This window comes from Microbacterium testaceum (assembly GCF_001476285.1).
Classification (GTDB): Bacteria; Actinomycetota; Actinomycetes; order Actinomycetales; family Microbacteriaceae; genus Microbacterium; species Microbacterium testaceum_B.
Map to the genome: position 1 here is coordinate 1 of NZ_LDRU01000030.1, position 56,510 is coordinate 56,510.

The following is a 56,510-nucleotide window of genomic DNA, read 5'->3' on the forward strand; positions in this document are numbered from 1 at the left end:
GGTCGTCGCGCGACGCGGCGCTCTGCACCACGGCGAAGATGAGGTTGGTGAACGCCCCGGTGCCGATGCCGACCGCGGCCATGACCGCCATCGGCACCCACAGCGGCATTCCCACGGGAAGCAGGGCCATCACGGTCAGGCCGAGAGCCGCGAGCGCGGTACCCACGACCGGGTAGAGCCGGTAGCGGCCCGAGCGGCTGACGAGCCACCCGGTCAGCAGGCTGCTGACGAGCATGCCGAGCACGGTCGCGATGGGCACGAGACCCGACACCGTCGCGGTGGTGCGGTACGCCATCTGCACGTACGTCGGCATGTAGGCGACGACCGAGAACAGGCCCGCCCCCACGACGAGCGAGAGTCCGAGACAGACGAGGATCGTCCGGTTGCGCAGGATCCTCGGCGGAAGGATGGGCGCCGCGGCCCGCCGCTCGATCGCGACCAGGGCCAGGATGCCGATACCCGCCCCCACCGCACACGCGATCGCCGCGGGGCGAAGGGTGTCGTCGCCGATCCAGGTCACGGCGAGGATCAGCGCCAGGAGCGACCCCGTGAACACGAGGGAGCCCGGCACGTCGAAACGCGGGTGCGCGCCGCCCGGCAGTCGAGGGACGGCGACGAGCGCGAGCACGAGCGCGACGAGACCGACGGGGATGTTGATCCAGAACACCCACGGCCAGCTCCAGTAGTCGGTGATGAGCCCACCGACCACCGGTCCCACCACGATCGCGACGGGGAAGGCCGCACCGATCACCGCCATGTAGCGGGGCCGCTGGCGCGGGCTCGTCACGCGCGCGACGATCGTCTGCGACATCAGCTGCAGGCCCGCCGATCCGAGTCCCTGCACCACCCGCGCGGCGACGAGCCAGCCGAGGTCGGGCGCGAAGCCGCACGCGAGCGACGCGGCGAGGAACAGCGCGAGCGAGACGACGAAGACCAGGCGCGGCCCGACGACGTCGCCGAGCTTGCCGAGGACCGGGAGCATCACGGTGGCCGCGAGGGTGTAGCCGACCATGATCCAGCTCATGTGCTCGAGCGCGCCGAGGTCGCCGGCGATCGTGGCGAGAGAGGTCGAGACGACGGTGTGGTCGAGGGCGCCGAGGAACGACACCGTGAGAAGGGCCGCGACGAGGATGCGGACGCGAGCGGGAGAGAGAGTCATGCGTGGGGCGCCCGTACGACCGGGCGATCGACGCGACCGTATGTGCCGCTCCGGCTCCCTCACCGGGCGAACGGGCTCGCGGAGCCCCGACGTCCCGTCCATCATACCCGACTTATGTCGATTTTTGACATTAGCCGCGTCGGACATCAGCGGAGAGCGTTCGACAACACCGTCGCCGCGCCCGAGAGCGCCTGTCCCCCGTCGACGCCGATCTCGGCCCCCGTGATGAAGGCCGCGGCATCCGACAAGAGAAAGGCGACGATCCCGGCGACCTCGGAGGACTCGCCCACCCGGTGCAGCGGAATGATCGCCGTGTTCGCGTCGGCGAAAGCGGGCGCCGCCGAGGCCGTCATCGGCGTGCGGATGAAGCCCGGGTGCACGAGATTGACCCGGATGCCACGGGGCCCGAGCTCTGTGACGCACGCGTGCGTGAGCCCCCGGAGCGCCCACTTGCTCGCCGTGTACGCGGCTGTGTAGTGCCCCGTGAGTCCCGCGACCGAGCCGATGTTGACGATCGAGGACCCGGCATCCATCAGGGGCAGCAGAGCCTGGATGCCGAGCATCGCGCCGGTGACGTTCACGGCGAAGACGCGGTCCCAGTCGCCGCGGTCCAGCTCGCCGATGCGCGCGCGGTGGGTGATGCCGGCGTTGTTCACGAGCCCGCGGACCCGGCGCCCCTCAAGAGCGGCGGCGAGCTCAGCCCAGTCCTCCTCACTCGAGACGTCGAGGCGGCGGTAGGTGATGCCCGGTGCGTCGCGCAGGTCCGGGGCGTCATCCGCCACGTCGACCGCGACCACCTCGGCACCCGCGCGGGCGAGGGCGAGCGCTTCCTCGGCACCCTGCCCTCCCGCGGCACCGGTCACGACGAAGAGGTTCCCGGTGAGCCCGGGGGTGGTCATCGCGACCGCGCCCTCGAGCGGACGCGCGCCCGCGGCACGGGCGGGGCGGCGATCCGCTCCCCCACGACGTTGACGATCTCGCCGACCCCCTCGATCGCCAGGCGCACCTCGTCACCGGGTTCGAGCGCTCGCGGGTCGAGACCGCCGCGGCGCCCCCACAGCTCGCCGAGGCACCCGCCGTTGCCGACGGTGCCCGAGCCGAGCACGTCACCCGGAACGACGATCGAGTTGCGCGCGGCGTAGGCGACGAGCTCGGGGAACGGCCAGCCCATGTTCGACACGAGGTCGTGACCGATCAGCTCGCCGTTGATGAAGAGCTCGGCGCGCACCGCGAGGAAGCCGTCGGCGTCGAGGAACGGCTCGAGCTCATCGGCCGTGACGATCCACGGTCCGAGCGTCATCGCGAAGTCCTTGCCCTTCGCGGGCCCGAGGCGCACCTTCATCTCGCGCGACTGCAGGTCGCGGGCCGACCAGTCGTTCATGACGGTGTAGCCGAAGATGTGCCGCGCCGCGGTCTCGGCGTCGACGTTCTCGCCGTCGGAATCGGGGGCTGCCCCGATCACGGCGGCGAGCTCGAGCTCGACGTCGAGACGCTGGGTCTCGGGGATGGCGACGACGTCACCCGTCGCCCGCACGGTGTGCGGGTTGGTGAAGTAGAACGTCGGCGCTTCGTACCACTCGGGCACGACCTCGCTCTTGCCGTCGACCGACGCGCTCACGCCCTCGACGTGCTCTTCGAAGGCGACGAAGTCGCGGATCGACGCCGGCACGAGCGGGGCGAGCAGGCGCACCTCGGTCAGCGGCCGGGCCGCGGCACGGTCCCGGCGTTCGTAGAGCGCCGAGGCCGCGGACAGCCCCTGCGCCAGCACCTCGGCGACCCGGAGCCCGTCCGGGAACGGCACCACGAAGTCGTTGACGACGAAGCCCTCGCCCACATCGGCCCCGTCGGCCCACCGTGCGATCCTCACGCGTGCACCCGGGTGCGCAGCAGCTCCGCGGCGTTTCCGCCCAGGATGCCGGAGGTCTCGGCATCCGAGAGTCCGGCGCCGCGCACGAAGCCGACGGGATCGTCGAGTCCCATGTCGAACGGGAAGTCGCTGCCCAGCAGCACGCGGTCGGGACCCGCCGCCTCGACCAGCCAGCGCAGCGCCCGCTCGTCGTGCACGACCGTGTCGAACCAGAGCTTCGAAAGGTAGGTCGACGGGGCGTGCGCGCAGCCGCGCGCTTCGGGGCGGACGGTCCACGCGCGGTCCGAGCGGCCGATCGCGGTGGGCAGGTATCCCCCGCCGTGCGCCGCGATGAGGCGGAGTCCCGGATGCCGATCCAGCACGCCCGCGAAGATGAGGTGCGACAGCGCGACGGCGTTCTCGGTGGGCTGGCCGACCGTGTTGGAGAGGTAGAAGCGGTCGAGCCGCTCGTCGAGCGAGCAGCCGAAGGGGTGCAGGAACACCACGGCGCGCAGCTCGGCCGCGCGGGCCCAGAAGGGCTCGAGGCGTTCGTCGCTGAGCTCGACGTCCCCGGCGAACGACGAGATCTCGACGCCCGCGAGGCCGCGCCCGAGAACGGCGTCGTCGAGCGCGTCGACGACGAGGTGCGGATGCTGCAGCGGCGCGGTCCCGAGACCGACGAGACGGTCGGGTGCCTGCGCGACGTGGTCGGCGATGAGGCGGTTCGCCTCGGCGGTCGTCCAGGTCGCCAGGCCCTCGTTCGCCCACGGGTAGAAGTGGTTCGGCGAGGGGCTGACCCACTGGCGGTCGACGCCCTGGGCGTCCATCGCCTCCAGGCGCGCGCGCACGTCGGTCAGGCGCGGGAAGCGCTCGCCGATCATGCGTCCCGAGGCCTGCAGGCTCGCGAGGCCGTTGCGCTTCAGCTCGAGGTCGGCCGCGGCCTGCACCTCGTCAGGCACGCGGCGCTCGACCTCGGCGTGGAGCCCGGGCATGAGCAGGTGGGCGTGGACGTCGGTGACCTCGTTGCGGTCGACGCCGTCGGTCGCGAGGCTCATGCGCGGGCCGCCGTCAGCTGCGCGACGCCGAACATCAGGCCGCCCATGTCGGCGTCGCGGACGCCGTCGAGCTGCCACTGACCGAGCTGCACCGAGGCGTCGACGATCGCTTTCGCGCGCGCGACGCGGCGCTCGTGGAACGCGTCCCACAGCGCCTGGTCGACGGCATCCCGCTCCACGAGGAGCTCGCTCAGGACCGCGGCGTCCTCGAGGCCCTGGGCCGCGCCCTGCGCGATCGTGGGAGGGCAGCTGTGCGCGGCGTCGCCGATCACGACGACGCGACCGCGGTTCCACGGCGCCTCGACGAGGTGCTTCGTGAACCACGTGTAGTTCGCGTCGGCACCGGCTTCGATGTCGGCGCGGATGTGGTTCCACGGTCCGTCGTACGCGCGCGACTGCTCGACCATGATGCGCCGCGCCTCCTCGGGCGTCGCCTGGGAGCGGTCCTGCGCCGCCTCGACGAGGAACGCGTACATCGTGTCGTCGCCGGTGGGCGTGTAGCCGGCGATGTACATCGGGCCGCCGTAGTACAGCTCGCTGCGGTCGACGTCGGGCGGCAGCGACACGAAGGTGCGCCAGATGCCCATGCCCGTCTGCTCGGGCGAAACGTGGATGCCGATCATCTCGCGCACGGCCGAGTGCAGGCCGTCGGCGCCGACGAGCAGGTCGAAGGTGCCCGCGGGCTCGCCGTCCACCTCCACCGCGACGCCGTCGTCGGTCTGCGAGACGCCGGTCACCCGCGTGCCGAAGTACACGCGCGCTCCGTGGCGCTCGGCCGCGGCGAGCAGGATCCCCGCCAGATCGGGACGCGACATCCCCATCGTGGAGGGGTAGTCGGGGCCGCCGGTCTTCAGGTCGGGCAGGGCCGCGACGACCGGAGCACCGGGGCCGGGGGCGCGCAAGTTGAGACCCTCGAAGGCCTTTCCGGCGGCGGCGACCTCGTCCCAGACGCCGAGCTCGTCGAAGACGCGCAGCGCGTTGCCCTGCAGGGTGATGCCCGAGCCGCGCGTGGACAGCGCGGGTTGGGCGTCATACAGGTCGACCTCGACGCCGGCCTTGGCGAGGAAGATCGCGGTGGCCAGGCCCGCGACGCCGGCTCCGGCGATCGCGACTTTCTGAACGGCGGTCATGTCAGAACCTCTCTGTTCTGGGACGGGGGTGATCGAAACGGGGACGGGTGAAGCGATTACAGCAGAGCGACGGGGTTCACCGGCGAGCCGACCGCCCCCGTGATCGGCAGCGGCGGAGCCGAGAGGAGGAACTCCCAGCGTCCCGCGGCGGCGCAGGCCGCGGCGAGCGCGTCGAGGTTCCACATCTCGCCGATCGTCAGCCCCAAGTTGGGGATGACGACCTGGTGCAGCGGCTGGAACGCCGGCACGTCGAACTCGTTCGGCCGCACCTCGAAACCCCACGTGTCGGTCGCGATCGCGGCGATCTCGGTGCGGTGCAGCCACCCGGCGGTGGTGAGCGAGAGCCCGGGAGCGGGTCCGCCGGCGTAGTCGCCCCAGCCGTCGCGATGCGCGCGGGTGTAATGGCCGGTGCGGACGAGCACGATGTCACCGCGCCCGATCTCGACGCCCTCGGCCGCGGCACAGGCCTCGAGGTCGGCGACGGTGATCGCGTAGCCGTCGGCGAGCTCTCCCGCCTCGGGGGCGAGGTGCCGTCCGAGATCGAGCAGCACGCCGCGCGACACGATGACGTCGGCCGCGTGCTCGATGCCGGTGACCAGGTCGCCGTCGCTCGTAACGACGTCTCCGGCCCGTCGGCCGTTCCACGCGTAGCCGTGGTCGAAGATGTGACCGAGCCCGTCCCACTGGGTCGAGCACTGCAGGGGCATCGCGATCACGTCGTCGGCGCCGCCGATCCCGTGGGGGAAGCCCTGGTTGCCGCGCTCGGCGTCCGTCCCCGTGTCGGTCATCGTGTGCACCGGGTTGGTCCGCCGACGCCAGCCCTTCTGCGGGCCGTCGGTGTCGAAGCGCTGCGAGAGCGAGATCGAGACGCCGTCGCGCACGAGGGCCGCGGCCGCCCGGCGCTTGTCGGCGTCGATGAAGTTGAGGGTGCCGAGCACGTCGTCCTCGCCCCAGCGTCCCCAGTTGCGGAACGCCTCGGCGCGCGAGGCGATCTCGGCCTCGGGGTTCTGCCGGTCGAGGTCGGCCGGGTTCTCGGAGGGGAGGGTCACGACGCCTCCCCCACGCATCGCACGACCTGCGTCCCGAGCGCCCCGATCGTCCCGGTCATGACGTCCCCGTCGCGCAGGAACCTCTTCCAGTGCTGACCGTTGCCGGCGGGGCTGCCGGTGAGCAGCAGGTCGCCGGGAAGCAGCGGGTGGGTCTGCGATGCCGCCGAGATGAGCGCGGGCACGTCGAACAGGAGGTCGGAGGTGTTGGCATCCTGCATCACCTGTCCGTTCAGCTCGAGGCGCACGTCGGTGTCGGCGGGGTCGACGAACCGCGCGGGCACGAGGAGGGGCCCGGTCGGCAGGAAGCCGGGCGCGTTCTTCGCCCGGTACCAGTCGGTGCCGATCTCTTTCATGTCCTTGCGGAACACGAGGTCGCGCGTCGTGATGTCGTTGACGATCGTGTACCCGGCAACGTGGTCGAGGGCGTCCTCCCGCGAGACGCGGAAGGCCTCCTTGCCGATGACGACGGCGAGCTCGAGCTCCCAGTCGTGCACCTCGCTGTACGAGGGAAGGACGAGCGGCACGTCATCGCCGACGACGCACGCGGTGAGGCCGATGAAGAAGTACGGCTCGCCGCTGCGGGCGCGCTCGTCCATCATGTCGGCGGCGAAAGCGTGCGCCTCCTCGGGCGTGCGGTCGGTGTTCTGCGTCAGGCCCGCGGCCACGAGCTGGATGACGTGCTCGCGGTAGTTGGCACCGGTCTGCAGCACCTGCCGCGGCTCGACGGGCGCCGTGAGGGTGACATCCGAGAGGGGATGCCACTCCCCCGGCGCCTCTTCCCGCCCGGAGGCGAGGGCTTCGAGGCGATCCCAGTCGGGGTCGGCGAGGAAGGTGTTCAGACCTCCACCCAGTTCGTCGGCGGTGAGCGCGCGGATGCGGTCTCCGGCGACGAGGCCGATGCGCACGGCATCCGCCTCACGAAAACGCGCGAGCGCGAAGGGTGCAGTCGTCATGGTGGTGCTCACTTTCCCCGACCGGGATCTCGGCTCAGCCCCGGCCCTGAACGGCGTAGGGGTTGAGCAGCGCGTCCTTGATCTCGTCGGGCACGCCCTCTTCGGTGGCGCTGGGGCCGTCGGCGGGCGGGAACGACTCGGTCATCGACATCGGCATGGCGCCGTTGCGGTACATGTTGTTCGAGCCGAGCGAGGGCTTCCAGGTGTTCGCCTCCCAGTCGGGCACGTAGTTGCGGTAGCCGCCGGTGTTGAGCTCGATGCGCAGCGTCGAGGGCTCGCGGTAGTAGAGGAAGGTCTGCTCGCCGATGCCGTGGATGTTGGGGCCGTACTCGATCGGCACGCCGTTCTCCATGAGGGTGTCGGCGGCGATGAGCAGCTCTTCGCGGGTGTCGACCCAGAAGGCGTAGTGGTTGATGCGGCCGGCGCGGCTCGAGCCGTCGAGGACGACGCCGAGGTCGTGCGACTTCTCGTTCGTCGTCAGGACCGAGAACACGGAGATGGGCGCCTCGTCGAGAACGGTGCGCGCCATGAAGCGGAAGCCGAGCGTGTCGACGTACCACTGCACGAACGAATCGACGTCCTTCGTGGCGACGGTCACGTGGTCGAGCTGGCGGGGAGCGCCGGCGACGGAGCTGCGCTTCTCGGGGCGGTCGGGGAAGATCGAGGCGGTGTGCGGCTCGGCGCGGTGGCGCTCGACGTCCCAGTGCAGGGTCATGTTGTGCCCCTGCGGTCCGGTGAAGCGGAACGCGCGGCCGATGCCCCGGCCCTCGAACCACTCGCCCTCGATGCCGGCGGCCTGCACGCGCTTGGCGGCCTCTTCGAGCGCCTCGGCCGACGAGGTGCGCCAGGCCATGGTCTCCATGCCCGGCTCGTCGCCCTTGACGACGATGACGGAGTACGCGTAGTAGTCGCCCCAGCAGCGGAGGTAGACACGGTCGTCTTCGCGGGCGACCTCGGTCAGCCCCACCTGGTTGACGTAGAAGTCCACCGAGGCCTCGACATCAGGAGTCGTGATCGCGACGAACGACAGATGAGAGAGAAGCTTGATCATCTTCGATCCTTTCGGTGAATCGGGTCGTTCCGACTCTTCTTCCACTATCCGACCGAAGTCGGTATCAGGGAATCCGATTCTGTGGATGCCGGGCATCGGCGTGACTTATTCGCTCGACGCTCGCTTCACGCGTGAACGGACCCCGGGCATCGCTCGTCCCACTTCTGACGGTGCATGTCCCAAAACTGGTTGGCCTGGGAGCCCGCAACCCACCACAAGTGGGACATGCTCCGGTGGAGGGCAGCTCCGCTCGTCAGGAGGGGTGCGAGATGACGGCGTCGTCCGCCGCCAGCTCGGGCAGATCGCTGAGAACGGCGCCCGCGTCGATGGCATCCAGGACCCGGCGGAGCGCGAGACGTTCCGGGGACTCGCGCCGGACGGGCCGGATGCGGCGACCGCCCTCGTCGCCGAACGCCACCTCGGCGAGCGGCGACGCGGTGTCCACGCGCACCTCGAGACGGCGCGGGCCCAGCGCGGTCGCGACGAGCGCGCCTCCCACTCCGCCGCCGATCGCACGGGTCACGCTCGCGCCGACGCCGTCCAGACCGCGCAGGGCCAGAGTTGTGGCCGTGGCGGTATCGGCGCGATCGACGAGGCTCAACGAACCGCCGGCGAGGATCCGCGCCCACCCGACCGCGTCACGGAGGAGGGCCGTGGCATCCGTTCGTCCTCCCCAGGCGTCGATCACGACGTGCCGCGGTACGACGGGCTCGGCACCCGCGTCGGCGACGACGTCGGGCCGCACGCGTCGACGGACGACCGCGACCGGAGAGCCGATCGCGCCGAGCCGCGCGTGCACGTCGGTCGGCGCCGGGTCGGGCTCGTCGACGACGAACGCCGCGGCGTCGACGAGACGCTCCCACCAGGCGCCGCGGCCCTCGACTACCCGGATCGCGTCCACGCCACCGCCGGGCCTCACCCGCGGCGCGAGCTCGGCCACCGCCGCGCGGTACGCGGGGAGGTCGGTCCACACGTCCCTCATCGCACCGACCCCGCCCGCACGGCACCCCGGCGCGCGTCGTCTTCGCGCACGGCCCGGTCCGGCACGGCCCGGTCCCGCACGGCACCGTCCCGCACGGCCTCGGCCGCCCCGTCGGCGATAGCCGTCACGAACGAGGCGTCGGCGCGCAGCTCGTCGTACTCCATCGCGGCCTCGCCGCGCAGCAGCGCCGCGAGCGCCCGCCACTCGACCTCGTAGCCGTCGCGACGGTCGATCGGGTAGACGGTCTGCACGCCCTGCGCGTCGCGCACGGTGGTGCGCGCGCCACCCACGTGGACGAACGGCGGGGGGAACTCGACCTCGACACGAGCACCGGCGGTGGCGACGCTCACCCGCCAGAGCGAGTCGGCCCCCTCGGGCAGCATCACGGTCGTGAACCGCACCAGAGCGCCGTTCGCGCGCAGGGCGAGGTCGAAGCCGATCGGCGGCACGGGCCGCGCCCAGAGCACCTCCGGACCGCCCGGCACGAGGTCGCGAACGAGCGGAAGATCGTGGACGCCGAGCCCCGCGACGAGCTGGCGCACGATCGCGGCGCTCTGCTCGGGGTCGTCGAGGTCGAGCGGCGGGCGCTTCGCGGGCGGCGCCGAGGGAAGCGGCTCGCCCATCGTGAGCGCGTGGTACCGGTCGTTGGGCGAAAGGCACAGCGTGACCGTCACCGAGGAGATGCGCCCCTCGAGGGCGTTCAGGTGGTGCGTCGCCCGCCCCCACGCCGGGTCGAAGAGATGGTTCGTCCCGACGACGAGGAGGGCACCGACCGCCGCGCACTCGGCGACGAGGAGCTCGGCATCCTGAGCCGTATCGGCGAGCGGCTTCTCGCAGAAGATCGCCCGACGACCCGCGGCCAGGCTCGCGCGCACATGTTCCGCATGGAGCGCGGGCGGGCTGCAGATCGCGACGACGTCGACCTCGGGGTCGGCGAGGAGCGCATCGATCCCCGTGGACGCACGAGCACCGAACCGTTCCGCGATCGCCGCGGCCCGCCCGCTCCCGGCATCGCTCACGTGGACGAGGCGGAAGTCACCACCGGTGCGCACGAGGGTCGGCGCGTGCAGCGCCGCGACGCCGGGACCCGACCCGATGATGCCCACGCCCCACGTCATGTCGGCCCCCTCGCCTACTTCGGCATGATTTATGCCGAAGTTGTCACGTCACGAACTATAGATGACGAGATTCGAGCAGGACAGACCCGCTCTTATGTGAAGATCAACCCATGGCCAACGTGTCCACCCTCCGCTTCGGCGCCCAGACCGACGAGGTCACGAGCCTCCTGCGGATCGTCAACATGGTCCGCCTCGGTGAAGCAGTGACGCGCCCCGAGATCGGCCGCGTGACGGGCCTCGGCCGCGGTGTCGTCGCCCAGCGCGTCGACCGCGCCGTCGAGATGGGCTTCCTCGAGGATGCCGAGTACGGCCCCTCCTCCGGCGGCCGCGCGCCCCGAACCCTGCGTTTCCGCGCGGAACGCGGCCGCATCGTCGTGTGCGCGCTCGGCGGTCAGCACATCCACGTCGGCGTGACCGACCTCGACGGCGAGATCCTCGACGAGGCCCATCGCGTGTGGGACATCGCGCGCGGCCCCGAGGAGACCCTGACCACCGCGACCGCGATGGTCGACGAGCTGCTCGCCAAAGGCGACGGCACCCCCGTCTGGGCGATCATCGTGGGCCTCCCGGGCCCCGTCGACTTCGAGACGGGGCGCCCCGTGGCCCCGCCGATCATGCCGGGCTGGAACGGCTTCGACGTCCGCGGCGCCTTCGAGGAGCGCTACGAGGCCCCCGTCTGGGTCGACAACGACGTGAATCTGCTCGCCGCGGGCGAGCGCGCGCGCCGCCGCGACGAGGCGATCGACCTCATCTACTGCAAGGTCGGCACGGGGATCGGCGCCGGGCTCGTCTCTCACGGCCGGCTGCACCGGGGCGCGAACGGCGCCGCGGGCGACATGGGCCACGTGCGCGTTCCCGGCGCCGAGCAGGTCTGCCGGTGCGGCAAGATCGGCTGCCTCGAGGCCGTCGCCGGGGGATGGGCGCTCGTGCGCGACGCCCGCGCGGCGATCGAGGGAGGCGCCACGGGCCCCCTCGCCGACAGTGTGGCCGCGGGCGACGATCTGAGCCTCGAGAGGATCACCCTCGCAGCCAGCAGAGGCGACGCCCTGGCCATCTCGCTCGTCCAGGCCTCGGCCCGGCAGGTCGGCGAGGCCGTCGCCGCCCTGGTCAACATGTTCAACCCGAGCCTCATCGTCATCGGCGGGGCCGTCGCGTCGACGGGCGAGCTGTTCCTCGCCGAGGTGCGCCACCGGGTCTACGAGCTGTCCCTTCCCCTCGCGACCCGGGACCTTCAGATCAAGACGAGCGAGAACGACACGCGGGAGCCCGTCCGCGGCGGCGTGGACCTCGCCTTGGAGCAGCTGTTCGAGGTGAGCCTGCCGCGCTGGTTCGCGGATGGGCGGCCGACCGTCGCGGCGGTGCACGGGACACCCGCCTGACTTCTTCCCTATTTCGACATTAGTCGGTAGGTTGTGAGCGGAAGCGCGCCATCGGGCGCGCTGTGACACGAGGACGTGCCCGCCATGACCCTTTCCGCCCTGCGCGACGATGCGCTGCGCACCGCCGCAGACGGGACGGAGGTGCGTCTCTCGCTGCCGTGGATCCGGTCGCTCCCCGTGGCGAGCCTGATCGACCCGGTCGTCCACCTCGACGGAACGCGGCACGAGCCCTCCGTCGTCCTCGGCACGCGGCGCGTACCCGCCGCAGCGCTCACCGACGAGGGCGGCTGGTGGTACCTGCAGGATCGCGTCGTGCTGGAGATTCCGGATGCCGTGACCCCCGGCATCCACGAGGTGTCGGTGTCGTTCCGGCTCGAGATCCCGTATCTGCCCGCCGGGCCCGACGCCCCGCTGCGCCTGCCGTTCTCCTTCCGCCGTGAGCTCGAGGCGGGAGCCGCTGCCCCGAGCGTCTCGCTCGACGTCGGAGAAGCCGCGTGAGCCTGCCCGAGGGGTGGACCCTCTCCGCCAGCGCCTTCAACCTCACCCCCGAGGTGATCGGGGCCGAGCGCAGCGCCCCCGACCTCGCCCTCACGCTCGTCGAGCGAGGCATCGCCTCGGCCGTCGAGATCGAACTGGGCCAGATGTGGCGCGGATTCCCCGCGCCACCGACGCGCGACGTCGAGGCTTTCCGCGACCGGCTCGCCGCCGAGGGCGGACGCGTCAGCATCGTCGGCGTCAGCATCGACGAGTACGACCGTGGGCGACGACGGACGGATGCCGAGCGCCGGGCATTCCTCGAACCACAGCTGCGCGCAGCCGCCTCGGTGGGAGCCGCCGGAGTCCGCCTGCCGATCGGCCAGGCCGGGGCGATCCTCGACGACCTCGTGCCGCTGCTCGAAGACCTCGACCTCGTGCTCTTCGAGGAGGCGCAGGGCCACGAGACCCCGGCCGCGCGGCCGGCGGACTACGACCGCATCGCCGAGCTCGACACCCCGCACGTGCGCCTCCTGCTCGACATCAGCATGCTCATGCCGGCCCTGCCGGTGACCTACCTCGAGCGGCTCGAGCGCGGCGGCATCCCGGGCGACCTCGTCGGTCGCCTCCGCGAGGAGTGGCGCGACGCGGCGACCCACGACGCGGTCATCGGCCTGCTGCGGTCGGGCGGTGTACCGGGGCCGGTGCACACGCTGTACATGAACTTGCTCGTGCGGTTCGGTCGCGCGCACATCTCGGACCTGGCATCCGTCCTCCCCCTCCTCGGTGCCGTGCACCTGAAGTTCTGGGACCTCGACGACGCCGATCACCGACTTTCCGACCCCCTTCGCGACGTGGGCGCCGCCCTCGCCGCGACGGGCTTCACCGGCACGCTCTGCAGCGAGTGGGGCGGCCAGGAGTGGCTCGACGACGACCCGTGGGAGATGACGTCGCGTCATCTCTCGTTGGCCGCCGGCGCCCTCTCCGACCGTCACCCATCCGCATCCCTTCAGAGAGCGAGCACGCAATGACCGACCGACCCATCAAGTGGAGCTACATGGACCACTGGCGGGCCCAGGGCCCCGCCGGCCCCTACGACCAGTGGCAGTCCAAGCTGGCGATGAAGCGCTTCCTGCAGCAGGTCGCCGCCGTCGGCTTCGACGCGATCGACACCTTCGACTTCCGCATCTGGCAGATTTTCGAGCAGTACGGTTCGGTCGCGAACTACCAGGAGTTCGTGCAGGAGCAGGGCCTCGAGCGCATCGTCAACACGTTCCACGGCGTCTACTACTCCCCCGATCGCTACGCGCCCGAGGTGCCCGCGACCCACGGCACGATCCTCGAGGACTTCCAGCGCACCCTCGACATGTGGTCGGGCATCCAGCTCGACAACATCATCGTCATGCCGGGGTCCCGCTACTTCGACGAGGCGGGAGTGCCCGACGACGGCCTCAAGCACGCGGCCGACATCTGGGGGAAGGTCGGCGAGCTCACGCAGCAGTACGGCGTGAACCTCACCTGCCACCACGAGTTCTACGCCGGCATCCGCACGCGCGATCAGATCGACCGCTTTTACTCGTACGCCGACCCGCGCTACGTGAAGTTCTTCGTCGACACCGCGCAGCACTGCATCGCCGATGTCGACCCCGTAGACGTCTACGAGAAGCACCACGAGCGCGTGACGGGCTTCCACTTCAAGGACACCCGCCACAAGGACGTCAACGACGACTACCGGATGTTCCCGGATGCCGAGGTCTCGGCGAAGACGACCGAGAAGTGGTTCTACGAGATGGGCACCGACGAGGGCCTCGTCGACTTCGAGGCGATGATGCGATCGGTCCGCGACAACGGATACACCGGCTGGATCAGCGTCGAGCACGACAAGGCCGACAAGCTCGGCGGCGACTACGCCGAGAGCACCGCGATCTCGCGCTGGTACGCCAAGAACGTCCTGGACGGCATCTACAACGAGGAGGTCGCGCGATGAGCGACGTGCGCTGGGCCTACGCCATCAACCAGTGGGACACGAACATCGACTCATTCGTGCGCAAGCGCGAGCACGAGCGGGCGTTCAAGACGGCGTCCATCAGCGGCTTCGCGGGGATCGAGCTGACCGCCGAGAGCTTCGGCGCGTGGGAGCCGCTGGGCACGCCCCAGCAGCTCGCCGACCTCTACGGCTCGGTCGAGGAGTTCGGCGAGTTCCTGTCCTCGTGCGCCATCGAGGCCGTGAGCAGCTATGTCTACGACCCCTCCGTCGGCTTCGAGGTCGAGATGGGGCGCGGCCCCGACCCGCTCGACCCGGCGTCGGTCGACCAGATCGTGCGCACCGCACGGTGGTTCGCGGATGCCATCCGCCGCCTCGGCGGGAGCGTGCTCGTCGTGCGCGCCGCGCCGTCGGCGTGGCAGACGGGCGCTCTGTCGGCCGAGCAGATCGAGGTGCTCGCGCACCTGTGGAACACCGTCGGCGAGGCGATCTCCGGCGACGGCGTCGCCCTGGGGCTGCACGTCGACTTCCTCTCGGCGCTGCGCCTCGACGACGGCATCTCGCGGCTGCTCGAGGCGACGGATGCCGCGAAGGTCGGCCTCGCGATCGACACGGCGGAGTACGCGATCGCGGGCATCGACCCGGTCGCGTTCTACCGGCGTCACGCCGACCGCGTCGTGCACGTGCAGCTGAAGGACGCACGCGAGACGGTCGACGACGCCGAGGCGAGCACCCCGCACGCGGAGCAGTTCATCCGCACCGAGGGCGGCGCGCGCAAGATCCTGCGCTGGTTCTACGAGCCGAGCGACGAGCGCGCGCTCGTCGACTTCGAGGCATTCGTCGGTGCCCTGGCAGAGCACGGCTACCGCGGCTGGATCGTCGTGGAGTCCGACCAGAGCCCGCACCCCGCCGAGAGCACGATGGTGGCGGGCTGGTACGTGCAGAAGGTACTGCGCCCGATCCTCGAGGGCGCCCGCGTCCCCGCCTGACGGTTCGGCCACGCGAGGGGTCGGTTTCTGTCGCTTCCCCAGCTCGGAAGCGACAGAAACTGACCCCTCACGCGCTATCACACGGGCCTCGGGTCGCGCCGCCCCCTCGGCGAGCCGGCGCGCGCGTGGAACCGTGGGGGCATGGCATCCCCCCTCGCCCTGCTTCGTGACGACTCGCTCTCGCTCCTGGTCCGCGGCTACGGATTCGGCGCGCACCTGTGGCGACGCGCCGATCGCGGCGCGCGAGCGGTGCCGTTCCGACTCCTCGGGCGAGAAGCGCTGTTCGTCCGCGGCGAGGAAGGGGTGCGGCTCTTCTACGACGAGTCGCTGACCCGCCGGCACGGCGCGATGCCGGCGTTCATCCAGGAGTCGCTGTTCGGCCACGGCTCGGTGCACAGCCTCGACGGTGAGGAGCACCGCCACCGCAAGGCGACGTTCGTCGACGTGCTCTACGACGACGCCGAGGTACAGCGCCTGCTGCCCGAGCTCGAACGGCAGTGGCAGGGCGAGCTCGACGCGTGGGTCGCGGGCGGCGAGCGCTCAGCGTACGACGCCGCGGTGGGAGCCCTGGGCCGCGCGATCATGCGGTGGGCAGGCATCCCCGGCACCGCCACGGCACAGACGCGCTGGGCGAAGCGGCAGGCACAGATCGTCGACGGGTTCGGCGTGCCGTACTCGCCCGAGTTCTTGCTGGCCCTGGCGAACCGTCGGTGGTCGGACCGCCACGCCGCCGAACTCATCGAGGCCGTTCGTACCGGAACCCTCGATCCCGCCGAGGGCACGGCGCTGCACGCCTGGGCGTGGCACCGCGACCGCTCCGGCGAGCTGCTGCCCGCGAAGCGCGCGGGCATCGAACTGCAGAACAGCTTCCGTCCGATGATCGCGGTTTCGCGCTTCGTCGCGTTCGCCGCGAAGGAGCTGCACGACCGTCCCGAGTGGCGCGAGCGCATCGCGGCCGAGACGGCCGAGCGCGGCTCGCTCGTGAGCGGCGAGCTGGCGACGGCGTTCGCGCAGGAGATCCGCCGGACCGCTCCCTTCGTGCCGATGCTCCCCGCGTGGGCCGTGAGCGACGTCGAGCTCGATGGCGAGCGCGTTTCCGCCGGTGGCCGGGTCGTGCTCGACATCCTCGGCACCGACACCAACGCGCGCGAGTGGGAGCGGCCCTCGACGTTCGACCCCGAACGCTTCCGCGGCATCGACGACTACGAGGCGCTGCGCGCCTTCGTCCCCCACGGCGGCGGCGAGGTGCCGACCGGTCACCGCTGCCCGGGCGAGAAGCTCGCGATCGCCGGGCTCGCGGCATCCATCGCCGTCCTCAGCGACCCTCGCCTGCGGATCTCGGGCCACGGCCTGGAGGTGAATCGGCGCCGGATGCCGACCAAGCCGCGCTCCGGTGGGCGCGTGCGCCGCGCGGACACCCCGTCGGGCTGCCCGTTCCACCGCGGCTGACGGTCACGACGGCGGGCTACACGCAGAAACGGCTGAGTGTTCTGGCCTCCTTGCTGCGGTGCGCCGCGGGGCTCGCTGTAGGTCAGCGCGCGGGCCGCACCCACCGCCGCCACTCGGGCTGCGGCGCATATCCGCGAGCCGCCCAGGCGGACGCGCCCCGGTCGTTGCCCTCGAGCACCATCGCGTCGAAGCGTCCGGCGCCGAGCGCGCGAAGACGGGCCTCGGCCGCGTCGAGGAGGACTCGGGCGAGGCCCTGACGGCGGTGATCGGGGTGCACGGCGAGGCGGTAGAGATGCGCGCGCCACCCGTCCCAGCCCGCGATGACGGTGCCGACGATCCGTCCGTCCGAGCGCACGACGAGCACGGCCTCGGGGTCGCGGCGCAGGAGCGCCTCGACCACGGGAGCCGAGTCACTCGGCCGCGCGTCATTCTCGCCCGCGATCGCCCAGAACGCCAGCAGCGCATCGACGTCGGCGAGGGTCGCGGTCTCGACAGCGGGGGAAGGGCTCATCGTCCCGACGATACCGCCGCGCCCGTCAGCGCGGTTGGAGTCCCGCCGCGCGGTAGATCGCGTCGACCACCCGCATCGTCCCCGCGCCGCGGTGGGCGTCGAGGACGCTCGGCGACCCGTCGGCGAGCACATCGCGCAGGTGCTCGAGCTGCCGCGCGTAGCTGTTCTCCCCCGGCTCCGCCGCGACCGAGCGGAGCACCTCCCCGTCGGACGACGTCACGGTGAGCGTCGCTCCCCACTGCGGCACGATCACGCTCGTCGCGAGCAACGACGCGTCACTGCCATCGACGCGCACCCACATGGCGCCCTGATCGTCGCCGAGGAACGAGGCCCGCAGGAGAACCGGGATGCCGCCGGGCAGGCGCAGCTCCGCGTCGGTCTGCAGGTCGACCCGGGGATCCGCGTGATACGTCTGCGCCGTCGCCGTGATCACCTCGGGCTCGCCGAACGCCGCACGGAGGAGATCGACGGCGTAGCAGCCGACGTCCATCACGGCCCCACCCGCGAGGTCGCCATCGAGGCGGATGTTGCCGGGCTGCACGACGAAGTGCGGGATGCTGAAGTCGATCTCGACGAGCTTCACCTCACCGAGCACGCCGGAGCCGATCGTGTCGAGGAGCTCGCGGATGAAGCCGTGCAGGCGGAAGTGGAACCCGACGAACGCGCGTCGGCCCGTGGCCTCCGCGGCATCCGCGATCGCTGCGGCGGTCGTGCCGTTCGCCGACAGGGGCTTCTCGCACAGCACATGCTTGCCGGCGGCGAGCGCGCGATGCGCCCACTCCGCGTGCACGACCGGCGGGAGCGCGAGGTAGACGAGGTCGACCCGCGGGTCGGACAACACCGCGTCGTAGTCGCCCCACGCGGGCAGGTCGAGGCGGTCGGCGAACACCCGGGCCCGCTCGGGATCGCGCGCCCCGATCGCGACCACCTCGACGCCCTCCACCCCGCGCGCGGGCTCGACCATCGCGCGTTCGGCGATACCGCCGGCCCCCAGGATGCCGATTCCGATCACACCCGTCTCCTCACCGTCATAGACGTCTCCGTCATAAACGCGATCCACGCGCATAAACGCGGTGTGCTCGCGTTTCTGTGAGCGAATCGCGTTTATGCGTGTCTCGCCCGGCGCCCGACGCGCGCCGAGCATCGCCGCGAGCAGCACCCGACGCGCCCCGACACGCGCCGCGCGCAGCGGCACCGCCCCGCGCTACGCCCCGACCGGCGCGACGCCCGACGCGCCGCGCACCGCAGCGCCGCGCGTCACCCCTCGCCGTTGTAGTACGGCCAGGGGTTGATGCGGCGGTCGCCGCGGCGGTCCGGGCCCGTCAGCGTCACCTCGCCGGTCGCGGCCCACTCCACGCCGCGCGGGAACATGCGGATGAACTCGATGCGCCGGAACGTGTCGATGTCGTGCCCGATCGTGATCGTGAACGACCGCCCCTTGCCGTACTCGTTGATCCACGCGAGCGGCTGCTCCGTGTTGATGCCCGGCAGGGCGGCGATGCCCTCCGGCGGGATGTCGACGGGGTAGTGCGACATCGGCCACACCGGTGCCTTCTCGTACGCCTCGAGATCGTCGAACGTCGTCAGCAGCACCTGGGCGCCCTCGTACATCTGCACGCCGACGAGGATGTCGTCTCCCGTGACGGTCCACGTCGCGTTGATGCCCTCGGTGATCGGATGCCGGGGCTCGGCCGTGTGCAACTGCGCCTCGCCCCACGGGCGGGGGCGGAGGCCCGTCTCCCACGCGCTGAGCTTGGCTCCGCGCATGACGTTGTACTCCTCGGGGTAGCCCCAGCGATCCTCTTGAGCCGCGGAGCCGTGGAACCAGACGATGCCCTTGCCCTCGTCGTGCACGAACCGGAGGATCGCGGCATCCGTCTCCGCCCCGAACCCGGTGGCCATGTCGTGGTAGCCGTCGCGGCCCTCGAAGATGACGATGAGCACGTCGTACTTGTCGATGACGCTCGCCGGGAGCCCGCGCGGGTCCTCGACGACGCGGACCTTGAAGCGCCCGGTGTCCTCCAGCAGCGTCGTGATCCATTGGTTGTGCAGGCGGAAGCTCCGGTGGGCGTTGTCATGCTCGACGGTCATGTGCCCCGAGAGGATGAGCACGTTCACGACGTCGGTCATGTCTCAGCCCTTCTGCGAGAACGCGGCGTCGAACAGTTGGTGCGGCGGCGTGATCTCGCCGAGCTTGCGAACGAAGGCGAGGGCCTCGGGGCCGCCGACGAGCCGGTCCATGCCGGCGTCCTCCCACTCGACGCTCGTCGGGCCGTCGTAGCCGATCGCGTTCAGCGCGCGGAAGAGCGGCTCCCACGGCACGTCGCCGTGGCCGGTCGAGACGAACGTCCACCCGCGGCGCGGGTTGTCCCACGACAGGTGCGAGCCGAGCACGCCGTTGCGGCCGTCGAGGTTGGTCGTGGACTCCTTGCAGTGCACATGGAGAATGTGCTCCGCGAAATCCAGCACGAACGCGACCGAGTCGAGCTGCTGCCACACGAAGTGCGAGGGGTCGAAGTTGAACCCGAAGCTCTTCCGGTGTCCGATCGCCTCGAGCGTCTTCTTGGCGGTCCAGTAGTCGTACGCGATCTCGGACGGGTGCACCTCGAGCGCGAAGTGCACGCCGACCTCCTCGAAGACATCGAGGATCGGATGCCACCGCTCGGCGAAGTCCGCGTACCCTCGCTCGATCATGGCGTCGGAGGCCGGCGGGAACATCGCGACGTACTTCCAGATGCTCGACCCGGTGAAGCCGGTGACCGTCTTCACGCCGAGCTTCGCGGCGAAGCGCGCCGTGTTCTTGAGGTCCTCGGCGGCACGCCGGCGAACGCCCTCGGCATCCCCGTCCCCCCACACGCGCGGCGGCACGATGTCGTGGTGGCGCTCATCGATGGGGTCGTCGCACACGGCCTGGCCCACGAGGTGGTTGGCGATCGTCCAGACCTTCAGACCGTTGCGCTCGAGGATGTCGAGACGCGACTGCACGTAGTCGGCGTCGTCCCAGCGCGACACGTCGATGTGGTCGCCCCAGCAGGCGATCTCGAGGCCGTCGTAGCCCCACTCGCCGGCGAGGCGCGCGACCTCTTCGAAGGGCAGGTCGGCCCACTGGCCGGTGAACAGGGTGATGGGGCGTGCCATGACGGGGCCTTTCACGAAGCGGGGACGGGGGATGCGACGCCGGTCCACACCGCGTCGGCGGAGGAACTGCGCTCGACCGCGTCGAGCACGCGCTGGACGCGGAGCCCCTCGTCGAATGAGGGGTGCGGGTCGGTGCCGGCGTCGATCGCGCCGACGAGGTCGACGACCTGGTGGCTGAAGCCGTGCTCGTAGCCGAGCATGTGCCCCGCGGGCCACCACGCCGAGACGTACGGATGCTGCGGCTCGGTCACGAGGATTCGCGTGAAGCCCTGCCGCCCGTCGGGGGCGGTGCGGTCGTAGAACCGCAGGCTGTTGAGGTCTTCGAGGTCGAACGCCAAGGCGCCACGGTCCCCCGACACCTCGATCGTGAGGGCGTTCTTGCGCCCGGTCGCGAAGCGGGTCGCCTCGAAGGACGCGAGGGCGCCGTTCGACAGCCGCCCGGTGAAGATCGCGGCGTCGTCGACCGTGACCTCACCGAACCCTTCGCCGGCCGAGCCCGACAGCCCCGACCCGTCGGCCTGCAGCGGCCGCTGCTTCACGATCGTCTCGAGGGTTCCCGTGACGCTCTCGACGCCGAGCCCGGTCACGAACTGCGTCATGTCGATGATGTGCGCGCCGATGTCGCCGAGCGCACCCGAGCCCGCGTGCTCCTTCTGCAGACGCCAGGCGAGCGGCATGTCGGGGTCGACGAGCCAGTCCTGCCGGTACGCCGCGCGCACCTGCTGCACGGTCCCGATCGCCCCCTCGGAGATCATGTCGCGCAGCAGGGTGACGGCCGGGACGCGCCTGTAGGTGAAGCCCACCATCGACCGGATGCCACGCGCCCGCGCCCGCTCAGCCGCCTCGGCCATCGCCTCGGCCTCGGTGACCGTGTTCGCCAGCGGTTTCTCGCACAGCACGTGCTTGCCCGCCTCGAGGGCCGCGATGGCGATCTCGGCGTGCGAGTCGCCGGGCGTGACGATGTCGACGATGTCGATGTCGTCGCGCCCGATGACCTCGCGCCAGTCGGTGGCCGACTCGGCCCAGCCCCACTTCTCGGCGGCGGATGCCACGGCATCCGCGTTCCGTCCGACGACCACGGTCATCTCGACCGCGCGCGGCAGGTCGAACATGCGCGGCGCCTGGCGCCAACCCACGGAATGGGCGGCTCCCATGAAGCCGTAGCCGATCATGGCGACGCGGAGCGGAGTTTTCGGCGGAGTGTCGCCAAGCGGCGCTTCGGGCACGGTGACGCGAGCGGGCGCGGTCATGCCAGCACCAGCTCGCGCTCGACCGGAACCCGGTTCGTGACGTAGCGACCGGGACCGCCGTCGACGCCCGGCATGATCTGCATGTAGAGCAGACGCATCGTCAGCACGACCTCGACGGTGACCTTCTCGCCCGCCGCGGGCGGCGTGTCGAGGTGGATCAGCACATCGGGGCGGTCGGCGACGAACCACAGGGTGTCGGACTGCTCGGGCAGCTCCTCGACGCGGTACTCGCGACCCTCGAGGACGAACCGGAGGTCCTCGGTCGGGACCGCGACACCGTTCACCGAGGCGGCGACCCCGTCGACGGCCGACAGCCAGAGGCTCCGATACCACGGCAGCTGCACCGAGACGGCGAGCCCGTCGTCGGTACGACGGACGTCCTTCTCGGCGAAGAGCGAGTTGTGGGTGGCCACGGGGACTCCTAGGCGAAGGTGTCGACGAAGTGCTCGTGCGCCACCGGCGGCACGGGCTCGAGCTTCTGCGTCGTCTGGGGGCTGTACGGGTGGTTCTTCGAGGGAACCGGCTCGTCAGCGGGCGGCATGAAGACGGGCTTGCCGTCGTCGCCGAAGTACATCAGGTCGAGGTCGAAGGCGCCCTGGTTCTTCAGGCCGAAGCTGACCCAGTTCTCCTCGAAGGGGGCCCGGGCGAGCTCGTAGCAGCGGAACTTCCAGAACTTCCACTCGCCGTCCTGCTTGAGAAAGTCGATCGCGTACTTGCACCACACCCAGTGCGCCCAGACCTTCTTGCCGAGCACCTCGTCGGGCGAGTACATGTCGGGGAACGCCTCGGCGACCTTGGGGTCGGTCAGGCCCGACTCGGTGCCGGCCATGAGCCAGACGCCCTTGGCGGTCTTGCCGTCGGCGGCGACCTCGATCACGGGGGTGTTCGTGGTGTGGAGGATGAGCTTGCCCTCCGGGTGGGGGCGCCCGCGGTGGTAGTCGGTCACGCTCTGCCAGGTCGTGTACTGACCGGCGTTGGTGTATCGCGCGCGGATGCCCTCGGTGCCCTCCTTCACCCACATCGGGATGATCTGCTCGTCCTCGAAGGCGTTGTGCAGGAACATGTAGCGGTTGAACAGGTTCTCGACCTGTCCGCGGTCCTCGGCGCGCTGCGCGAGGGACTGGGCGGCCTCGACCTGCTCGCGCAGGCGCGCGATCTCGGCGATGAGGTCCGAGATGGATGCCTCGGTGGTGGTGTTCGACACGGATACTCCTTCGTGGGTGAGGGTTGTCAGGCCGGCTGGCGCTCGGCGACGGCTTGTTCGATGGCTTTGCGCATGAGCGCGTGCTGCTTCTTGACGAGATCGATGGGGTCGCTCTCGCCGAGGTCGCTGAAGGCGTGGCCCTCCCATTCGCTGGAGAGATAACCCTCGTACCCGCCGATCACGAACTGCTTCACGATGCGCGGGATGTCCATGGCCGACTCCTGGCCGTCCACGCCGATGTCGTAGAACTTCGCGTGCACGTGGAAGATCTGCGGCATGATGTCGAGCCACTCCTCCGGCGGCACGAGACCGTGCATGTTGAAGGCCAGGCGCGTGAACGGCCCGAAGCGCAGCGGGTCGACACCCTCGCCCGAGAGGTAGTCCTCGAACTTCTGGTTGCGCACGTGCATGGGGGTGGGCTCTCGCCAGATCTCGTCCATGACCGGGAAGTGCTTCTCGTCCATGCCCATCTGGCCGAGCGTGCGCAGCAGGGTGGGAGAGAGCGAGTGCATGGTCGACGAGAAGTCGGCGGTGAAGCCGAGCCGGTCGCTCCCGAGCTCGTCATACACCTCGCGGATCTCGAGCACCTTCGGGTCGTTGGGACCCGAGGGCGCGTGGATCTCGTAGCCGAGTCGCTGGTCGTACTTCTCGGCCAGGGGCAGCAGCCGGCGCAGCAGCTCCTTGCCGGCCGAGCGGATGACGACCGTCTTGAAACCGAGCGTGTGCGCCGACTTGAGCTGGCGCGCGAAGAAGTCGTGCTCCTCGTCCGGCGTCATGTCGCGGTCCTTGCGCCGGCCCATGTCGAGGTTCGTGCCGACGGCGCTGGCCTCGAGACCGTACGTCTCGAGCGAGTCGAACCAGAGCTTCGTGAAGTCGGCATCGACGTCGGGGTACGAGCGCAGCAGCTGCGCGAAGTTGAACTCGACGCCCGGGCCGATGCCCTGGTCGTGCACTTCTTTGATGAGGGTCTCGGGGGTGTAGAGCCCCGCGGCGAACTCGCTCGTCATCGAGTAGAGCGTGGTGCCGAGCTTGATGCCTGTTCCGGCGATGCCGTCAGTCATTCGCGTTGTCCTTCCAGGCGCGCGGGTCAGGCCCGCACGGCGTGCGGCAGGTGGGCGTCGAGGGCGCGCCGAGCCTCGGCGGCATCCGTGATCATGCGCGAGCCCGCGGCCTCGGCCGCGGTGCGCTGGATGGCCTGTTCGCCGCGGATGATCTCGAAGGGGCTCTGCCAGTGGTTCCAGTGCCAGCCCTCGTACTCGCTCGACACCGCTCCGCTGTAGCCGTTCTCGACCAACAGGGTGATGAGGTCGGCGACGGGCACCGAGGGCTCGTTCCCGTGCTCGTCGATACCGAAGAACTTGCCGTGCACGTGCTTGATCCACGGCATGATCTCGAGCCAGTCGTCCACGCGCGCCGGCCCGAACAGGCCGGTGCCGTTGATGCCGAAGTCGATGCCGAGGTCGGGGCGACCGTGCTGGTGAGCCAGACCGATGAAGCGGCCGAAGCGCTGCCCGTGGTCGGCCTGATCGGCGGGCGGACCCTGCTCGTAGTACTCGTCCCACAGGGCGACGACGGCCGAGAGAAGCTCCTCCGAGGCCCCGCGCCGGCGGTACGCCTCGATGAGCGAGGGAGCGAAGCCCGTGACGGTGGCGCCCCAGTCCATCGTGAAGCCGAGGAAGGGCGAGCCGACCTTCTCGTAGCGATCGCGCAGCGCGAGGATGCGCGGGTGCGAGGCGTACTGGTCGGCGTGCACCTCGAGCGCGAGCGTGACGCCATACTCCTCGGCGATCGGCGCCAGCGCCTCCATCGAGTCGGGCGTGAGCGAGATCTGCACGCGCGCGATGGGGAAGCCGAGCTTCGCCGCCGCCGCGATCTGCTTGCGCATGTACGCGATGAGCTCGTCCTGGTCCATGAGCTTGTCGGGGCGCAGGCCGATGTCGGCGTTGACCGCGAGCGAGGTACGCACGAGGCCGACCTCGTCGACCAGGTCGGAGAAGCTCGCCGCGAAGCGGTCGTCGATCTCGGGGAAGCCGCGGAAGCTCGAGAAGCCGATGATCTCGAGGCCCGGGCCGAAGCCCTCGGCTGCGGTCTTGCGGATGAGCTGATCGAGGTCGTACTCGCGGCCGTGGAAGGCGCGGGTGAAGCTGTAGAGCGTGACGCCCTGGATGGGCGTGCCGAGCTCGGTCATGCGCGGGCCTCCTCGACCTGGCGGACGGTCATCGTCTTCGTGTCGTGCTCCTCGATGTGGAGCACTTGGTCGTCGGAGATGATGATGTACGGGATGTAGAGCTCGAGGTCGACGCGCACCTCATGCTCTCCGGCATCCACCGCCACCTCTCCCGACAGCACCGCGGAGTCGGTCGGGAACCACCACTGCTCGGTGTTCGTCTTCATGTCGGCGAAGGTGAACTCCTCGCCGTTCATCTCCCAGCGCAGCGAGTCCGCGGGCGCCTCGACCCCGTCGACGGTGAGCTTCGCACCGGAGATGCAGGATGCCGGGAGGGCCCGGTACCAGGGGAGGCGCACCTCGACTGCTGCGCGTCCGTCGCGGGCGCTCAGAGTGCCCTGCTCGATGATGCGATCCGGGATCACCGGGACCTCCTCGTCGGTGCGGCCGAAGCCGCGAACTTCTTTGTTCTGATTTCTACACTCTAATGTCTGATTCCTGCATAAGCAAGGATCAGACGGATGCCGAGACCGGGGCGGCCCGCTCCGAACCGAGCACGGCCGCGATCTTCCGCGCCCCCCGCACCGCCAGGGCGACCGAGGTCACCGTGGGGTTGCACGCGGTCGCGGTCGGGATCACGCCGTTGCCGGCGACGAACAGATCGGGAACGCCCCAGACTTCGCTGTCGACGTCGCACACGCTCGTGCCGTCGTCCGCGACGCCCATCCGCGTCGAGCCCTGATAGTGCAGCGACGAGCCGAGCGGAAGCGTGAACGGGCGATCGCCGACCGGGTCGCCGATGGCCTCGGCCAGACGCACGATCTCGCGCCGGGCCCGCTCCACCACCTCGTGATCGCGGGCGGTGAGGCGGTAGTGGATGCGGGGAGCCGGCATCCCGTATCCGTCGACGTGCGCCTCGTCGAAGACGACGCGGTCATCGCGCTGCAGGTCCTTGGCGCAGAACAGTCCGAGCCCCACGATCGAGCCCGGGACGACGGGGTCGTCGTCGGCGAGGGCGATCGGAGAGGCGTCGAGCTGCATGATCTGACCGTGGAACGGCATGTCGTCGGTGAACGGCACCCAGCTCACGCCGCTGTACTCCGCGAGTCCGGCCGTGGGGGCATCCTCGGCGAGCGGCGGCATATCGCGCAGCCGCGAGGCGAAGACCACCTGGGCCTGATCGTTGAGGTAGCGCCCGAGCGCCTCGGGACGCACGCCCGAGGCCCACAGCAACTGCGGCGTGCGCAGCGCGTCGGCCGCGACCACGACGAAGCGCGCCGCAACGCGGTGCTCCTCGCCCGAGCGCAGGTCGCGCACGATCACCCCGGCCGCGCGTCCGCCCTCCACGATCACGCGCACCGCGAGCGATTCGTCGAACAGCGAGAACCCGGGGTTCTCTCGCGTCACCTCGCCGAGCACGACGTCCGACCCCGACCAGACCAGACGTCCATCGTCGCGGCGGTGCACGGCCAACGGCATCCGCTGCACCTTCGTCTCATCGACGCGGCCCTCATCGACCGCCGCCGAGAGGCGCTCGCGCACGATCGCCCCGAAGGGCGCCGAGTCGAAGGCGTTGCGGGTGACGCCGAGCAGACGATCGCCCTCGTCGAGCAGCTCGTCGAGATCGGGCAGGAAAGCGATGCGCTCACTGTCGTTCGGGCGGGGGCAGGCACCGGTCCAGTGCGCCGCCATGCCGCCGACGTTGCTCGACATCGCCACGACCGGCAGGCCGTCCTCCCCCTCGAACGCGTAACCGTCCTCCAGGAGGAAGGTGCCCGGGCGCGCACCGCGGACGCCCGCCCGGGCGGCGCCGGGGTTGGCGACCTTCGCGCCGCGCTCACCGGGACCCTCGGACGCGACCTGCGCGCGAGCCCGTTCGGCGGGGTCGGCGATGTTCTTCACGTGCGCGCCGGGCGGGTCCGACACCGTCGGCCCCACCTCGAACATCGCGATCGTCGCACCCGGCACCCGCTCCGAGAGGATGCGCGCATAGGCCGAGCCCGTGGGGCCGCTGCCGACGATGACGACGTCGACCGATTCGGGGTAGCGTCGCGCGTTCATGCCGCGCGCGCGATCTCGACGACGTGCGCGACCGAGGCCTCGGACGCGGTGGTCGGGTAGTACTCCAGGCCCACCGGCCCGTCGTAACCGCTGTCACGCAGCAGGGCGAAGCGCTCGGTCCAGTCGAGGGCGCCCGTGCCGGGCTCGCCGCGGCCCGGCGCATCGGCGAGCTGCACGTAGTGGATGAGGTCGCCGGCGTTCGCGAGCTCGGCCTCCATGTCCTCGCCCTCGACGGCCGAGTGGTAGATGTCGTACAGCACGCCGAACTGCGGGGAGTCGACGCCGCGAGCGACGTAGACGCCCTCGGCCGTCCGGTCCAGGAGCGACCCGGGGTGGTCGACCCGGACGTTCACCGGCTCGAGCACCAGGCCGACGCCCGAGCCCTCGATCTGCGCGATCGCCTTCCGGTAGATCTCGATGAGCTTGTCGAGTTGCACCTGGCGCTTCCACCCACCGAACCCGGTGCCGCTGCCGACGACGATGCGCGGGCAGCCCAGGTCGCGGGCGATCTCGACGCCCTCGTCGAGCTTGCGGAAGAACTCCGAGTGGTCCCACGGCGGGATCATGAACTGCGTGCGGGGCTCGGCGAGCTGTGCGGTCAGCTGGACGCCGGTCTCTTCGAGCGCGGCCTTCAGCGCGGGCAGATCCTTCGGGGTGGCCGGGGCGTCGACGCCGGTCGGCCCCCACATCTCGACAGCGTCGAAGCCCGCGGCCGCCGCCGCGCGCACGCGGTCGTGGTAGTCACCGGCCTCGGTGAAGAGGAGTTCGATGTTGGGGGCGAGTTGGTACACGAGGGTGTCCTTTCGAGGATGCGGGCGCGACGATCATGGATGCCGGCGGTCCGGCATCCATGAGGAGAAGGCGTCAGCCCTTCAGGCCGCCGGCGAAGCCCTGGATGAAGCGCTTCTGGGCGAACATGTAGAAGAGCAGGATCGGGATCATCGAGATGATCACGACGGCGAAGATCTTGTTCCAGGCCGAGACGAGACCGCCGACGTAGGTGTACATCGCGACGGGCAGGGTCTGCGTGGTGGAACCGCCGAGGAAGATCAGCGAGTTGAAGAAGTCGTTCCAGACGATCAGGCCCGCGAGGATCGCCACCGTTCCGGTGGCCGGCGCCATGAGCGGCAGCACGACACGGAAGAAGGCCTGCACCGGCGAGGCGCCGTCGATCACGGCGGCCTCTTCGTACTCGGTCGACAGCCCGCGGAAGAAGCTGGCGTAGAGGAAGACCGACAGCGGCATCAGGATGCCGACCCAGAGCACGATCATGCCGAAGGCGTTGCCGGTCAGGCCGATCGAACGGGCCCCGATGTAGAGGGGAACGGTGCCCAACTGCGCGGGCAGGATGATCGCGATGAGCACGAGGTAGTAGGTGATCGTCGTCCACTTCCGGGTGCGGCGGGCGATCACGTAGGCGGCGACCGAGCCGAACAGGACGAGACCGAGGATCGCTCCGCCGGTGATGATCACGCTGTTCAGGATGCTCATCGGGATGCTGTTGCGACCGGTCGCGGTCAGCACCGACACGAACGCGCTGAAGTCGATGCTCGTCGGCGGGGCGACGGCACTGCTCGACAGGGCCTCCTTGTCGCTCTTGAGCGCGGTGGCGACGAGGATGTAGAGGGGCAGGAGACCGATCAGGGTCACGACCCAGACCAGGACTTCCCGGACGGCCGTGAACTTCGTGTAGCGGAACATCAGGAGACCTTCCCGACCTCGCGGTCGCGCGTGACGTACTGCTGGAGGATGGCGAACGCCAGGATGATGACGGTGAGCACGAGCGCGAGCGCCGAGCCGAAGCCGAACTGTCCGAGAGAGAAAGCGTTCTTGTAGACCTCGGTCGCGAGAGTCTCGGTGGCTCCCGCCGGACCGCCTCCGGTGAGGGCGAGGATCTGGTCGAAGATGCGGAGGCCCTGGATGAGTCCCAGGGTCGTCGCGATCGCGATCGAGGGGCGGATGGCGGGGACGACGACGTTCCAGAAGCGCCCCCACACGCCGGCGCCGTCGAGGGCCGCGGCCTCTTCGACCTCGACCGGCACCGAGGCCAGGCCCGCGAGGTAGATCACCATCGTGAAGCCCGTCTGCTGCCACACGACCGTGATGAGGATCGCCCAGATCGACCACGTGGGGTCGGCGAGCCAGGTCTTCTGCAGCGACTCGAGACCGATCGCCCCGAGGAAGCCGTTCAGCGGACCGTTGAACTGGAAGATGAACTTCCAGACATAGGCGACGGCCAGCGGGCTGAGCACGACCGGCATGAACAGCAGGGTGCGCAGGATGTAGCGCGTCTTCAACGTGCGGTTGATCGCGAGGGCGAACAGCAGGCCCAGCACGTTCGTGATGATGACGGACCCGAAGGCGAGGAAGAGGGTGTTCCACACCGCGCCGAGCAGCTGCGGGTCCGCGAAGATCTTGGCGAAGTTGTCGAACCCAGTGATCTCGAACGAGCCGAGACCGGTCCAGTTGGTGAAGGCGAAGAAGCCGCCCGTGAGGGTCGCGGCGTACTGCACGCCGAGCACGAGGAGGATGGCGGGAAGAGCCCACCACCACTGCCCGTAGCTGATCAGGGGCTTTCCCCCGCGCACCGGCCGCTGAGATGTCCGCCGAGCCTTGGGCGGCACGGTGAGCGTCCGCGTGGTGTCCTTTTCGATGGTCACAGTCATCTGCCCTCTGACTTCGTCGTCATTGCGCTCTCGTTGCGTCGAGCGCCGGTTCTCCGACTATCGCACCCTTGTGTCGAAAAGACACATTAGTGATATGGATGCTCGACATAACGAGACGAGCTCTCCCCTTCTGACCCTCACGGCCACCCGCGCGCATCGCCCGCGCGCGAGGAGAAATGCTGGTGAGCGGCCGTATCGATGGCGAATCGCTGGCACTATTGCACGGCATCAGCGACGCTAATGTCGAAAACCGACAAATGTGTGTCACCCTGAACTCGCGGCAACGAAAGCCGTACCAGCCACTCACTACCCGGGCTGGAGACAAAGACGTCACGAAAGGGTTCGCCCATGCCACAGCACAGTTCGCTTCGGTCGCTCCGCCTTCCCCTGCTCGCCGCTCCGCTCGCCGGTGTCCTCATCCTCGCCGGCTGTTCGGGCAACAGCGACTCCGGCGGCGGCGACAGCGCCGACGGGTTCACCGTCATGGTCGCCCAGGCCAACGACGACGACCAGTCGTACGCCAAGACGCTCGAGGCCTACGGGCAGGAGAAGGGCCTCAACATCGAGGTCATCCCCTACCCCTCCGAGGCCTACAACACGCAGGTCACCACGCAGCTGCAGGCCGGCAACGCCGCCGACGTCATGATCCTCGCGCCCGGCACCGGACAGCCGATCTCGGTCATCTCGCTCGCGCAGGCGGGCCTGCTGGCCCCGCTGGGCGACTCGTCCGCCAGCCTCGTCCCGGCGAACGCCGAGAACCAGTACGAGGTCGATGGCAAGGTCTACGCCCAGCCCACGGCGCTCATTCCGGTCGGCCTCGTCTACAACAACGACGCCGCGAAGGAAGCGGGCCTCACGGCCTACCCCGACGACTACGAGTCCCTCCTCGCCGACTGCAAGACCGCTCGCGACGCGGGCAAGAGCTTCACGGTCCTCGCCGGCGCCATCACCTTCAACACCGGCCTGATGGCGCAGCTCATCTCGGCCACCCGCGTCTACGAGGCGACCCCCGACTGGAACGAGCAGCGCGCCGCGGGCAAGGTCACCTTCGCCGACACCGAAGGCTGGAAGGAGACGCTGCAGGACCTCGTCGACATGAACTCCGCCGGCTGCTTCCAGGACGGTGCCGCGGGCGGCACGTTCGACAACATCACCGCCGGCCTCGGTGGCGGCACGGCTCTGTCGGCCGCGGTCCCCGGGAGCGCGGCGAGCTCGATCGGCGCGGCGACCGGCGCCGACCTGACCGTGCAGAGCTTCCCGCCCTCCTCGGGCCAGAAGCCGTTCGTCCTCGCCTCGGCCAACTACGCCTGGGGCGTGAACGCGAAGACCAGCGACGCGAAGAAGAAGCTCATCCAGGACTTCCTCGACTGGGTCGCCACCCCCGACCAGGCCAAGGCCTTCGCCGACAGCTTCGGCGGCGTGCCGATCGTCGGCGCCTCGGAAGACAGCCTGCTCCCGCAGTACAAGAACATCGGCTCGCTGCTCGAGTCGAACTCGTACACCGGCCTGCCGAACGCCGCGTGGCCGAACCCGGGCGTCTACGACGCTCTCGGTGCGGGCGTCCAGGGTCTGCTGACCGGCCAGAAGACGGTCGACCAGGTGCTCGCCGACATGGACAGCGCCTGGGGCTGATCCCCTCTGGCGCGATCGGCTGTCGTCCCCCGGGGCGGCAGCCGATCGCTGTTTCCGACCCACGCACAGGAGCTCTCGTGACCACCTTCCGCAATCCCGTCCTGGGCGGGGACCGTCCGGACCCGGCCGTCATCAAAGTCGGCGACGAATACTGGATGACGTACTCCTCGTTCGAGTCGGCTCCGGGTCTACTGCTCTACCGCTCGCGCGACCTCGTCTCGTGGGAGTACGTCACGGCCGCGCTCCCCGATCCCGTCGGCGTGACCTTCGCGGTCGACATCGCCGAGGTCGACGGACGCTTCTTCATCTACATCCCCTTCATCCCGGCATCCTGGTCCGCGCTCACGGAGCCCTCGATCTTCGTCATCCACGCCGACTCCATGGAGGGCCCCTGGTCGGAACCGATCGACCTCGGCATCCGGGGCGCGATCGACCCGGGCCATATCGTGGGCGAGGACGGGAAGCGGTACCTGTTCACGAACGGGGTACGTCGGATCGCCCTCGCCGACGACGGACTGTCGACCGTCGGCGACCTCGAGCACGTGTACGACGGCTGGCACTACCCCGACGAGTGGATCACCGAGGCCTACGCTCTGGAGGGGCCCAAGCTGCTGCGCACGGACGAGTGGTTCTACCTGATCAGCGCCGTCGGCGGCACAGCCGGCCCGCCCACCGGGCACATGGTCATCGCCGCGCGATCACGCTCGGTGCACGGCCCGTGGGAGAACAGTCCGCACAACCCCGTCACGCGGACCACGGATGCCGCCCAGGCGTGGTGGTCGCGCGGTCACGCGACGATCGTTCCCGGCCCGGAGGGCGACGGGTGGTGGATGCTGTCACACGGGTACGAGAACGGCTACCGCACGCTCGGCCGCCAGATCCTGCTCGAGCCCGTCACCTGGACCGACGACGGATGGCCGCTCGGGGCCATTGACATCGGCGGCGACCTCGACGTCCCGGCGGGTGCCGCCGCGCAGAGCGGACCCGTCGCGTGGAACGACGACTTCGCGGCGCTCCCGTCCCCCGAACGGTGGACGTTCCATGCCCCCGGCCCCCGCGAGGCGGAACGGCTCCGAATCGATCACGGCCTCGTCGTCACGGCGAAGGGCGACTCTCCCGCCGACACGTCGCCGCTCGTCACGATCGCCCCCGACCACGCGTACGAGATCGAGGTCGACGTCGAGGTGAGCGACCCCGGGGTCGAGGCCGGCGTCCTGCTCTTCTTCAACGACCGCCTGTACGTCGGCGTCGGCATCGACGGCGAGCGCATGCGCACGTACTTCGGCGGCCATCCGCACCACCGCCCCGAGCCGGCACCGCCCGCGAGGCGGATGCAGCTGCGCATCCGCAACGACCGGCACATCGTCGAGATCCACTACCGCGCCCCCGGCGGCGAGTGGACACGGCACGGCCTGCGGTTCGAGGTCTCGGGCTACCACGCCAACACCGTCGGCGACCTGCTGAGCCTGCGACCCGCCCTCTACGCGTGTGGCGAGGGAACCGCGCGCTTCCGCTCCGCGACGTACCGGCCCCTGTCATGAGCGCTCGCATCGACGACCTGCTCGCCCGCATGACGTGGGACGAGAAGATCGGTCAGCTCCAGATCGTCTTCCGCCCGAACCCCGACGACGCCGCCGCCCTCGTCCGCCGCGGCGTGGGCTCGACGTTCTGGCCCCCGTCCGCCGCGGCGACGAACGCCCTCCAGCGCGTCGCCGTCGAGGAGACGCGTCTCGGGATCCCCCTGCTCATCGGACTCGACGTCATCCACGGACAGCGCACGATCGCCCCGATCCCGCTGTCGCAGGCTGCGACCTTCGACCCCGACCTCGTCCGCGAGCTCGCGCACCTCGCCGCGACCGAGGCCCGCTCGGGCGGCGTGACCTGGACGTTCTCCCCGATGGCCGACGTCTCGCGCGACCCGCGGTGGGGACGCGTGTCCGAGGGGTTCGGCGAGGATCCGTGGCTGACCTCGCTGCTGGTCGCCGCCATGGTCCGCGGCTACCAGGGCGACGACCTGTCGTCTCCGGATGCCATCGTCGCCACCGCAAAGCACTTCGTCGGCTACGGCGCGGGCGAGGGCGGGCGCGACTACAACAGCGCCGACCTCAGCGAACGAGCCCTCCGCACCGTCCACCTCCCGCCGTTCGAGGCCGCCGTGCGGGCGGGAGCCGCCTCGGTGATGGCCGCGTTCACGTCGGTGTCCGGCATCCCGATGCACGCCCACCGGCGTCTGCTGACCGACGTGCTCAAGCGGGAGTGGGGCTTCGACGGGGTCGTCGTGGGCGATGCCGAGGGCGTCGCGAACCTCGTTCCGCACGGCGTCGCGGAGAACCTCGCGGATGCCGTCCGCCAGGCGTACGCGGCCGGGCTCGACATCGAGATGGGCGGCTCTCCTCTCGGCCTCGCCGACGACGAACTCGCGCGTCTCGATCCCGGCCGCGTCGACGACGCCGTACGCCGCGTGCTGCGCGTGAAGGAGGCACTCGGCCTCTTCGAGAACCCCTACGTCGATCCGGATGCCGAGATCACGACCCCGGATGCCGCCTCTCGCGCGCTCGTCCGCGCCGCCGCCACGCGCGGCAGCGTGCTGCTGCACAACGACGGCACCCTCCCCCTCGTCGCGCCGCGCCGCGTGCTGCTGACGGGCCCGTACGCCACGTCGACCGACCACCTCGGCGCGTGGGTGCAGTTCTTCGGCGCCCGCGCGGGGTCCGTGGCCGACGAGCTGTCCGATCGCCGCCCCGACCTCGAGATCGCCGTCGAGGAGGGCGTGGACTTCCTCTCACCCGACGACGGCGGCATCGCGGCGGCCGTCCGTGCGGCGGCCGCCGCCGACGTCGCGGTCGTCCTCGCCGGGGAGCCCTCCGCCCTCTCCGGCGAAGCCGCCTCGCGAAGCGACTTGCGCCTCCCCGGTCGGCAGGAGGCGTTGATCCGCGCGGTCGCCGCCACCGGGACGCCCACCGTCGTCATGCTCGTCACCGGCCGACCGCTCGTCGTCGCGGACTGGATCGACGAGGTGGCCGCCACTGTCGTCGTGTGGCACGGGGGCACCGAAGCCCCGGCGGCGATCATCGACCTCCTGCTGGGTGACGCCGAGCCCTCCGGTCGCCTGCCGATGTCGTTCCCGCGCTCGGTCGGGCAGATCCCGATCCCCTACGCCCACGAGAACACCGGACGCCCGGCGTCGACCGGCGGAACGCTCACCGCCGAACACGTCGACGTGGGCCTGCACGGACCCGGGAACGTACAGGACAAGTACACGTCGAAGTACCTCGACCTCCCCCTCGGACCACAGTTCTCCTTCGGCCACGGCTCGGGCTACGCCCGGTTCGCGCACGGGGTGCCCGAGGTCTCGGCATCCGCATTCCCCGCCGAAGGCGCTCTCGACGAGACGGTGCTCACGGTAACCGTCGAGGTGACGAACACGTCCGACCGGCGCGGCGACGAAGTGGTGCAGGTGTACCTGCGCGACGTGGTGGCCTCGGTCACGCAGCCCGTGCGGCGCCTCGTCGGCTTCGCGCGACGGACCCTGGATGCCGGCCACTCGGCGACCGTGCCGATCGCCCTGCCGCGTGAGGCCTTCGCGCTGTGGGCAGACGGCTGGCGCGTCGAACCCGGGGCGTTCGACCTTCACGTCGGGAGCACGCTCGCGGCCACTCGGCTCGTGCGCGTCGAGGCCCGGTAACCGGAATCACGATCAGGAATACTTTCAGGCACGACATCGACGTGGTTGATACGCTCGGCGTACCCGATTCGTTCCGCCCCCGGCACGAGGAGAACACGACGACGTGTCCGACAACGCAGCTCTTTCCCGCCTCGACCTCAACCTGCTCGTCTCGCTCGACGCGCTGCTCACCGAGCGCAGCGTCACGCGCGCGGCCGAGAGCCTGCACCTGAGCCAGCCCGCGCTGAGCGCCTCCCTCGCGCGCCTGCGCACGCACTTCAACGACCAGATCCTGGCGCGCCGCGGCAACACGTACGAGCTGACGCCCTTCGCGGTCCGCCTCACCGATCACACGAGCACGGCTCTGGAGGCCGCGCGCCGGGTGTTCGAGAGCCAAGCGTCGTGGTCGCCCGCCGAGTCGACACGCGAGTTCTCGATCTACGGGTCGGACTACGGCTTCGTCACGGTCGGCACCGTCGTCTCGCAGCTCGCCGCCGAGCAGGCGCCGGGCGTGCGCTTCCGGTACATGCTGCACAACCCCGGCATCGTCGAGGACGCCGCGAATCGCCTGCGCTCGGCCGACGCGATGGTGATCCCGCACGGGCCGGTGTCGGAGTTGCCGTACCTCGACCTCTGGCAGGACGACTGGCTGGCCGTCGTCGCCGACGACAACGACGAGGTCGGCGACACCCTGACGATGCAGAACCTCGCCGATCTGCCGTGGGTGCTCACCTTCCAGTCGCGGTCGGCCTTCACCTCCGCCGCGCGGCAGATCCAGCAGCTCGGTGTCGAGCCCCACATCGAGGTCGTGCTGGAAAGCTTCCTCTCGGTCGGGCATTTCGTCAGCGGGACCCGCCGCGTGGGCCTGGTGCAGTCGGCGCTCGCTCCGCATCTGCTCCGCATCGGCGGCATCCGCGTCGTTCCCCTCCCCTTCGCGGCGACGCCGATCGTGAGCGCGCTGTGGTGGCATCCGTCCCACAATCGCGACCCCGAGCACGAGTGGATGCGCGGGCTGTTCGCCGAGGCCGGGCGCGTGATCGCCGCCGGCCACGCCCCGCACTGACCCGCGGCCATCCACGCGTCGTTCACTGTCCAAGACACCCGGTCGATTCCGCGAGCCGTCCGGGTGTCTTGGACACTCAACCACCCGCCTCGGAGTCACGTCGAGTGTCCAAGACACGCCGTAATGCGCCGGGAGGTTGCGGCGTGTCCTGGACACTCAACGTTGCTCTGCGCCGCGCACGCGCCCACCCACCGCGGCATTCCCCGACACCTGAGGAACTCGGGAATTACGCCGTTGTAGTTTCGAAGCTTCCCTCGGGTCAAGGGTTTTCCACAGGGTATTCGCACAGAGAATGGCGGTTTACGCACACCTCTCCACAGAGTTATCCACAGGTGCACTCACACCTGTTCGTAAAGGCGTGCGCACCCGAACACCCACGGCTCAGCCGAGAGGGAGCCGCCGGATCCACGCGACGATCGCCTCGACGGTCGGCAGCGCCGTCGGATCCGCGGGCTCGTTGATGTGCCCGTGCGCGGCGCCCGGCTCGAGGTGCACGTCCACCGCGCCGCCCGCGGCGCGCACCATCTCGGCGAACGCCTCTCCCGAGGGACGCAGCTCGTCGAGCTCGCACACGACGACCAGCGTCGGGGGGTAGCCCTCTCCCTGCCCGAGACCCGGGAAGGCGTACGGATCACGGATGCCGCCGGGCCCGGCGAAGTTCTCCGAGATGCGGCCGATCGGCGAGGCGGGATCGAGCGGCGCGCCGGGGTCGACGCTGTTTGGATGCAGCGCCGGATACACCGGGACGAGCCCCGCGGGCGCCGTGCCCGCTCCATCGCGGAGTCGCGCGGCGACGCCGACCGCCAGGTTGCCGCCCGCGCTCGCCCCGCCGAGGACCACGGCATCCGGACCCACCCCGAAGAACTCGTGCGCGTTCTCGAGCGCCAGACGCCATCCGGCGAGCACGTCGTCGGATGGAACGGGGAAGTGCGCCTCGCCGAGGCACTTCGTGTAGTCGAGGGCCAGGACCGGGATGCCACGGGATGCCAGTTCGAGGGCGACCCAGTGCGACTCCGGCATGTCGAGGTACCCGCCGACGAACGCACCACCGTGCACCCACACGAAGGCCCGCCCGCTCGGCGCCGCCGACGGGTCGCGGTACAGCCGCGCCGGCTGCGGCCCGCGGGCCCCGTCGACCGTGAGGTCGCGCGTTTCGACGGCGGCCAGACGCGGGAATCGACGCACGAGCGAGGCCGTGTCGATGTCGTCCCGCGGATCGGTCGGCTCACCGTGCTCGCGCAGATGCGCGAGCATCTCGGCGAACGGCAGCGCGCGCAGGTCGGTCATACGCCGGCCGGCACAGCCCGCATCGAAGCCCGGATGAGGTCGTGCTGACGCCGCACGAGGAGCAGCGGGTCGACCTCGCCGAGCTCGGCGAACGCGTGTCCCTCCCACTCGCTCGACCAGAAGCCGCGGTACCCGCCCTCGACGAACACGCGCACGAGTTCGGGGTAGTCGATCGCCGGCTCCTGGCGCTCGTCGTCGATGTCGTAGAACTTGGCGTGCACGTGCAGGATCTGCGGCATGATGTCGGCCCACTCCCGCGGGTCGACGTGCCCGTGCATGTTGAACGCGAGGTGCGCGAACGAGCCCAGGCGGCCCGGGTCGAAGTCCCGCCCTCGGAGGTACGCGATGAACTCCTGCTGTCGCGCCTGCATCGTGGCATCCGTCGCCCAGATCTCTTGCAGTTTCGCCACCGCGTCGTCGTCGAGACCCGCGCGCCGGACGGCCCGCAGCAGGGTCGGCGACATCGCGTGCATGGTGGAGGAGAAGTCGGCGACGAAGCCGAGCAGGGGCGAGTCGAGCTCGGCGTAGATCTCGCGCACGCGCAGGATCGGCTCGGAGTTCGGGCCCATGGGCGCGTGGATCTCGTACGCGAGCTTCAGCTCGAGGTCCTCGGCGATCGGCAGCAGCCGGCGCAGCAGCTCGGGCTTGGCGCTCTGGATGCGCACGAGCGGGAAGCCGAGCTTCTTCGCCCCCTCGAACATGAGCTTCGAGAACGCGAACTCCTCGTCGGGCGTCATGTCGCGGTCGCGCCGACGCCCCATGTCGAGGTTGGCTCCGAACGAGCTCTCGACGAACCCGTGGCGGTCGAACGCGTCGCGCCACGTGCGGACGAAGTCGTCGCCGACGACGGGGTAGGTCGGCACCATCTGGGATGCCACGATCTCGATGCCCGGACCGATCCCGAGCTCCGCGACCCGGTCGAGCAGCCCGTCGAAGTCGAACCACCCGGCGCGGAACTCCGCGCTGGCCGAGTACAGCGTGAGCCCGAGCTGGAAGGGGTCGCCGTCGACGGCCGGCGGCGGGGGCGCCACCTCGGACACGAGCGCCGGGGGCTCGGCATCCGCGGCGACGACCGTGAGGCTCTTCACGTCGTGCACGACGTTCGGCACGTACATCCCCGGGCCGCCGTCGGCCCCGGGCGCGATCTGCATGTAGGGCAGGCGCAGCTCGCCGTGCAGCACGACGTCGTGGGTCTCGCCGAGCGCGACCGGAGCGGAGCGGCGCGCGATGAGGAGCGGGTGCTCCTGCAGGAACCAGAGCCGTTCGCTCTGCTCGGGCAGCTCGTCGAGGCGGTACGAGGTGTCACCGAACTCCACGCGGAGGTCGTCGGCATCCACCCGCTCTCCATCGACGGTGAGGGCGAGGGTCGTCACCGACGACAGCCAGAGGCTGCGGTACCAGGGGATCGTCAGGCGCAGCGCGAGCCCGTCGGGGTGCGTGCGCAGACTGTCGTCGTGGATCAGTCCGTTGGGCATGGCGTTCCTCAGATCCGGTCCGCGATCTGGCGGATCAGCGAGTGCTGGCGGCGCACCTGCTCGATCGAGCGCCACGGCTCGCGCTCGCCCTCGTACTCGCTCGAGAGGTAGCCCGTGTAGCCCGCGTCCTTGAGGGCCTTCAGCACCGGCTCCCACGGGATCTGCTTGTCGTCGAGCTCCTCGTCGATGTCGTGGAACTTCGCCTGGATGAACACGACGTTCTCGATCACGTCGAACACGTCGTTCGGGTCGACATGGATGCCGTCGAGGAACGCCGGGCGCTGGCCGGGCAGCTCGCCGGGCTTGAGCGGAATGGGGCGGTCCTGGAAGATCCCGGTGTCGAGCAGCAGGCCGAAGTGCTTCGTACCCGTGCGCTTGATGAGCGAGATGTAGTCGTCCACGACCTCGTGCTTGATGGGGGTCGGCGAGTGGATCTCTGGGCAGATGATGACGTCGAGCTCTTCGGCGAGCGGGAGGGATGCCTCGACGACCTCGGTCCAGATCGGGTGCGGGATGAGGTCGCTCGAGACGACGCCGATCTTCGGCCGCACGAAGCGGAAGCCGAGGCGCTTCGCGAGACGCAGGTCGCGCTGGAGAGCGGCTGCCCCCTCCTCCACCGTCATGTCACGGCCGTTCGGGCCGCTGGAGTGCAGGCGCGTGTCGATCCACGAGCCGTAGTTCGTGGGCTCGAGGCCGTACTTCTGCAGCAGAGCGAACCACTGTTCGACCCACTCGTCGGACGGGTTCGGGTAGTTCGGGATGTGCGCTTCGCCGAGGATCTCCAGGCCCGTCGCACCGAGGTCGGCGATCGAGGCCATCGCGGTCTCGAGGTCCATGACCGTGCCGAAATCGCTCATGTAGCTGTACAGCGAGACGCCGTAGCGGAAGGGGGCACCGGATGCCTCGGGCGCGAGCGTGACGTGCTTGGTGACGCGGTAGGTGCTCGGCTGGTGCTCCTGCGGGATGTACGACATGCGCAGTCGCAGCTCGATCGACAGCTCGTGCACGCCGTCGGGGAGGCCGCCGGCAAGCGGCACCGTGATGATCGCGGCGTCCTCGAGCGGCCAGCGGACGCCGTCGCCGTCCCACAGCTCCGCGAGTGTGTAGGTGCCGCCCTGCAGCGTCCACAGCGGCACGTCGGGCGCGACGTCGACGAGCCCGGGGATGCTCACGCCGATCCCGTCGATCAACGAGGCGGCCATGCCGCGGTACGACGGCATCCGGACGCGGAACTGGAAGCCGGTGATCTCGCCGTTCTCGCGGACGTTGCGGAATCCGACGGACTGGATGAGGTCTCTTTCGAGAAGCATCGTCGCTCACTCTCTGTGGGGTTCGCTTCGACGTTACCTCTCTTTAGTCTGTTTCAGACATAAGGGGTTGTGATGCCGCACATCACCATCGCGCACCCCGCGCTCGAACATCCGCCGCACGCGGACGATGTCCCGAAATGTGCGATCGGGGCGCGCTCTACCTGCACAAAGTGGGACACGAGTCGCCCGACCCCTGCCCTCACGCGTGGTCCGCGAACACCTCGCTCGCGATGCGGAACGCCGTGTTCGCCGCCGGCACGCCGGAGTAGATCGCCGACTGCAGGATGACCTCGCGGATCTCGTCGATCGTGAGGCCGTTGCGGATCGCGGCGCGCAGGTGCATCGCGAGCTCCTCGTGGTGCCCGTGCGCGATGAGCGACGACAGCACCGCCACCGACCGCGACCGCCGGTCCAGGCCCGGACGCGACCAGACGTCGCCCCACGCCACACGGGTGATGAAGTCCTGCCAGTCGGCGGTGAGCTCGGTCGCGGCGGCGGTCGCGCGGTCGACGTGCGTGTCCGAGAGCACCTCGCGGCGCACCGTCATGCCCTGGTCGTAGCGTTCCTGGTCGGTGGTCATCAGGCGTCCCCTCGAGAGGCGGCCTCTGTCGAGACCGAGGCGAAGAACGACCGCAGCAGCGCCGCCACGGCCTCGGGCTGCTCGGCGGGCGGGAGGTGCCCGGCGTCGTCGATGCGCGCGATGCGCCCGTCGCGGACCCCGGCGACGATCTCCGCGGCCTTGGCCTCGGGAGCGACGGCGTCGAACGCGCCCCACGCGGCGAGCACCGGCACCGCGATCTCCCCGAGCACGGGGCGGACGTCGTATGCGGCGAGCGCCTCGCAGCAGCGCGCGTAGCTGTCGTCGTCGGCATCCTGCAGCGCGTGCAGCAGGCGCCCGGTCAGCTCGGGCCGCCGCGCGATGGAGTCGGGGGCGAACCAGCGCTGCGCCGAGGCGATGATGAGGCTCGACGTGCTCTGGGCCCGTGCCTGCGCGGCTCGGTCGTGCCATGCGTCGGGGTCGCCGAGCTGGGCTCCGGATGCCACGATCGCGGCGGCCCGCACCCGGTCGCCGTGCCGGCGCGCCAGTTCGAGGCCGGTCGCCCCGCCGAGCGAGACGCCGGCGTAGAGGAACGTCTCGTCAGGCACGGCCGCAGCCACGGCATCCGCGAGGTCGGCGACCGTGAACGCCTTTCGCGCGATCGGCCCCGCGCCGTGACCGGGCAGGTCCCACGCGGCGACGCGATAGTCGTCGGCGAGCAGCGGCAGGACGTCGTCCCACAGGATCGTCGAGGTGCCGAGCGACGGGCCGAGCACGACGAGGGGCGCCCCCGCCGGCCCGACCGGCTCGGTCAGCGAGATCAGCGGCATCGCGGTCATCGTTCCACCCCGTCTTCGTCGGCATCCGGTCTCGTATGGTCACGGCGATCCTGCGCAGCCCCGGCGCCGGCCCGCGCCATCCACGGAGCCAGGCCCACGTAGGCCCGGGGATCGAGGAGGGCGTCGACGTCGAGACCCGCAGCCTCGGGCATCGTCTTCAGGGCGCCGGCGAGGTCGGCGTCGCCCGCGAGCAGCGCGGCGAAGCGCTCGGCCCCGATCAGCGGGACGAGCACGCCGCGCAGGCGTTCGCTCACGAGGCGCCCGCCGGTCAGGCCGGCGTTGGTCTCCGCCGCCGCGGAGTCGACCCGCAGGTGCGCGAGCATCGACGCCGCGTGCCGCGTCGCGCCGAGTGCGAGCCGCAGCAGCTCCCGCAGGGTCGGCCATTCGGCGTGCCACGCCCCGTCGGGGCGTTCGTCGACGGCGAGGGATGCCGCGAGGTGCAGCGTCGCGCCGAGCTGCGGCGCGCGAAGGGCCGCGGAGCGGATGAGGACCGCCTCCGCCGGGTTCTGCTTCTGCGGCATGGCCGAGGAGCCGCCGCCCACGCCCTCCGACACCTCGCCGATCTCGGTGCGACTGAGAGTCGCCACGTCGCCCGCGACCTTGCCGAGGGCGTCGATGGCCTGCACGAGCGCGTCGCCGAGCTCGGTGATCGGCCAGCGCGTCACGTGCCACGGCGCATCCGGCGCGTCGAGATCGAGCGCCCGCGCGAAAGCGGCGGGGAGCGCCGCCGCGGTCTCTTCGGAGCCGGTGATCTCGACGAACGATGCGAGCGTGCCGCCCGCCCCGCCGAGCTGCGCGGGGTACTCCAGGTTCTCGAGCCGCCGCGACGCCCGCTCGATACCGCGCGCCCAGGTCGCGGCACGCGCGCCCAGGGTCGTGGGGACGGCGTGCTGGGTGAGGGTGCGTGCGGCCGAGACGTCGTCGGCGTGGGTGACGGCGAGGTGCCGTGCCCACTCCCCCGCGATGCGCAGCGACGAGCGCACCTGGTCCATCGCCCGGCGCGCGACGATCATCAGCGCCGTGTCGAGGATGTCCTGACTCGTCGCCCCGCGATGGATCCACGCCCGATGCTCCGCCGTCACCTGCGCCTTCAGCATGCCCACGAGCGGGATCACGGGGTTGCCCCCGCTCACCGACTCCGTGATGAGACGGTCGACCTCGAGACCCGCGGCCGGATTGCCGTACTTCTCGTCGATGCCGAAGGTGTGGTCGATGTCGCGGCGAGCCTCGCGCGGGGCGACGCCCACTTCCTCGTACGCGGCGACGAGAGCGCATTCCGCGCGAACGAGCGCGCTCAGCACGAACGAGTCCGACACCAGAGCGTCGTGCCCCACGGTCACGGGCGACAGCAGCCCGAGGTCGATGGGCACGAGGGGATCAGAAGGCAAGGAAGACCGTCTCCTTCTCGCCCTGCAACCGGATGTCGTGGTGGAGGTTCCCCTCGGGCGTTCGCGTCGCCACGAGGCTAGCGCGCTCGCCCGCGTCGAGCGAGGACAGCAGGGGATCCGCGGCGAGCGCCGCATCGTCGCCCGGCACGTAGATGCGGGTGTGCAACTTGTCGGGCAACCCGCGTGCGAACACGATCGCCGCGAAGAAGCCCGGACGATCCCGGATGCCACCGGGCTCCCGCGTCCAGAACTCGAAGTGCCCTTCGTCGTCGGTGAACGCGCGGCCGAAGCCGGTGAACGTGTGGTCGTCGCGGCGGAACGCGCCCCGCGCCCGCGGCACGGAGCCGTCGGCATCCGCCCCGAAGATCTCGACCAGCGCGTCGGGGACAGGCGCTCCCGCCCCGTCGAACACGGTGCCGCCCAGCACGATCGCCCCGGGCGAGTGCGGGAACACGACCTCGTGCTGCTTCGGGTACTCGAGGCCGTACGCGAAGAACGGGCCCACGGTCTGGCCGGGGGTGGCGCGGTGGGTCTTGGCGGGGGTGCTCATCACTCGTCGCCCTCCTGCTCGAAGTACGTCTGATCCGGGCCGTCGACGACGATGTCGAAGCGATAGCCCGTCGCCCACTCGGGCGAGGTGAGGTCGTGGTCGTAGACGCCGATGAGGGCGTCGCGGTCCTTCTGCCGGTGGATGGTGTTGTAGATCGGGTCGAGCGCGAAGAGCGGGTCGCCCGGGAAGTACATCTGCGTCACCAGGCGCTGCGTGAACGACGAGCCGAACACCGAGAAGTGGATGTGCGCGGGGCGCCAGGCGTTGCGGTGGTTCTTCCACGGGTAGGGGCCGGGCTTGATCGTGGTGAAGCGGTACTCGCCGTTCGCGTTCGTGATCGCGCGCCCCGCACCGGTGAAGTTGGGGTCGAGGGGGGCGGGGTGCTGATCGCGCTGGTGGATGTAGCGCCCCGCCGAGTTGGCCTGCCAGATCTCGATGAGCTGGTTCGCGATCGGTCGCCCCCACGAGTCGAGCAGACGCCCTTGCACGCTCATGCGCTCGCCGAGCGGCTCGCCGGCGTGCTGCAGGGTGAGGTCGGACTCGATCGCGGCGACGTCGCGCTGTCCGAACGCGGGCGAGAAAAGCTCGATCGTCTCGGGGTCGACGAGCTTCGGGTTCTTCGTGGGGTGCCGCAGCACGCTCGAGCGGTACGCGGGGAAGTCGTGGGCGGTCGCGGCGACCCGCTCCCCCGCCGCCTCGAGTGCGTCGAGCTCGGCGTGACGGGTGCGGATCTCGTCGACGATCTGGTCCTGCGTGGCCTGATCGGGAGCGGCGAGCAGCGTTTCGGGCGCCGCGGCGGGGGTGTGCGTCATGGGGTCTCCTTCGACCAGACCATCGTCCGACACCGACCTTGAGGACAGCGTAGTGTTCCCGCTCAATGGGAATCGTGGCATCCTGAGCCCATGGCGAACTCCCCCTCGGGCGACTCGGTCACCGACCGGCTGGTGCGCATCCTCGAGACGTTCACCCCCACCCGCACCGCCCAGACGACCGCCGATATCGGCCGACGCGCGGGGTTACCGAGCTCGTCGGCGCACCGAATCGTGAACGAGCTGGTCGACGCCGGCCTGCTCGAGCGCGACGACGAGCGACGCGTGCGCGTGGGGATGCGGCTGTGGGAACTGGCGACCCGGTCGTCGCACGCCCTGCGCCTGCGCCAAGCGGCGCTGCCGTATATGGAGCGCGTGCAGCAGCGCGTGCGCGAGCACACGCAGCTCGCGATCCTCGAGCACGACGAGGCGCTGTTCCTCGAGCGGCTCAGCGCCCCCGACTCGGGAGCGAACATCACGCGCGTCGCGGGCCGCCTGCCCGTGCACGCCTCGTCGTCGGGACTCGTCCTGCTCGCCTTCGCCCCGCGCGACCTGCAGGAGCGGGTGCTCGCCGGCCCCCTTCCGCGCGTGACCCCCGAGACGATCGTCGACCCGGCGGCGCTCCGGCGCACGCTCGCCGAGATCCGCACGCTGGGGCGCGTGATCGCCCCCGGATACGTCGACGAGGTCTCCACCGGCGTCGCCGTGCCCGTGCGCGACGAGACCGGCGCCGTGATCGCGGCGCTGTCGGTGGTTCTGCCCCGCGACGCCGAGACGCAGTTCGCCCTCGTCGAGCTCCACCGCGCCGCCCGCGACACCGAGCGCACCCTCGGCTATCGGCGCTGACCCCCGCCCGCGCTCCCCGCCCCGCCGCGCACGTCGCGCGTCCATGTGCATGATCCATGGGGCGCGAGTCACCCGAAGAGCCGCACGGGGCGCCCCGCCAGCCACCCCGTCCTGCACATGGACCACACCGAGCCACATCCCGTTCAATGAGAGCACTGCGGCGGGGAGCCCGCGGGAACGGCACCATCGACACAGCCACCGTCGAAGGAGACGCCATGACCACCACCGTCCGCACCCGTGTCGCCATCGTCGGCGCCGGCCCCGCCGGCCTCCTGCTGTCGCACCTGCTCGATCAGGCGGGCATCGACTCCGTCGTCATCGACCAGCGCTCGCGCGACGAGATCGAGAGCACGATCCGGGCCGGCATCCTGGAACAGGGCACGGTGGAGCTGCTCGACACGATCGGCGAGGCCTCGCGCGCCCGGACGGTCGGCCATCGCCACGACGGCATCGAGCTGCGCTTCGAGGGCGAGGGGCACCGCATCGACTTCGCCGCGACCGTGGGCCGGGCGGTGTGGCTCTACCCGCAGCACGAGGTGCTGAAGGACCTCATCGCCGCGCGTCTGGCCGCCGGCCAGGACCTGCGCTTCGGCGTCACCGCGGAAGGCATCGAGAACGGCGAGCGCCCGCGGGTGATCGCGCGCGATGCCGAAGGGAATCCTCTCGAGATCGAGGCCGAGTTCGTCGTCGGGTCCGACGGCTCGCGCAGCGTCGCCCGTGCCACCGTGACCGGGTCGAGCACCGGCGGGTACTTCCGCGAGTACCCCTTCGCCTGGTTCGGCATCCTGTGCGAAGCCCCGCCCAGCAGCGAGGAGCTGATCTACAGCAACTCCCCCGACGGTTTCGCGCTCGTCAGCCAGCGCTCCGACACGGTGCAGCGCATGTACTTCCAGTGCGACCCCGAGACCGACACCGCGGCGTTCAGCGAGGAGCAGCTGTGGGACGAACTGCAGAAGCGCGTCCCCGGCACGACTCTGAAGCAGGGCCCGATCTTCCAGCGTGACGTCCTGCGCTTCCGCAGCTTCGTCGCGCACGAGCTCCGCCGCGGTCGCGTCGCGCTCGTGGGCGACGCGGCGCACACCGTCCCGCCCACCGGCGCGAAGGGCATGAACCTCGCGATCGCCGACGTGCGCCTGCTCGCCGCCGCCCTCGGCGCCCTGCTGCTCGACGGCGACGAGCGTCTGCTCGACGCCTATCCCGAGACCGCGAGCCGACGCATCTGGAAGGCCCAGCACTTCTCGTGGTGGATGACGAGCCTCCTCCACGTGGCTCCGGATGCCACCGACTTCGACCGCCGCCGCCAGCTCGGCGAGCTGCGCACCGTCGTTGAGTCGGAGCACGGCCGCGCCTACCTCGCCGAGGCGTACTGCGGCTGGCCCTTCGACGCCTGACCGGCGCACGCACCCTGACCTCCGCCCGCACGCCCCCTCGAGTGTCCACGACACCCGGACCGAAATCGAAAACGTCCGGGTGTTCTGGACACTCAACCGACCCGACCCGACCCGACCCGACGCGACCCGACCCGGAGCGCGGGCGCGCGACGCCCGAACGAGAACGCGAGCGCCGGGATGCCGGCATCCGGGCGCCCCACCCTATTGAGTGTCCACAACACCCGGACCGAAATCGAAAACGTCCGGGTGTTCTGGACACACAACGCACGTTGCCGCGCACACGACAGCGGCGCCCGAGCCGAAGCCCGGGCGCCGCGTCACCCCCGCGAGGGGCTCAGTCCTTCTTGCCGCGCGCGTTCTTTTCGCGCGGCTGGGGGAAGGGGCTCGGCACCACCGGCACCGTCCCCGTGTAGCCCTCGCGCTCGGCGGCGAGCTCGGCGATGCGCTTGCGGCACGCGAACCATCCGGCCGTGATGAGCAGGCTCGCGACGATCGCGACGACCAGCGTCGCGGGCGAGTCGATGAACACCAGCACCAACACGATCGCGAGGAACACCAGCGTCGCGTACCCCGTGTACGGCGCCCAGAAGAGCCGGAATCTCGGGCGGACCAGCTCTCCGCGATCGGCCAGGCGCTTGAACTTCATCTGGCAGAGCATGATGGTCGCCCAGGTGACCAGGATGCCGACGGCGGCGACGTTCAGCACCGTCTCGAACGCGTCGCTCGGGTTGACGTAGTTGATCACGACACCGAACAGCGCCACGACCGCGGTGATCGCGATGCCGCCGTAGGGGACGCCGGCCTTGTTCATGCGGGACGCGAACTTCGGCGCGGATCCCGCCACCGCCATCGAGCGCAGGATGCGACCGGTCGAGTACAGCCCCGCGTTGAGCGACGACAGGGCGGCGGTGAGCACGACGAGGTTCATGATCACGTCGACGCCCGGAACCCCGATCGAGGCGAAGAAGGTCACGAAGGGGCTCTCGTCCTTCGAGTACGCGGTGTACGGCAGCAGCAGCGCGAGAAGGAGCACCGACCCGACGTAGAAGATCGCGACGCGGAAGATGACCGAGTTGATCGCGCGCGGCATGACCTTCTCGGGGTTCTTCGTCTCGCCCGCCGCGGTTCCGACGAGCTCGATCGAGGCGTACGCGAACACGACGCCCTGCATGAGGATGATTGCGGGCAGGATGCCGTTGGGGAAGAAGCCCCCGTTGTCGGCGATGAGCGAGAAGCCGACGGGCGCACCGTTGGGGGTGCCGAACACGACGAAGTAGATGCCCACGAGCAGGAACGCGACGAGCGCCGTGACCTTGATGAGCGCGAACCAGAACTCCAGCTCGCCGAACACCTTCACCGACACGAGGTTGACCGCGAGCACCGTGACGAGCGCGGCGAGTGCCCAGGCCCACTGCGGCACCGCGGCGATCCACGGCACGTACTTGCCGAAGAAGTTCATGTAGAGCGCGGCGGCGGTGATGTCGACCATGGTCGTGGTCGCCCAGTTGATCCAGTAGAACCAGCCCGAGACGAACGCCGCCTTCTCGCCGAAGAACTCGCGCGCGTAGGAGACGAATGAGCCCGAGGTGGGGCGATGCAGGACGAGCTCGCCGAGCGCCCGGAGGATGAAGAACGCGAAGAGCCCGCACACCGCGTACGAGATGACGATCGCGGGTCCGGCCTGAGCGAGGCGCCCGCCGGCACCGAGGAAGAGACCGGTTCCGATGGCACCGCCGATGGCGATCATCTGCACCTGACGCGACGTGAGTCGCTTGTGGTATCCGGCGTCCTCGAGCTGAACGGTCGAGGTGTGGATCTGCTCGGCAGCGTCGCCGGCGCGGGGGGTGGAGTCGTTCACGTACCCATCATTCGTTTCACGCAGCCCCTGTCCAGCAAGCGCGCCGAGTGTCGGGATTCCGGATGCCGCGGGCTACAGCCACTTCTTCACCTTGAACGTCAGCCACAGCCCCGCCGATACGAGCACCATGAGCACGAGCGCCATCGGGTAGCCGAACTCCCAGTTGAGCTCGGGCATGTTCTTGAAGTTCATGCCGTAGATCCCGCCGATCAGCGAGGGTCCGAAGAGGATCGCCGCCCATCCGGAGATCTTCTTGACCTGCTCGTTCTGCTCGAGCGACGTCTCGGTCTGCCGCTGCGTGACGAGCGTCGCGTTGACGGTCAGGGCGTTGTCGAGGATCGAACGCATCGACGTCAGCTTGTCGCACTGGCGCAGGACGTGGTCGAGGACGTCGCGCAGCGACCGCTGCAGTTCGATGTCGACGCCGTACTTCTCGGCACCGCGCAGCAGCGCCTGGAGCATGTCGCGCAGGGGTTCGGTCGCACGCTGGAAGTGGATGACCTCGCGAGCGAGCTCGTAGATGCGCTGCGTCAGCTCCGCGCCGCCGACCCCGAAGAGCTGATCCTCGATCTCGTCGACGTCGTTCTGCAGCCCACGCGCGACGGGGTCGTACTGGTCGACGACCTCATCGAGAATCGCGTAGAGCACCGCCTCGGGGCCCCGGGCGAGGAGCTCGGGCTGCTCCTCGAGCCGGTGCCGCACGCGGGCCAGGTCGGGCACCTCGGCGTGACGCACCGTCACGACGTAGTCCTCGCCCACGAACACGTGCAGCTCGCCGAACTCGACGGTCTCGGTCTCGTCGATGTACCGGGCGGGACGCAGCACCGCGAAGAGATTGCCGCCGTACCGCTCGAGCTTCGAGCGCTGGTGCCCGGCCAGCGCGTCCTCGACCGCGAGGGGGTGCAGCGAGAACTCCGCCGCGACGCGTTCGAGCTCTTCGGGCGAGGGGCGCAACAGCCCGATCCAGGCCATCCCGCCGTGAGCCTCCATGTACTCGAACGTCTGGTCGAGGCTGGCGGGGTTCTCGATGCGGTGGCCGTCGACGTACACGGCGCTGTCGATGATGGGCATGTATCAGTTCTACGCCCCGCAGGTGGCCGGGCGATGACGTGGTACCCGCCTTCAGGCGGGAGTCACAGCGCCGGGCACCGGCACGAGGTCGATGCCCTAGGCCTTCTTCGAATCGTGCCCCCAGTTCATGAGGGAGTATCGCCAGTCGGTGTCGGTGATGTCGCCCTTCGGGCGCTGGGCTCCGTGCCGCTTGACGTATCCGACCACTTTCCGCATGTGCGCGATGTCGGCGTCGGTGAGGTCGGCCTTCTTCTTCTTGAGTATCCGCACGATGTGCCGACCGCTCTCGTGCCCGGTCGACTCCCCGCCGTCCTTCTTCTGTCCGACGCCGCGGGACTCGTCGGTCTCCAGCCAGTCCGACAGCTCGGTGGCCGTCATGTTCACGGCCTCCCCGAACTCGGCGCGGGTCTGTTCGTCGTCATCGCTGCGTTCGCTCATACGCCCATGCTGACCGTCGACCCCGCACCGCCCCGCCCCCTTGCGCGGCCCGCCGGCCCATGGCATCCCGGGCTCAGCCGACGGGCTCGCTCAACGGCTCGTTCGGGTCGGATCCCGGATGCCGTGCCCCGGGCGCGCGCCGGGCGGCCGCTGTCACGGCTCCGATGCTCGCCGCGATGACCAGGGCGATACCGCCCACCTCGAGCCACGAGAGGTGCTGGCCGAGGAGGAGGAATCCCGCCGTCGAGGCCGTCGCGGGGCCGAGGCTCATGAGGATGGCGAAGGCCGAAGCCGGCAGGCGTCGGAGAGCGATGAGCTCGAGCGCGTAGGGCACGGTCGACGACAGCACGGCGACCGCGGCGCCGAGGGCGAGGATGTCGAGGCGGAGGAGCACCTCGCCGGCCTGCGCGATGCCGAACGGCAGGGCCGCGATCGCCCCGACGGCCATCGCGAGCGCCAGGCCGTCGAGGCGGGGAAAGGCTCGCCCGACGCGCGCCGACGCGAGGATGTACAGCGCCCAGCTCACCGCCGCGCCGAGCGCGAACAGCACGCCGAGAGGGTCGAGCCGGTCCCACCCGCCCGCGCCCAGCGCCACGACGCCGGCGAGCGCGAGTCCCGCCCAGAGCCAGCGCGCCGGGCCCGTCGCCGTGATGATCGAGAGCGTGAGGGGGCCGAGCACCTCGATGGTCACGGTCACGCCCAGCGGGAGCCGCTCGAGCGCGAGGTAGAACAGTCCGTTCATCGTGGCGAGGACGAGACCGAAGGCCACGACCTCGCGCCAATGCGCCGGCGAGTGACCGCGCCACCGCGGTCGGGCGATGATCAGCAGAAGCGTTGCCGAGAACAGCAGGCGCAGCATGACGATGCCGAGCGGTCCCGTCTGCGGGAACAGCATGACGGCGAACGAGGCGCCGACCTCCTGGCACGCGAGCCCGATCAGCACCAGCGCCGCGGCCGACCGCGGCCCGCCGGCCGCCCTCATTCCGGCGTCACTGTGCGGGGACGGTGCAGATGGCGTTGCCGACGATGCTGTCGCGCATCTGCTGGGCCGTCCAGGGCAGTCCCGCCTCGGGGGCGGTCTGCCCCGAAGCCGCCGGAGCCTTCGACGCGATCGCCGCGAGCTCCCAGCTGAGCCACGCGGCGGTCTTGGGGTTGCCCGCCGAGTTGTTCAGCACCACCGAGACGGCCATGCCGGTCTTGGGGTCGGCGAACGAGCCGACCATGTAACCCGCCGTCGCACCGAACTGCCCGATGAGCGAACCGGCCTGGTATGCGCCGCCCGCCGCGGTGAACCACGTCGGGTCGTCGGCGCTCACGGGGAGGGGCGACGAGAACCTGTCGCTCCCCTCGGGCAGCAGGGAGCCGGCGGCGAGCGCCTGCGTGTAGCGGCCGAGGTCGGTGATGTCGGTCACGGCTCCCGCGGCGGCGCCGCCGTAGCTCGACGAGGTCACGGTGACGTCCTGGGGCTGATCGCAGGTCCATCCGCCCTCGGGGAGCTGCTGCGAGCGGAACCCCTCGAGGGCGGTCGACGAGGGCGCGGCAGCCGCCGACCCCGGCAGGCTCGTGTTCGACAGCCCGAGGGGTTCTGCGACGCGCTCGCGGATGAGGTCCGAGAGCGTCTCCCCGGTCGCGCGCTCGGCGGCCAGACCGGCGATCAGGTAGTTCGTGTCCGAGTCGGCGAACGCCGCGCCCGGGGGGTTCAGCCGAGGGCTCGCGATGCCGTACGCGAGCAGCTCGCGCGGGTTCCACGCCCGGTCGGGGTTGTTCAGCTCGCTCCCCTGCAGCACGGACGAGTAGGAGCCGAGCCCCGAGGTGCCGTTGCAGAGCATGCGCAGCGTGATGTCGTCATACCCGGGGAGGTTGCTGACCCACGTCGTCACCGGGTCGTCGAGCTTGACCGTGCCGCTGGCGGCGAGCTCGTACAGCACGTCGCAGGTCATCGCGCCGGTGACATCGGCGGCACGGAAGTCCAGGTCGGTCGAGACCTCGGCGCCGCCCGGTCCCTGCGTGCCCAGGCCCGACACCCAACTCCCGCTCCAGGGCGCCCACACGCCGACGATGGCGCCGCTCGATCCGGTCGCGGCCATGGCGGTCGTGACGGCGTCGCGCAACTCGGTGACCGTCTGGTCGGGCAGCGGCGCGTCGACCTGGGCCGGGACGTCGATGGACACGGAGCTCTCGGCGGTGCACCCGCTCAGGATCACCGCGAGGACGCTCGCGCCGGCGATCGCGGCCGCAGCAGACCGACGCCATGTCCCCATATCGAACCCCCTGGAATCCGCGCGCGACGAATCGCGCGCTCCAAGAATTCAAACACACGCCGCCCGAAGCGACTTGCCGCTTGCGCCCGGGCAGCGTCACGTCTGCATCACATCTCGCCGCGAGCGCTCGGCGGTGCGCCGATCAGCGGCGAAACCACAGGAAATCGGGGGTTAGGTTCACCTAACCCTGTGCGTATGATGTCCCCATGAACGCCGTCGTCCCGTTCTCCGCCGCTCTGCGCGAGCGCTGTTCCACCAGCGCGCATTCGACGAGCGAGTGCGACGGCTTCATGACCGACCTCCTCAACGGCACGGGATCCCGCGACGACTACATCGCCCTCATCGCGCAGCAGTGGTTCATCTACGAGGCCCTCGAGACGGCCGGCGAGCGCATGCGCCACGACCCGGTGGCATCCGTGTTCCTCAGCGACAAGCTCACCCGCCTGCCCGCCCTGGAGGCCGACCTCGCGTTCCTCCTCGGCTCCGACTGGCGTGGGCAGATCAACCCCCTGCCCACCACGCAGGCGTACGTGTCGCGGATCCGCCGCGTCGCCGCGACCTGGCCGGGGGGCTTCGTCGCGCACCACTACACGCGCTACCTCGGCGACCTGTCGGGCGGACCGTTCATCGGTCGCCTCATGCAGCGCCGCTTCGGCTTCGACACGAACGGGATCGGGTTCTTCCTGTTCGGCGACATCGCCGACCCGAGAGCCTTCAAGAATGTCTACCGCGAGCAGCTCGACGCCGTCCCGTGGGATGACGACGAGAAGGCGCGCGTCATCGACGAGGTGCTGGTGGCGTACCGGTTCAACACCGAGCTGTTCGCCGACCTCGCGCGCGCCAAGGCGGCTCAGGTCGCCTGAGCGCGATCGCCCTGCTGGCGTCCGAGCCACGCCTGCTTCATGAAGCGGCGCACGTCCTCGTCGACGCGGATGTCGCTCGGGCGCAGCGGCCGTGACAGGTAGAGGCCGTCGAGAGACGTCAGGCGACTGAGCGCGACGTAGGTCTGCCCGGGCGCGAAGGCCCCGGCACCCAGGTCGACGACCGCGCGGTCGTACGTCTTGCCCTGCGACTTGTGGATCGTGACGGCCCACGCGAGCCGGAGCGGGAACTGCGTGAACTCCGCGACGATCTCGCGCGAGAGGTTCTTCGTCCCCGGGTCGTACGCGTAGCGGTACCTCTCCCACACGGCGGGTTCGACATCGTGCTGGATGCCGTCGACCTCGACCCGCACGCTGTCGCCCGCGATGCGCGTCACCGTGCCGATCGTGCCGTTGACCCACCGCGGCGCCTCGCCGAACTGCGCGGAGTCGTTGCGGAGGAACATCACTTGCGCCCCCACCTTGAGCGTGAGTTCCATCTCGGCGGGATAGTTCGCCTCACCGCGTCCGAAGTCGCCCGAGATCTCGGCGTTCGCGGTCTGCGTGCGCCCCACGAGCTCCTCGAGATGGCGCCGGTTGATGCTATTGACGCGATCGTTGCGCGTCGCCAGCGTGATGATCGGGTGCTCGCCGTCGGCCGGGTGCGGGGGCGTGCGGGCTCCGGCGGTGTTCAGGATGCCGGCCATCTCGGCCGTCACGCGCCCGTAGCGCACCGCGTTGAGCAGCGTCTTGAAGCCCGGGTCGGACTGCCGGTGGATCTCGACGAGCTCGTTGACGTGCAGGTCGGCCCCGTGGCGCCCGATGTCGATCAGCCCGTCGCTCGCCGCCTCGCCCGACCACACCTTCGCGTCGAAGAACCAGAACGAGCGGTAGTGGTCGCGGATATAGCGCGCCTCGTCACCGCGCGGGGGGACGGGGGCGAGCTGGTACGGGTCGCCGAACATGACGATCTGAGTGCCGCCGAAGGGCTCGGCGCGCCGACCCCGCGCCTGACGGAGCGACCGGTCGATGGCATCCATGAGGTCGGCGTTCACCATCGAGATCTCGTCGATCACGAGCGTGTCGATCGCGTTCAGGATCTTGCGGGTCGCGTCGTTCTGGTCGATGTCGCCGTTCGCGATCAGGCCGATCGGCAGACGGAACAGCGAGTGGATCGTCTGCCCCTCGACGTTGAGCGCCGCCACGCCCGTCGGTGCGCACACGGCGATCTGCTTCTGCGTGTTCCACGCGAGGTGCTGCAGCAGCGTCGACTTTCCCGTGCCCGCGCGCCCGGTCACGAAGACGTGCTCCCGCGTGTCTTCGATCAGCCGGAACAGCGCCTGCTGCTCGGCGGAAAGAGGCGGGGTGGTCACCGATTCATGCTAGTTCGCGGGACGATCGCGGGGCGGCTCGGTGTGGACAAGCAGCCACTGCGCCTCTCCCGACAGGACGTCGGACACATGGCTGCGGAAGCGCGGGCACTGCGTGATGTCGTGCGATCGGCACCTCAGCGCATGCTCGGTCATCGCCCTCGCCTCCGCGATGTCGGCGGCACGACGATCGAGTTCGGCGATGTGCTCCTCCAGCACACGGTGCCGATCCGGCGCATCCCGCTCGAGCAGGACGCGGATCTGCTCGAGCGACATTCCCGCGGCCTTGTTGCGCAGGATGATCGCGATCCGGACGCTGTCGTCGTCCGAGTAGCGGCGTCGGCCGCCGGCATCCCGATCCGGATGCAACAGCCCTTCGTCCTCCCAGTAGCGCAGCACGTGCGTGTCGAGCCCGAACCGCGCCGCGGCCTCCCCGATTGACTTCATGTCGACATGAAGTCGCACGATGGTCTCGAACGCAAGCGAAGGAGTTCCTCATGTACGACGCGATCATCATCGGCGGCGGCCCGGCTGGCCTGCAGGCGGCCCTCACGCTCGGACGCATGCACCGGCGGACCCTGCTGCTCGACTCCGGCGAGTACCGCAACGGGACGGTGCCGCACGCGCACAACCTGCTCACCAACGACGGCCGCGACCCGGCCGAGCTCCGCCGACTCGGACGTGCGGAGATCGCCGCGTACGAGACGGTCCGGATCCAGGATGCCGCCGCCACCGAGATCACCCGGGTCGACGCGAACCTGGTGGTCACGGTCGCCGGCACCCCGGTGCGGACCCGAGCCGTGATCCTCGCGACCGGACTCACCGACGATCTGCCGCCGATCCCCGGGCTCGCCGACCGCTGGGGCGACCGCGTCGCGAACTGCCCGTTCTGCCACGGCCACGAGTTCGCCGGTCAGCGCGTCGCGGTGCTCAACGGCACCGCACACGCGGCGATGCTGGCCGCGATGCTCGAGCCGGTGGCATCCGAGATCGTCGTCCTCGACCCGGTTCGGGTGCGGGAGGTGGGCGACTCCCCGGCGGGGCTGCGGCTGCACCTCGACGACGGCACGACCGAGGATGTCGCCGGAGCCTTCGTGGCACCCGTCTCTGGCCAGCGCGCACCGTTCGCGGACCAGCTCGGGCTGGAGCGGCAGGAGTCGGGAGCCGTCCGCGTCGACCCCTTCGGACGCACGGGCGTCGACGGCGTCTACGCGGTGGGCGACATGGCCCAGCCCGACCATTTCATGGGGCCGATGGCGTCGCTCGCGAACGCGATCGCGGCGGGCCAGCTCGCGGCGGTCGCCGTCGTGCAGGCGGACGCACAGGTGCGGGTGGCGTCCCATTCTTAAACTGGGTATGTGGACAACGCAGGCGGGGGCCCCGCGACGCCCGAGGGTGTCCGCTTTGCGCGCCCGCGTCTCGCCCTCGAGCTGACCGCGCTCGGGGTCGTCGGCGTACTGCTGGTCCTCGCGCTGGCCGCCGGCGCGGGCGCCCTGTACCGCGAGGTGTACAGCCCGCGGGCTTTCGTCCGGCACTACCTCGAGCTGCTCGAGAATCACCGCGCGGCCGAAGCGCTCGCCGTCCCCGGGGTCGCGATCGACGCCGCGGAGCTCGAGGCGGCGGGCCTCCCGTCGACGGCCTCCGAGGCGCTCCTGCGACCCGACGCCCTGGGCACCCTCTCCGACGCCGAGATCGTCGACGAGACGGTCGACGGCGACATCACGCGGGTGAGCGTCACCTATCGCGCGGGCACCCACGAGGGCCGCACGACCTTCGCGGTGAAGAGCGACGGCGAGACCGGATTCCTCCCGCGCTGGCGCTTCGCGACCAGCCCCCTTGCCGTCGTCGACCTGTCGGTCCGGGGTTCGATGCGGTTCTCGGTCAACGGTTTCGAGGTCGACAAGCGCCAGGTCTCGGTCGACGGAGCGGATGCCGATCCCTCGGCCGCCGTTCCCCTGCTGGTGTTCTCGCCCGGTCTGTATTCGGTGGCGGTCGACACCGCGATCTCGGCGACCCCGGGCGTCGCGGTACTGGCGGATGCGCCCCTGACGGGGGTTCCGGTCGACGTTCAGGCCGAACCCACCGACGAGTTCATCTCGGTCGTGCAGCAGCGCGTCGAGGACTTCCTCACCACCTGCGCCGAGCAGAAGGTGCTGCAGCCGACCGGGTGCCCCTTCGGCTACACCGTGCGCAATCGCATCGAGGGGGCACCCTCGTGGTCGATCGCCCAGCAGCCGAAGGTGAC

At 70.4% G+C, this 56,510-nt stretch carries 54 protein-coding genes (1 of these 54 running past the window's edge); 15 read left to right on the forward strand and 39 right to left on the reverse strand.

Annotated elements, in window-relative coordinates; genetic code table 11:
• The 10 genes from NS283_RS05775 to NS283_RS05820 form a co-directional block, all read right to left on the reverse strand.
• Positions 1-1,159 (reverse strand): MFS transporter (locus NS283_RS05775; RefSeq protein ID WP_058595988.1); only part of this gene is annotated, 1,159 nt, incomplete at its 3' end.
• 146 nt (positions 1,160-1,305) lie between these two features.
• Positions 1,306-2,058 (reverse strand): SDR family NAD(P)-dependent oxidoreductase, encoded by a 753-nt coding sequence (locus NS283_RS05780; RefSeq protein WP_058595931.1) that lies wholly within the window; start codon positions 2,056-2,058, stop codon positions 1,306-1,308.
• Entirely contained in the window at positions 2,055-3,026 is a 972-nt protein-coding gene (locus NS283_RS05785; protein WP_058595932.1) for a fumarylacetoacetate hydrolase family protein, read from the reverse strand. The genes NS283_RS05780 and NS283_RS05785 overlap by 4 nt, the downstream gene beginning before the upstream one ends.
• The gene (locus NS283_RS05790) at positions 3,023-4,060 is read right to left on the reverse strand and encodes an amidohydrolase family protein (protein WP_058595933.1); all 1,038 of its coding nucleotides are present in this window, start codon (positions 4,058-4,060) and stop codon (positions 3,023-3,025) included. Before NS283_RS05790 ends, NS283_RS05785 begins: the two co-directional genes overlap by 4 nt.
• Complete coding sequence (locus tag NS283_RS05795) at positions 4,057-5,190, reverse strand: FAD-dependent monooxygenase (RefSeq protein WP_058595934.1); 1,134 nt, start codon at positions 5,188-5,190, stop codon at positions 4,057-4,059. The genes NS283_RS05790 and NS283_RS05795 overlap by 4 nt, the downstream gene beginning before the upstream one ends.
• A gap of 56 nt (positions 5,191-5,246) precedes the next feature.
• Positions 5,247-6,257 carry a cyclase family protein gene (locus NS283_RS05800; protein ID WP_058595935.1) on the reverse strand — a complete coding sequence of 337 codons (1,011 nt, stop codon included), beginning with the start codon at positions 6,255-6,257 and terminating at the stop codon, positions 5,247-5,249.
• Positions 6,236-7,192 carry a fumarylacetoacetate hydrolase family protein gene (locus NS283_RS05805; RefSeq protein WP_058595936.1) on the reverse strand — a complete coding sequence of 319 codons (957 nt, stop codon included), beginning with the start codon at positions 7,190-7,192 and terminating at the stop codon, positions 6,236-6,238. The genes NS283_RS05800 and NS283_RS05805 overlap by 22 nt, the downstream gene beginning before the upstream one ends.
• A gap of 34 nt (positions 7,193-7,226) precedes the next feature.
• On the reverse strand, positions 7,227-8,243 hold the full coding sequence (locus tag NS283_RS05810) for a VOC family protein (RefSeq protein ID WP_058595937.1): 1,017 nt from the start codon (positions 8,241-8,243) through the stop codon (positions 7,227-7,229).
• 253 nt (positions 8,244-8,496) lie between these two features.
• Positions 8,497-9,225: a hypothetical protein gene (locus NS283_RS18610; RefSeq protein ID WP_193752634.1), complete on the reverse strand. Its 729-nt coding sequence runs from the start codon at positions 9,223-9,225 to the stop codon at positions 8,497-8,499.
• The gene (locus NS283_RS05820; RefSeq protein ID WP_058595939.1) at positions 9,222-10,343 is read right to left on the reverse strand and encodes a Gfo/Idh/MocA family protein; all 1,122 of its coding nucleotides are present in this window, start codon (positions 10,341-10,343) and stop codon (positions 9,222-9,224) included. Before NS283_RS05820 ends, NS283_RS18610 begins: the two co-directional genes overlap by 4 nt.
• Before the next feature lie 110 nt (positions 10,344-10,453).
• Here NS283_RS05820 and NS283_RS05825 point away from each other — a divergent pair, with 110 nt between their 5' ends.
• From NS283_RS05825 to NS283_RS05850, 6 genes are all read left to right on the forward strand, one after another.
• A complete protein-coding gene (locus NS283_RS05825; protein WP_058595940.1) occupies positions 10,454-11,722 on the forward strand; it encodes an ROK family protein in 1,269 nt (422 codons plus the stop codon).
• Positions 11,723-11,806: 84 nt separating this feature from the next.
• A complete protein-coding gene (locus NS283_RS05830; protein ID WP_058595941.1) occupies positions 11,807-12,220 on the forward strand; it encodes a hypothetical protein in 414 nt (137 codons plus the stop codon).
• Positions 12,217-13,227 (forward strand): hypothetical protein, encoded by a 1,011-nt coding sequence (locus NS283_RS05835; RefSeq protein WP_058595942.1) that lies wholly within the window; start codon positions 12,217-12,219, stop codon positions 13,225-13,227. Before NS283_RS05830 ends, NS283_RS05835 begins: the two co-directional genes overlap by 4 nt.
• Complete coding sequence (locus NS283_RS05840) at positions 13,224-14,183, forward strand: sugar phosphate isomerase/epimerase family protein (protein ID WP_058595943.1); 960 nt, start codon at positions 13,224-13,226, stop codon at positions 14,181-14,183. The genes NS283_RS05835 and NS283_RS05840 overlap by 4 nt, the downstream gene beginning before the upstream one ends.
• Positions 14,180-15,169 (forward strand): sugar phosphate isomerase/epimerase family protein, encoded by a 990-nt coding sequence (locus NS283_RS05845; protein WP_058595944.1) that lies wholly within the window; start codon positions 14,180-14,182, stop codon positions 15,167-15,169. Before NS283_RS05840 ends, NS283_RS05845 begins: the two co-directional genes overlap by 4 nt.
• 141 nt (positions 15,170-15,310) lie before the next feature.
• Complete coding sequence (locus NS283_RS05850; protein WP_058595945.1) at positions 15,311-16,618, forward strand: cytochrome P450; 1,308 nt, start codon at positions 15,311-15,313, stop codon at positions 16,616-16,618.
• A gap of 82 nt (positions 16,619-16,700) precedes the next feature.
• On the opposite strand, the gene NS283_RS05855 is transcribed toward NS283_RS05850, so the two are convergent.
• The 14 genes from NS283_RS05855 to NS283_RS05920 all read right to left on the reverse strand — a co-directional run bounded on the left by NS283_RS05855 (position 16,701) and on the right by NS283_RS05920 (position 29,615).
• The gene (locus tag NS283_RS05855) at positions 16,701-17,261 is read right to left on the reverse strand and encodes a GNAT family N-acetyltransferase (protein ID WP_241492197.1); all 561 of its coding nucleotides are present in this window, start codon (positions 17,259-17,261) and stop codon (positions 16,701-16,703) included.
• Entirely contained in the window at positions 17,155-18,141 is a 987-nt protein-coding gene (locus NS283_RS05860; protein ID WP_058595989.1) for a Gfo/Idh/MocA family protein, read from the reverse strand. The genes NS283_RS05855 and NS283_RS05860 overlap by 107 nt, the downstream gene beginning before the upstream one ends.
• A gap of 245 nt (positions 18,142-18,386) precedes the next feature.
• A complete protein-coding gene (locus tag NS283_RS05865) occupies positions 18,387-19,259 on the reverse strand; it encodes a ThuA domain-containing protein (protein WP_058595947.1) in 873 nt (290 codons plus the stop codon).
• Positions 19,260-19,262: 3 nt separating this feature from the next.
• A complete protein-coding gene (locus tag NS283_RS05870; RefSeq protein ID WP_058595990.1) occupies positions 19,263-20,267 on the reverse strand; it encodes a sugar phosphate isomerase/epimerase family protein in 1,005 nt (334 codons plus the stop codon).
• A gap of 11 nt (positions 20,268-20,278) precedes the next feature.
• Entirely contained in the window at positions 20,279-21,439 is a 1,161-nt protein-coding gene (locus tag NS283_RS05875) for a Gfo/Idh/MocA family protein (RefSeq protein ID WP_058595991.1), read from the reverse strand.
• A 74-nt stretch (positions 21,440-21,513) separates the two neighbouring features.
• A complete protein-coding gene (locus NS283_RS05880) occupies positions 21,514-21,930 on the reverse strand; it encodes a C-glycoside deglycosidase beta subunit domain-containing protein (RefSeq protein WP_058595948.1) in 417 nt (138 codons plus the stop codon).
• Positions 21,931-21,938: 8 nt separating this feature from the next.
• On the reverse strand, positions 21,939-22,721 hold the full coding sequence (locus NS283_RS05885) for a nuclear transport factor 2 family protein (RefSeq protein ID WP_058595949.1): 783 nt from the start codon (positions 22,719-22,721) through the stop codon (positions 21,939-21,941).
• A gap of 26 nt (positions 22,722-22,747) precedes the next feature.
• Positions 22,748-23,782, reverse strand: a complete 1,035-nt coding sequence (locus NS283_RS05890; RefSeq protein ID WP_058595950.1) for a sugar phosphate isomerase/epimerase family protein — start codon at positions 23,780-23,782, stop codon at positions 22,748-22,750.
• 26 nt (positions 23,783-23,808) lie between these two features.
• Positions 23,809-24,909 carry a sugar phosphate isomerase/epimerase family protein gene (locus NS283_RS05895; protein WP_058595951.1) on the reverse strand — a complete coding sequence of 367 codons (1,101 nt, stop codon included), beginning with the start codon at positions 24,907-24,909 and terminating at the stop codon, positions 23,809-23,811.
• A complete protein-coding gene (locus NS283_RS05900) occupies positions 24,906-25,313 on the reverse strand; it encodes a C-glycoside deglycosidase beta subunit domain-containing protein (protein ID WP_058595952.1) in 408 nt (135 codons plus the stop codon). Before NS283_RS05900 ends, NS283_RS05895 begins: the two co-directional genes overlap by 4 nt.
• Before the next feature lie 88 nt (positions 25,314-25,401).
• The gene (locus NS283_RS05905) at positions 25,402-26,949 is read right to left on the reverse strand and encodes a GMC oxidoreductase (RefSeq protein ID WP_058595953.1); all 1,548 of its coding nucleotides are present in this window, start codon (positions 26,947-26,949) and stop codon (positions 25,402-25,404) included.
• The gene (locus NS283_RS05910; protein WP_058595954.1) at positions 26,946-27,740 is read right to left on the reverse strand and encodes a TIM barrel protein; all 795 of its coding nucleotides are present in this window, start codon (positions 27,738-27,740) and stop codon (positions 26,946-26,948) included. Before NS283_RS05910 ends, NS283_RS05905 begins: the two co-directional genes overlap by 4 nt.
• A 73-nt stretch (positions 27,741-27,813) precedes the next feature.
• Entirely contained in the window at positions 27,814-28,650 is an 837-nt protein-coding gene (locus tag NS283_RS05915; protein WP_013584809.1) for a carbohydrate ABC transporter permease, read from the reverse strand.
• Positions 28,650-29,615 carry a carbohydrate ABC transporter permease gene (locus NS283_RS05920; protein WP_058595955.1) on the reverse strand — a complete coding sequence of 322 codons (966 nt, stop codon included), beginning with the start codon at positions 29,613-29,615 and terminating at the stop codon, positions 28,650-28,652. The genes NS283_RS05915 and NS283_RS05920 overlap by 1 nt, the downstream gene beginning before the upstream one ends.
• A 348-nt stretch (positions 29,616-29,963) precedes the next feature.
• Here NS283_RS05920 and NS283_RS05925 point away from each other — a divergent pair, with 348 nt between their 5' ends.
• The 4 genes from NS283_RS05925 (at position 29,964) to NS283_RS05940 (ending at position 35,974) form a co-directional block, all read left to right on the forward strand.
• Positions 29,964-31,247: an ABC transporter substrate-binding protein gene (locus NS283_RS05925; RefSeq protein ID WP_058595956.1), complete on the forward strand. Its 1,284-nt coding sequence runs from the start codon at positions 29,964-29,966 to the stop codon at positions 31,245-31,247.
• 77 nt (positions 31,248-31,324) lie between these two features.
• Positions 31,325-32,788, forward strand: a complete 1,464-nt coding sequence (locus NS283_RS05930; RefSeq protein ID WP_058595957.1) for a family 43 glycosylhydrolase — start codon at positions 31,325-31,327, stop codon at positions 32,786-32,788.
• Entirely contained in the window at positions 32,785-34,932 is a 2,148-nt protein-coding gene (locus NS283_RS05935) for a glycoside hydrolase family 3 N-terminal domain-containing protein (RefSeq protein ID WP_058595958.1), read from the forward strand. The genes NS283_RS05930 and NS283_RS05935 overlap by 4 nt, the downstream gene beginning before the upstream one ends.
• 103 nt (positions 34,933-35,035) lie before the next feature.
• The gene (locus NS283_RS05940; protein WP_058595959.1) at positions 35,036-35,974 is read left to right on the forward strand and encodes a LysR family transcriptional regulator; all 939 of its coding nucleotides are present in this window, start codon (positions 35,036-35,038) and stop codon (positions 35,972-35,974) included.
• A gap of 381 nt (positions 35,975-36,355) precedes the next feature.
• Here NS283_RS05940 and NS283_RS05945 read toward each other — a convergent pair whose 3' ends face one another.
• The 8 genes from NS283_RS05945 to pcaH form a co-directional block, all read right to left on the reverse strand.
• Positions 36,356-37,261, reverse strand: a complete 906-nt coding sequence (locus NS283_RS05945; protein WP_058595960.1) for an alpha/beta hydrolase — start codon at positions 37,259-37,261, stop codon at positions 36,356-36,358.
• Complete coding sequence (locus NS283_RS05950) at positions 37,258-38,736, reverse strand: C-glycoside deglycosidase beta subunit domain-containing protein (RefSeq protein ID WP_058595961.1); 1,479 nt, start codon at positions 38,734-38,736, stop codon at positions 37,258-37,260. The genes NS283_RS05945 and NS283_RS05950 overlap by 4 nt, the downstream gene beginning before the upstream one ends.
• A gap of 8 nt (positions 38,737-38,744) precedes the next feature.
• Entirely contained in the window at positions 38,745-40,046 is a 1,302-nt protein-coding gene (locus NS283_RS05955) for a C-glycoside deglycosidase beta subunit domain-containing protein (RefSeq protein WP_058595962.1), read from the reverse strand.
• A gap of 199 nt (positions 40,047-40,245) precedes the next feature.
• Positions 40,246-40,626, reverse strand: a complete 381-nt coding sequence (pcaC, locus tag NS283_RS05960) for a 4-carboxymuconolactone decarboxylase (RefSeq protein ID WP_058595963.1) — start codon at positions 40,624-40,626, stop codon at positions 40,246-40,248.
• Positions 40,626-41,423 carry an alpha/beta fold hydrolase gene (locus NS283_RS05965; protein WP_058595964.1) on the reverse strand — a complete coding sequence of 266 codons (798 nt, stop codon included), beginning with the start codon at positions 41,421-41,423 and terminating at the stop codon, positions 40,626-40,628. Before NS283_RS05965 ends, pcaC begins: the two co-directional genes overlap by 1 nt.
• Positions 41,420-42,811 (reverse strand): lyase family protein, encoded by a 1,392-nt coding sequence (locus NS283_RS05970; protein ID WP_058595965.1) that lies wholly within the window; start codon positions 42,809-42,811, stop codon positions 41,420-41,422. Before NS283_RS05970 ends, NS283_RS05965 begins: the two co-directional genes overlap by 4 nt.
• The gene (pcaG, locus tag NS283_RS05975) at positions 42,801-43,361 is read right to left on the reverse strand and encodes a protocatechuate 3,4-dioxygenase subunit alpha (protein ID WP_058595966.1); all 561 of its coding nucleotides are present in this window, start codon (positions 43,359-43,361) and stop codon (positions 42,801-42,803) included. The genes NS283_RS05970 and pcaG overlap by 11 nt, the downstream gene beginning before the upstream one ends.
• Positions 43,361-44,173, reverse strand: a complete 813-nt coding sequence (pcaH, locus tag NS283_RS05980) for a protocatechuate 3,4-dioxygenase subunit beta (RefSeq protein WP_058595967.1) — start codon at positions 44,171-44,173, stop codon at positions 43,361-43,363. Before pcaH ends, pcaG begins: the two co-directional genes overlap by 1 nt.
• Positions 44,174-44,263: 90 nt before the next feature.
• On the opposite strand from pcaH, the gene NS283_RS05985 reads away from it, so the two are divergent.
• Both NS283_RS05985 and NS283_RS05990 read left to right on the forward strand, forming a co-directional pair.
• Complete coding sequence (locus NS283_RS05985) at positions 44,264-45,016, forward strand: IclR family transcriptional regulator (RefSeq protein WP_058595968.1); 753 nt, start codon at positions 44,264-44,266, stop codon at positions 45,014-45,016.
• Positions 45,017-45,231: 215 nt separating this feature from the next.
• Positions 45,232-46,407, forward strand: a complete 1,176-nt coding sequence (locus NS283_RS05990) for a 4-hydroxybenzoate 3-monooxygenase (protein WP_058595969.1) — start codon at positions 45,232-45,234, stop codon at positions 46,405-46,407.
• Positions 46,408-46,741: 334 nt separating this feature from the next.
• On the opposite strand, the gene NS283_RS05995 is transcribed toward NS283_RS05990, so the two are convergent.
• The 5 genes from NS283_RS05995 to NS283_RS06015 form a co-directional block, all read right to left on the reverse strand.
• Positions 46,742-48,223 (reverse strand): amino acid permease, encoded by a 1,482-nt coding sequence (locus tag NS283_RS05995; RefSeq protein ID WP_058595992.1) that lies wholly within the window; start codon positions 48,221-48,223, stop codon positions 46,742-46,744.
• Between the two features lie 114 nt (positions 48,224-48,337).
• Positions 48,338-49,336, reverse strand: coding sequence for a magnesium/cobalt transporter CorA (gene corA / locus NS283_RS06000; RefSeq protein WP_058595970.1), 999 nt, complete (start codon positions 49,334-49,336; stop codon positions 48,338-48,340).
• A gap of 96 nt (positions 49,337-49,432) precedes the next feature.
• Positions 49,433-49,774: a DUF3140 domain-containing protein gene (locus tag NS283_RS06005; protein WP_058595971.1), complete on the reverse strand. Its 342-nt coding sequence runs from the start codon at positions 49,772-49,774 to the stop codon at positions 49,433-49,435.
• A 73-nt stretch (positions 49,775-49,847) separates the two neighbouring features.
• On the reverse strand, positions 49,848-50,756 hold the full coding sequence (locus NS283_RS06010; protein WP_058595972.1) for an EamA family transporter: 909 nt from the start codon (positions 50,754-50,756) through the stop codon (positions 49,848-49,850).
• A 7-nt stretch (positions 50,757-50,763) separates the two neighbouring features.
• Positions 50,764-52,035 carry a serine hydrolase domain-containing protein gene (locus NS283_RS06015; RefSeq protein WP_058595973.1) on the reverse strand — a complete coding sequence of 424 codons (1,272 nt, stop codon included), beginning with the start codon at positions 52,033-52,035 and terminating at the stop codon, positions 50,764-50,766.
• A gap of 206 nt (positions 52,036-52,241) precedes the next feature.
• Here NS283_RS06015 and NS283_RS06020 point away from each other — a divergent pair, with 206 nt between their 5' ends.
• The gene (locus NS283_RS06020) at positions 52,242-52,898 is read left to right on the forward strand and encodes a heme oxygenase (biliverdin-producing) (protein WP_058595974.1); all 657 of its coding nucleotides are present in this window, start codon (positions 52,242-52,244) and stop codon (positions 52,896-52,898) included.
• Here the strand turns inward: NS283_RS06020 and NS283_RS06025 are convergent.
• Together NS283_RS06025 and NS283_RS06030 are read right to left on the reverse strand one after the other, a co-directional pair.
• Positions 52,886-54,268: an ATP-dependent DNA helicase gene (locus NS283_RS06025; protein WP_058595975.1), complete on the reverse strand. Its 1,383-nt coding sequence runs from the start codon at positions 54,266-54,268 to the stop codon at positions 52,886-52,888. The genes NS283_RS06020 and NS283_RS06025 overlap by 13 nt on opposite strands.
• Before the next feature lie 9 nt (positions 54,269-54,277).
• Positions 54,278-54,712: a MerR family transcriptional regulator gene (locus tag NS283_RS06030; RefSeq protein WP_058595976.1), complete on the reverse strand. Its 435-nt coding sequence runs from the start codon at positions 54,710-54,712 to the stop codon at positions 54,278-54,280.
• Between the two features lie 50 nt (positions 54,713-54,762).
• Here NS283_RS06030 and NS283_RS06035 point away from each other — a divergent pair, with 50 nt between their 5' ends.
• Both NS283_RS06035 and NS283_RS06040 read left to right on the forward strand, forming a co-directional pair.
• Positions 54,763-55,614 (forward strand): NAD(P)/FAD-dependent oxidoreductase, encoded by an 852-nt coding sequence (locus NS283_RS06035; RefSeq protein ID WP_058595977.1) that lies wholly within the window; start codon positions 54,763-54,765, stop codon positions 55,612-55,614.
• Positions 55,615-55,623: 9 nt separating this feature from the next.
• A protein-coding gene (locus NS283_RS06040; protein ID WP_058595978.1) for a hypothetical protein crosses the window boundary here: on the forward strand, positions 55,624-56,510 show its 5' portion. It continues 193 nt past the right edge of the window; the window shows 887 of its 1,080 coding nt (coding positions 1-887); the start codon lies at positions 55,624-55,626; the stop codon falls past the right edge of the window.

Excerpts from the sequence above, each read along its gene's own strand:
- NS283_RS05780 (WP_058595931.1), bottom strand. The coding sequence starts at position 2,058 with ATGACCACCCCCGGGCTCACCGGGAACCTCTTCGTCGTGACCGGTGCC.
- NS283_RS05790 (WP_058595933.1), bottom strand. The coding sequence starts at position 4,060 with ATGAGCCTCGCGACCGACGGCGTCGACCGCAACGAGGTCACCGACGTC.
- NS283_RS05795 (WP_058595934.1), bottom strand. The coding sequence starts at position 5,190 with ATGACCGCCGTTCAGAAAGTCGCGATCGCCGGAGCCGGCGTCGCGGGC.
- NS283_RS05800 (WP_058595935.1), bottom strand. The coding sequence starts at position 6,257 with ATGCGTGGGGGAGGCGTCGTGACCCTCCCCTCCGAGAACCCGGCCGAC.
- NS283_RS05805 (WP_058595936.1), bottom strand. The coding sequence starts at position 7,192 with ATGACGACTGCACCCTTCGCGCTCGCGCGTTTTCGTGAGGCGGATGCC.
- NS283_RS05810 (WP_058595937.1), bottom strand. The coding sequence starts at position 8,243 with ATGATCAAGCTTCTCTCTCATCTGTCGTTCGTCGCGATCACGACTCCT.
- NS283_RS18610 (WP_193752634.1), bottom strand. The coding sequence starts at position 9,225 with ATGAGGGACGTGTGGACCGACCTCCCCGCGTACCGCGCGGCGGTGGCC.
- NS283_RS05820 (WP_058595939.1), bottom strand. The coding sequence starts at position 10,343 with ATGACGTGGGGCGTGGGCATCATCGGGTCGGGTCCCGGCGTCGCGGCG.
- NS283_RS05825 (WP_058595940.1), top strand. The coding sequence starts at position 10,454 with ATGGCCAACGTGTCCACCCTCCGCTTCGGCGCCCAGACCGACGAGGTC.
- NS283_RS05830 (WP_058595941.1), top strand. The coding sequence starts at position 11,807 with ATGACCCTTTCCGCCCTGCGCGACGATGCGCTGCGCACCGCCGCAGAC.
- NS283_RS05840 (WP_058595943.1), top strand. The coding sequence starts at position 13,224 with ATGACCGACCGACCCATCAAGTGGAGCTACATGGACCACTGGCGGGCC.
- NS283_RS05845 (WP_058595944.1), top strand. The coding sequence starts at position 14,180 with ATGAGCGACGTGCGCTGGGCCTACGCCATCAACCAGTGGGACACGAAC.
- NS283_RS05850 (WP_058595945.1), top strand. The coding sequence starts at position 15,311 with ATGGCATCCCCCCTCGCCCTGCTTCGTGACGACTCGCTCTCGCTCCTG.
- NS283_RS05855 (WP_241492197.1), bottom strand. The coding sequence starts at position 17,261 with ATGTGCTCGCCGACGGGTCGCCGAGCGTCCTCGACGCCCACCGCGGCG.
- NS283_RS05865 (WP_058595947.1), bottom strand. The coding sequence starts at position 19,259 with ATGACCGACGTCGTGAACGTGCTCATCCTCTCGGGGCACATGACCGTC.
- NS283_RS05870 (WP_058595990.1), bottom strand. The coding sequence starts at position 20,267 with ATGGCACGCCCCATCACCCTGTTCACCGGCCAGTGGGCCGACCTGCCC.
- NS283_RS05875 (WP_058595991.1), bottom strand. The coding sequence starts at position 21,439 with ATGATCGGCTACGGCTTCATGGGAGCCGCCCATTCCGTGGGTTGGCGC.
- NS283_RS05890 (WP_058595950.1), bottom strand. The coding sequence starts at position 23,782 with ATGACTGACGGCATCGCCGGAACAGGCATCAAGCTCGGCACCACGCTC.
- NS283_RS05895 (WP_058595951.1), bottom strand. The coding sequence starts at position 24,909 with ATGACCGAGCTCGGCACGCCCATCCAGGGCGTCACGCTCTACAGCTTC.
- NS283_RS05905 (WP_058595953.1), bottom strand. The coding sequence starts at position 26,949 with ATGAACGCGCGACGCTACCCCGAATCGGTCGACGTCGTCATCGTCGGC.
- NS283_RS05915 (WP_013584809.1), bottom strand. The coding sequence starts at position 28,650 with ATGTTCCGCTACACGAAGTTCACGGCCGTCCGGGAAGTCCTGGTCTGG.
- NS283_RS05920 (WP_058595955.1), bottom strand. The coding sequence starts at position 29,615 with ATGACTGTGACCATCGAAAAGGACACCACGCGGACGCTCACCGTGCCG.
- NS283_RS05925 (WP_058595956.1), top strand. The coding sequence starts at position 29,964 with ATGCCACAGCACAGTTCGCTTCGGTCGCTCCGCCTTCCCCTGCTCGCC.
- NS283_RS05935 (WP_058595958.1), top strand. The coding sequence starts at position 32,785 with ATGAGCGCTCGCATCGACGACCTGCTCGCCCGCATGACGTGGGACGAG.
- NS283_RS05945 (WP_058595960.1), bottom strand. The coding sequence starts at position 37,261 with ATGACCGACCTGCGCGCGCTGCCGTTCGCCGAGATGCTCGCGCATCTG.
- NS283_RS05950 (WP_058595961.1), bottom strand. The coding sequence starts at position 38,736 with ATGCCCAACGGACTGATCCACGACGACAGTCTGCGCACGCACCCCGAC.
- NS283_RS05955 (WP_058595962.1), bottom strand. The coding sequence starts at position 40,046 with ATGCTTCTCGAAAGAGACCTCATCCAGTCCGTCGGATTCCGCAACGTC.
- pcaC (WP_058595963.1), bottom strand. The coding sequence starts at position 40,626 with ATGACCACCGACCAGGAACGCTACGACCAGGGCATGACGGTGCGCCGC.
- NS283_RS05965 (WP_058595964.1), bottom strand. The coding sequence starts at position 41,423 with ATGACCGCGATGCCGCTGATCTCGCTGACCGAGCCGGTCGGGCCGGCG.
- pcaG (WP_058595966.1), bottom strand. The coding sequence starts at position 43,361 with ATGAGCACCCCCGCCAAGACCCACCGCGCCACCCCCGGCCAGACCGTG.
- pcaH (WP_058595967.1), bottom strand. The coding sequence starts at position 44,173 with ATGACGCACACCCCCGCCGCGGCGCCCGAAACGCTGCTCGCCGCTCCC.
- NS283_RS05985 (WP_058595968.1), top strand. The coding sequence starts at position 44,264 with ATGGCGAACTCCCCCTCGGGCGACTCGGTCACCGACCGGCTGGTGCGC.
- NS283_RS05990 (WP_058595969.1), top strand. The coding sequence starts at position 45,232 with ATGACCACCACCGTCCGCACCCGTGTCGCCATCGTCGGCGCCGGCCCC.
- corA (WP_058595970.1), bottom strand. The coding sequence starts at position 49,336 with ATGCCCATCATCGACAGCGCCGTGTACGTCGACGGCCACCGCATCGAG.
- NS283_RS06005 (WP_058595971.1), bottom strand. The coding sequence starts at position 49,774 with ATGAGCGAACGCAGCGATGACGACGAACAGACCCGCGCCGAGTTCGGG.
- NS283_RS06010 (WP_058595972.1), bottom strand. The coding sequence starts at position 50,756 with ATGAGGGCGGCCGGCGGGCCGCGGTCGGCCGCGGCGCTGGTGCTGATC.
- NS283_RS06015 (WP_058595973.1), bottom strand. The coding sequence starts at position 52,035 with ATGGGGACATGGCGTCGGTCTGCTGCGGCCGCGATCGCCGGCGCGAGC.
- NS283_RS06020 (WP_058595974.1), top strand. The coding sequence starts at position 52,242 with ATGAACGCCGTCGTCCCGTTCTCCGCCGCTCTGCGCGAGCGCTGTTCC.
- NS283_RS06030 (WP_058595976.1), bottom strand. The coding sequence starts at position 54,712 with ATGAAGTCAATCGGGGAGGCCGCGGCGCGGTTCGGGCTCGACACGCAC.
- NS283_RS06035 (WP_058595977.1), top strand. The coding sequence starts at position 54,763 with ATGTACGACGCGATCATCATCGGCGGCGGCCCGGCTGGCCTGCAGGCG.